General features: G+C 58.8%; 56 protein-coding genes and 5 tRNA genes (2 of these 61 only partly in view). 14 read left to right on the top strand and 47 right to left on the bottom strand.

The genetic code is table 11. The features are described from left to right. From plsX to ACYPYQ_RS09065, 3 genes are all read right to left on the bottom strand, one after another. A protein-coding gene (gene plsX / locus ACYPYQ_RS09075) for a phosphate acyltransferase PlsX (RefSeq protein WP_459723245.1) crosses the window boundary here: on the bottom strand, positions 1-554 show its 5' portion. Its footprint begins 487 nt before the window's first position; only the first 554 of its 1,041 coding nucleotides appear in the window; it begins with the start codon at positions 552-554; its stop codon lies beyond the left edge, outside the window. 82 nt (positions 555-636) lie between these two features. Beyond that, complete coding sequence (rpmF, locus tag ACYPYQ_RS09070) at positions 637-816, bottom strand: 50S ribosomal protein L32 (protein WP_459723243.1); 180 nt, start codon at positions 814-816, stop codon at positions 637-639. Between the two features lie 26 nt (positions 817-842). Then, a complete protein-coding gene (locus tag ACYPYQ_RS09065; protein ID WP_459723240.1) occupies positions 843-1,328 on the bottom strand; it encodes a YceD family protein in 486 nt (161 codons plus the stop codon). 59 nt (positions 1,329-1,387) lie between these two features. Here ACYPYQ_RS09065 and ACYPYQ_RS09060 point away from each other — a divergent pair, with 59 nt between their 5' ends. After that, entirely contained in the window at positions 1,388-1,972 is a 585-nt protein-coding gene (locus tag ACYPYQ_RS09060; RefSeq protein ID WP_459723238.1) for a Maf family protein, read from the top strand. Between the two features lie 92 nt (positions 1,973-2,064). Continuing rightward, positions 2,065-2,487 carry an RNA polymerase-binding protein DksA gene (dksA, locus tag ACYPYQ_RS09055; protein WP_459723236.1) on the top strand — a complete coding sequence of 141 codons (423 nt, stop codon included), beginning with the start codon at positions 2,065-2,067 and terminating at the stop codon, positions 2,485-2,487. Between the two features lie 46 nt (positions 2,488-2,533). On the opposite strand, the gene ACYPYQ_RS09050 is transcribed toward dksA, so the two are convergent. After that, positions 2,534-3,457 carry a histone deacetylase family protein gene (locus ACYPYQ_RS09050; RefSeq protein ID WP_459723233.1) on the bottom strand — a complete coding sequence of 308 codons (924 nt, stop codon included), beginning with the start codon at positions 3,455-3,457 and terminating at the stop codon, positions 2,534-2,536. Positions 3,458-3,531: 74 nt separating this feature from the next. Between ACYPYQ_RS09050 and ACYPYQ_RS09045 the strand changes: the two genes are divergently transcribed. Further along, positions 3,532-6,207: a bifunctional acetate--CoA ligase family protein/GNAT family N-acetyltransferase gene (locus ACYPYQ_RS09045; protein WP_459723230.1), complete on the top strand. Its 2,676-nt coding sequence runs from the start codon at positions 3,532-3,534 to the stop codon at positions 6,205-6,207. On the opposite strand, the gene hypB is transcribed toward ACYPYQ_RS09045, so the two are convergent. The 8 genes from hypB to ACYPYQ_RS09005 all read right to left on the bottom strand — a co-directional run bounded on the left by hypB (position 6,202) and on the right by ACYPYQ_RS09005 (position 11,047). Further along, entirely contained in the window at positions 6,202-6,996 is a 795-nt protein-coding gene (gene hypB, locus ACYPYQ_RS09040; RefSeq protein ID WP_459723227.1) for a hydrogenase nickel incorporation protein HypB, read from the bottom strand. The genes ACYPYQ_RS09045 and hypB overlap by 6 nt on opposite strands. Further along, positions 6,996-7,337, bottom strand: coding sequence for a hydrogenase maturation nickel metallochaperone HypA (gene hypA / locus ACYPYQ_RS09035; protein ID WP_459723225.1), 342 nt, complete (start codon positions 7,335-7,337; stop codon positions 6,996-6,998). Before hypA ends, hypB begins: the two co-directional genes overlap by 1 nt. Continuing rightward, the gene (locus tag ACYPYQ_RS09030; protein ID WP_459723223.1) at positions 7,330-7,800 is read right to left on the bottom strand and encodes a hydrogenase maturation protease; all 471 of its coding nucleotides are present in this window, start codon (positions 7,798-7,800) and stop codon (positions 7,330-7,332) included. Before ACYPYQ_RS09030 ends, hypA begins: the two co-directional genes overlap by 8 nt. Then, positions 7,800-9,287 (bottom strand): Ni/Fe hydrogenase subunit alpha, encoded by a 1,488-nt coding sequence (locus ACYPYQ_RS09025; protein WP_459723221.1) that lies wholly within the window; start codon positions 9,285-9,287, stop codon positions 7,800-7,802. Before ACYPYQ_RS09025 ends, ACYPYQ_RS09030 begins: the two co-directional genes overlap by 1 nt. Positions 9,288-9,453: 166 nt before the next feature. Then, positions 9,454-9,530, bottom strand: a tRNA-Arg gene (locus ACYPYQ_RS09020). A 47-nt stretch (positions 9,531-9,577) separates the two neighbouring features. Beyond that, positions 9,578-9,654 (bottom strand) — tRNA-Arg (locus tag ACYPYQ_RS09015). A gap of 22 nt (positions 9,655-9,676) precedes the next feature. Beyond that, a tRNA-Ser gene (locus tag ACYPYQ_RS09010) sits at positions 9,677-9,770 on the bottom strand. Positions 9,771-9,814: 44 nt separating this feature from the next. After that, entirely contained in the window at positions 9,815-11,047 is a 1,233-nt protein-coding gene (locus tag ACYPYQ_RS09005) for an aspartate kinase (protein ID WP_459723219.1), read from the bottom strand. A gap of 105 nt (positions 11,048-11,152) precedes the next feature. On the opposite strand from ACYPYQ_RS09005, the gene recJ reads away from it, so the two are divergent. The 5 genes from recJ (at position 11,153) to ACYPYQ_RS08980 (ending at position 17,448) form a co-directional block, all read left to right on the top strand. Beyond that, positions 11,153-12,835, top strand: a complete 1,683-nt coding sequence (gene recJ / locus ACYPYQ_RS09000; RefSeq protein ID WP_459723216.1) for a single-stranded-DNA-specific exonuclease RecJ — start codon at positions 11,153-11,155, stop codon at positions 12,833-12,835. A 12-nt stretch (positions 12,836-12,847) separates the two neighbouring features. Further along, positions 12,848-14,116, top strand: coding sequence for an MgtC/SapB family protein (locus ACYPYQ_RS08995; RefSeq protein ID WP_459723213.1), 1,269 nt, complete (start codon positions 12,848-12,850; stop codon positions 14,114-14,116). A 37-nt stretch (positions 14,117-14,153) separates the two neighbouring features. Next, a protein-coding gene (prfB, locus tag ACYPYQ_RS08990) for a peptide chain release factor 2 (RefSeq protein ID WP_459723209.1) occupies positions 14,154-15,258 on the top strand; the annotation gives its coding sequence in 2 pieces (ribosomal slippage) (positions 14,154-14,234 and positions 14,236-15,258; 1,104 coding nt in all). Positions 15,259-15,272: 14 nt separating this feature from the next. Continuing rightward, positions 15,273-16,775: a lysine--tRNA ligase gene (gene lysS, locus ACYPYQ_RS08985; RefSeq protein WP_459723205.1), complete on the top strand. Its 1,503-nt coding sequence runs from the start codon at positions 15,273-15,275 to the stop codon at positions 16,773-16,775. 10 nt (positions 16,776-16,785) lie between these two features. Continuing rightward, the gene (locus tag ACYPYQ_RS08980) at positions 16,786-17,448 is read left to right on the top strand and encodes a Crp/Fnr family transcriptional regulator (RefSeq protein WP_459723202.1); all 663 of its coding nucleotides are present in this window, start codon (positions 16,786-16,788) and stop codon (positions 17,446-17,448) included. Here ACYPYQ_RS08980 and ACYPYQ_RS08975 read toward each other — a convergent pair whose 3' ends face one another. The 26 genes from ACYPYQ_RS08975 to ACYPYQ_RS08850 form a co-directional block, all read right to left on the bottom strand. Further along, positions 17,449-19,365, bottom strand: coding sequence for an ATP-binding response regulator (locus ACYPYQ_RS08975; RefSeq protein WP_459723199.1), 1,917 nt, complete (start codon positions 19,363-19,365; stop codon positions 17,449-17,451). After that, complete coding sequence (locus tag ACYPYQ_RS08970; protein ID WP_459723196.1) at positions 19,362-20,294, bottom strand: ABC transporter substrate-binding protein; 933 nt, start codon at positions 20,292-20,294, stop codon at positions 19,362-19,364. The genes ACYPYQ_RS08975 and ACYPYQ_RS08970 overlap by 4 nt, the downstream gene beginning before the upstream one ends. Beyond that, positions 20,263-21,510, bottom strand: a complete 1,248-nt coding sequence (locus tag ACYPYQ_RS08965; RefSeq protein WP_459723444.1) for a TonB-dependent receptor plug domain-containing protein — start codon at positions 21,508-21,510, stop codon at positions 20,263-20,265. Before ACYPYQ_RS08965 ends, ACYPYQ_RS08970 begins: the two co-directional genes overlap by 32 nt. 39 nt (positions 21,511-21,549) lie before the next feature. After that, a complete protein-coding gene (locus ACYPYQ_RS08960) occupies positions 21,550-22,281 on the bottom strand; it encodes a TonB-dependent receptor plug domain-containing protein (RefSeq protein ID WP_459723193.1) in 732 nt (243 codons plus the stop codon). 119 nt (positions 22,282-22,400) lie between these two features. Then, a tRNA-Pro gene (locus ACYPYQ_RS08955) sits at positions 22,401-22,477 on the bottom strand. Positions 22,478-22,538: 61 nt separating this feature from the next. Then, positions 22,539-22,922 carry a MerR family transcriptional regulator gene (locus ACYPYQ_RS08950; protein WP_459723189.1) on the bottom strand — a complete coding sequence of 128 codons (384 nt, stop codon included), beginning with the start codon at positions 22,920-22,922 and terminating at the stop codon, positions 22,539-22,541. After that, complete coding sequence (locus tag ACYPYQ_RS08945; protein WP_459723186.1) at positions 22,903-23,214, bottom strand: integration host factor subunit alpha; 312 nt, start codon at positions 23,212-23,214, stop codon at positions 22,903-22,905. Before ACYPYQ_RS08945 ends, ACYPYQ_RS08950 begins: the two co-directional genes overlap by 20 nt. Further along, on the bottom strand, positions 23,214-25,571 hold the full coding sequence (pheT, locus tag ACYPYQ_RS08940) for a phenylalanine--tRNA ligase subunit beta (protein WP_459723184.1): 2,358 nt from the start codon (positions 25,569-25,571) through the stop codon (positions 23,214-23,216). The genes ACYPYQ_RS08945 and pheT overlap by 1 nt, the downstream gene beginning before the upstream one ends. A 2-nt stretch (positions 25,572-25,573) precedes the next feature. Further along, entirely contained in the window at positions 25,574-26,584 is a 1,011-nt protein-coding gene (gene pheS, locus ACYPYQ_RS08935) for a phenylalanine--tRNA ligase subunit alpha (RefSeq protein ID WP_459723180.1), read from the bottom strand. 65 nt (positions 26,585-26,649) lie between these two features. Further along, complete coding sequence (rplT, locus tag ACYPYQ_RS08930) at positions 26,650-27,009, bottom strand: 50S ribosomal protein L20 (RefSeq protein ID WP_459723176.1); 360 nt, start codon at positions 27,007-27,009, stop codon at positions 26,650-26,652. 11 nt (positions 27,010-27,020) lie between these two features. Continuing rightward, positions 27,021-27,218 carry a 50S ribosomal protein L35 gene (gene rpmI, locus ACYPYQ_RS08925; protein ID WP_459723172.1) on the bottom strand — a complete coding sequence of 66 codons (198 nt, stop codon included), beginning with the start codon at positions 27,216-27,218 and terminating at the stop codon, positions 27,021-27,023. Between the two features lie 134 nt (positions 27,219-27,352). Next, positions 27,353-27,874, bottom strand: coding sequence for a translation initiation factor IF-3 (gene infC / locus ACYPYQ_RS08920; protein WP_459723442.1), 522 nt, complete (start codon positions 27,872-27,874; stop codon positions 27,353-27,355). 21 nt (positions 27,875-27,895) lie between these two features. Next, on the bottom strand, positions 27,896-29,809 hold the full coding sequence (gene thrS, locus ACYPYQ_RS08915) for a threonine--tRNA ligase (protein WP_459723168.1): 1,914 nt from the start codon (positions 29,807-29,809) through the stop codon (positions 27,896-27,898). A gap of 96 nt (positions 29,810-29,905) precedes the next feature. Further along, a complete protein-coding gene (locus ACYPYQ_RS08910) occupies positions 29,906-30,688 on the bottom strand; it encodes an ABC transporter permease (RefSeq protein WP_459723165.1) in 783 nt (260 codons plus the stop codon). Continuing rightward, positions 30,688-32,472, bottom strand: coding sequence for a CHASE2 domain-containing protein (locus tag ACYPYQ_RS08905; protein WP_459723162.1), 1,785 nt, complete (start codon positions 32,470-32,472; stop codon positions 30,688-30,690). The genes ACYPYQ_RS08910 and ACYPYQ_RS08905 overlap by 1 nt, the downstream gene beginning before the upstream one ends. Before the next feature lie 5 nt (positions 32,473-32,477). After that, entirely contained in the window at positions 32,478-33,275 is a 798-nt protein-coding gene (locus ACYPYQ_RS08900; RefSeq protein WP_459723158.1) for a tetratricopeptide repeat protein, read from the bottom strand. Beyond that, positions 33,275-34,222, bottom strand: coding sequence for an MlaD family protein (locus tag ACYPYQ_RS08895; RefSeq protein ID WP_459723154.1), 948 nt, complete (start codon positions 34,220-34,222; stop codon positions 33,275-33,277). Before ACYPYQ_RS08895 ends, ACYPYQ_RS08900 begins: the two co-directional genes overlap by 1 nt. Positions 34,223-34,227: 5 nt before the next feature. Then, positions 34,228-34,782, bottom strand: a complete 555-nt coding sequence (locus tag ACYPYQ_RS08890) for a P-loop NTPase family protein (protein ID WP_459723149.1) — start codon at positions 34,780-34,782, stop codon at positions 34,228-34,230. 39 nt (positions 34,783-34,821) lie between these two features. Continuing rightward, a tRNA-Val gene (locus tag ACYPYQ_RS08885) sits at positions 34,822-34,898 on the bottom strand. 197 nt (positions 34,899-35,095) lie between these two features. Beyond that, entirely contained in the window at positions 35,096-36,481 is a 1,386-nt protein-coding gene (dnaB, locus tag ACYPYQ_RS08880) for a replicative DNA helicase (protein WP_459723144.1), read from the bottom strand. A 98-nt stretch (positions 36,482-36,579) separates the two neighbouring features. Beyond that, positions 36,580-37,029, bottom strand: coding sequence for a 50S ribosomal protein L9 (gene rplI / locus ACYPYQ_RS08875; RefSeq protein WP_459723141.1), 450 nt, complete (start codon positions 37,027-37,029; stop codon positions 36,580-36,582). Between the two features lie 10 nt (positions 37,030-37,039). Next, complete coding sequence (gene rpsR, locus ACYPYQ_RS08870; protein ID WP_459723139.1) at positions 37,040-37,309, bottom strand: 30S ribosomal protein S18; 270 nt, start codon at positions 37,307-37,309, stop codon at positions 37,040-37,042. A 9-nt stretch (positions 37,310-37,318) separates the two neighbouring features. Continuing rightward, positions 37,319-37,615 carry a primosomal replication protein N gene (priB, locus tag ACYPYQ_RS08865; protein WP_459723136.1) on the bottom strand — a complete coding sequence of 99 codons (297 nt, stop codon included), beginning with the start codon at positions 37,613-37,615 and terminating at the stop codon, positions 37,319-37,321. Positions 37,616-37,621: 6 nt separating this feature from the next. Further along, positions 37,622-37,993: a 30S ribosomal protein S6 gene (rpsF, locus tag ACYPYQ_RS08860; RefSeq protein WP_459723132.1), complete on the bottom strand. Its 372-nt coding sequence runs from the start codon at positions 37,991-37,993 to the stop codon at positions 37,622-37,624. Between the two features lie 123 nt (positions 37,994-38,116). Continuing rightward, positions 38,117-40,591 (bottom strand): ABC transporter permease, encoded by a 2,475-nt coding sequence (locus tag ACYPYQ_RS08855; RefSeq protein ID WP_459723128.1) that lies wholly within the window; start codon positions 40,589-40,591, stop codon positions 38,117-38,119. Beyond that, the gene (locus tag ACYPYQ_RS08850; RefSeq protein WP_459723124.1) at positions 40,588-41,256 is read right to left on the bottom strand and encodes an ABC transporter ATP-binding protein; all 669 of its coding nucleotides are present in this window, start codon (positions 41,254-41,256) and stop codon (positions 40,588-40,590) included. Before ACYPYQ_RS08850 ends, ACYPYQ_RS08855 begins: the two co-directional genes overlap by 4 nt. Here ACYPYQ_RS08850 and ACYPYQ_RS08845 point away from each other — a divergent pair. Together ACYPYQ_RS08845 and ACYPYQ_RS08840 are read left to right on the top strand one after the other, a co-directional pair. Continuing rightward, positions 41,255-41,851 (top strand): arylesterase, encoded by a 597-nt coding sequence (locus ACYPYQ_RS08845; protein ID WP_459723120.1) that lies wholly within the window; start codon positions 41,255-41,257, stop codon positions 41,849-41,851. The two genes, ACYPYQ_RS08850 and ACYPYQ_RS08845, sit on opposite strands and share 2 nt — an antisense overlap. After that, positions 41,851-43,884 (top strand): thioredoxin domain-containing protein, encoded by a 2,034-nt coding sequence (locus ACYPYQ_RS08840; protein ID WP_459723116.1) that lies wholly within the window; start codon positions 41,851-41,853, stop codon positions 43,882-43,884. The genes ACYPYQ_RS08845 and ACYPYQ_RS08840 overlap by 1 nt, the downstream gene beginning before the upstream one ends. Here the strand turns inward: ACYPYQ_RS08840 and ACYPYQ_RS08835 are convergent. Further along, positions 43,876-44,829, bottom strand: coding sequence for a S49 family peptidase (locus ACYPYQ_RS08835; RefSeq protein WP_459723111.1), 954 nt, complete (start codon positions 44,827-44,829; stop codon positions 43,876-43,878). The genes ACYPYQ_RS08840 and ACYPYQ_RS08835 overlap by 9 nt on opposite strands. A gap of 22 nt (positions 44,830-44,851) precedes the next feature. Then, positions 44,852-45,508, bottom strand: a complete 657-nt coding sequence (locus ACYPYQ_RS08830; RefSeq protein ID WP_459723106.1) for an HAD family hydrolase — start codon at positions 45,506-45,508, stop codon at positions 44,852-44,854. Positions 45,509-45,594: 86 nt separating this feature from the next. Here ACYPYQ_RS08830 and ACYPYQ_RS08825 point away from each other — a divergent pair, with 86 nt between their 5' ends. After that, on the top strand, positions 45,595-46,206 hold the full coding sequence (locus tag ACYPYQ_RS08825; RefSeq protein ID WP_459723101.1) for a trimeric intracellular cation channel family protein: 612 nt from the start codon (positions 45,595-45,597) through the stop codon (positions 46,204-46,206). Then, complete coding sequence (rlmM, locus tag ACYPYQ_RS08820) at positions 46,203-47,225, top strand: 23S rRNA (cytidine(2498)-2'-O)-methyltransferase RlmM (protein WP_459723096.1); 1,023 nt, start codon at positions 46,203-46,205, stop codon at positions 47,223-47,225. The genes ACYPYQ_RS08825 and rlmM overlap by 4 nt, the downstream gene beginning before the upstream one ends. 1 nt (position 47,226) lies before the next feature. Here the strand turns inward: rlmM and ACYPYQ_RS08815 are convergent, their stop codons facing one another. Then, positions 47,227-47,529 carry a hypothetical protein gene (locus ACYPYQ_RS08815; protein WP_459723089.1) on the bottom strand — a complete coding sequence of 101 codons (303 nt, stop codon included), beginning with the start codon at positions 47,527-47,529 and terminating at the stop codon, positions 47,227-47,229. Between the two features lie 138 nt (positions 47,530-47,667). On the opposite strand from ACYPYQ_RS08815, the gene ACYPYQ_RS08810 reads away from it, so the two are divergent. Next, complete coding sequence (locus tag ACYPYQ_RS08810) at positions 47,668-48,234, top strand: hydrolase (RefSeq protein WP_459723082.1); 567 nt, start codon at positions 47,668-47,670, stop codon at positions 48,232-48,234. Positions 48,235-48,287: 53 nt separating this feature from the next. On the opposite strand, the gene ACYPYQ_RS08805 is transcribed toward ACYPYQ_RS08810, so the two are convergent. From ACYPYQ_RS08805 to ACYPYQ_RS08795, 3 genes are all read right to left on the bottom strand, one after another. Then, entirely contained in the window at positions 48,288-49,118 is an 831-nt protein-coding gene (locus ACYPYQ_RS08805) for a hypothetical protein (RefSeq protein ID WP_459723075.1), read from the bottom strand. A gap of 141 nt (positions 49,119-49,259) precedes the next feature. Then, positions 49,260-50,489, bottom strand: coding sequence for an MFS transporter (locus ACYPYQ_RS08800; protein ID WP_459723070.1), 1,230 nt, complete (start codon positions 50,487-50,489; stop codon positions 49,260-49,262). Beyond that, positions 50,486-51,421: an RluA family pseudouridine synthase gene (locus ACYPYQ_RS08795; RefSeq protein WP_459723064.1), complete on the bottom strand. Its 936-nt coding sequence runs from the start codon at positions 51,419-51,421 to the stop codon at positions 50,486-50,488. The genes ACYPYQ_RS08800 and ACYPYQ_RS08795 overlap by 4 nt, the downstream gene beginning before the upstream one ends. A gap of 352 nt (positions 51,422-51,773) precedes the next feature. On the opposite strand from ACYPYQ_RS08795, the gene ACYPYQ_RS08790 reads away from it, so the two are divergent. Further along, the gene (locus tag ACYPYQ_RS08790; protein WP_459723058.1) at positions 51,774-54,278 is read left to right on the top strand and encodes an Rne/Rng family ribonuclease; all 2,505 of its coding nucleotides are present in this window, start codon (positions 51,774-51,776) and stop codon (positions 54,276-54,278) included. A gap of 71 nt (positions 54,279-54,349) precedes the next feature. On the opposite strand, the gene ACYPYQ_RS08785 is transcribed toward ACYPYQ_RS08790, so the two are convergent. The 3 genes in view from ACYPYQ_RS08785 to uvrB are tightly spaced (at most 8 nt apart) and all read right to left on the bottom strand, a layout consistent with a single transcriptional unit that may run on beyond the window. Then, complete coding sequence (locus ACYPYQ_RS08785) at positions 54,350-54,808, bottom strand: hypothetical protein (protein WP_459723054.1); 459 nt, start codon at positions 54,806-54,808, stop codon at positions 54,350-54,352. 2 nt (positions 54,809-54,810) lie between these two features. Further along, positions 54,811-55,290, bottom strand: a complete 480-nt coding sequence (locus ACYPYQ_RS08780) for a low molecular weight protein-tyrosine-phosphatase (RefSeq protein ID WP_459723048.1) — start codon at positions 55,288-55,290, stop codon at positions 54,811-54,813. Positions 55,291-55,298: 8 nt separating this feature from the next. Further along, positions 55,299-56,373 carry the 3' portion of an excinuclease ABC subunit UvrB gene (gene uvrB, locus ACYPYQ_RS08775; protein ID WP_459723044.1) on the bottom strand. The gene runs 950 nt beyond the window's last position, so only the last 1,075 of its 2,025 coding nucleotides appear in the window; its start codon lies beyond the right edge, outside the window — the gene reads right to left on this strand; its stop codon occupies positions 55,299-55,301.

Genomic DNA, 56,373 nt, shown 5'->3' with positions numbered 1-56,373 from the left:
CCGATATTCAGCAGGCCGACGGTAGGGTTCGCCTTGTGTTCCAGCGCGGTGACCAGCGTGCTCCCCATCAACGCGAACTGCAGCAGATGTTCCGCAGTGCAGTCGACATTGGCTCCCAGATCGAGCATGCACACTTGACCGGAGTGGGTGGGCAGATAGGAAGCGATGGCCGGCCGATCGATGCCGGGCAGCGTCTTCAGGACATATCGCGCGGTTGCCATCAGCGCTCCGGTGTTACCGGCACTGACACAGGCGGAGGCCTCGCTGCTCTTCACCAGATTGATGGCGACACGCATGGAGGAATCCTTCTTGCCGCGCAGAGCGGACTGAGGCTGCTCATCCATACCGACCACTTCCGTACTGTGATGGATGCGCAGATTCTGACGGTCATGAGGAACACCCAGTACATCCAGCTCGGATCGAATCGCATCAGCCACACCGACCAATACGATGACATCTTCCGCATGCTTGTCGAGGTAGGACATCGCTGCCGGCACCGTTACGGATACCCCATGGTCGCCGCCCATGGCATCAATAGCGATCGTGACACCCATCAATCTTCCTCAATTACGAAAAAAAGCCGAACGCAAGCCATCCCAGTATCTTCGGGATGGCTTGGAAGCATATACGAAGTGCTTATTCTGATTTGGTGTTGACGACCTTCTTGCCACGATAATAGCCGCTCGGGCTGATATGGTGGCGCAGATGCGGCTCGCCGGTGGATGGCTCGATAGCCAGCGCCGGGGCTGTCAGGAAATCATGTGAACGATGCATCCCGCGCTTGGACGGGGTCTTTTTGTTTTGTTGAACAGCCATGCTAACTACTCCTCGAAAAAACCTACTTAAAATTTAGTCTTCAACTGGGCCAATATTCCGAATCGGTCATCAGCCCTTCCCGAACCTTTGCTTGCCAGCTCGCAGACACCTTCTTCATGCATTGGCGCAAAAGGGAATGAGAGAAGAAGCTCGTCTTCAACCAGCCCCACAACATCCAGCTCCTTGCTGGCCTCTATCCCGTCGACTTCATCCGATGCATCATCCTGCATCAGTTCAGCCCCCTCCAGCAATTCCAGCCGGGAGGCGATGTCTACCGGATGCAGCAGATCTTCCAGGCAACGCTGGCAACGCAAATGGCAGATCCCGCTCACATGCAACAGCAGGAACGACTTGCCGTCCTCCTGCATCCCGCGCACGGTATACCGAATGGAACCCTCGGTGCTGGCCACAGAATCCGCCAGTCTCGACAGGCCAGCAACCGCGATTTCCCCGTTCAAAGTCCTGCCGTTACGGGCAAAATCAATACTATCGATCAAAGGCCGTGCAAACATGAGGCGCGCATGATATATATTCCCCCCTCCCCTGTCAAAGACACTGCACAAGGCACATCTTGAATCCCCAGTCACTTGTTTTGGCTTCGACTTCTATATATAGGAGTCAGTTACTGTCAGTCCTGCAGATCCCTTTTCTGACCGACGCTCCAAATATCGATGAGACCCCGCTCCCGAACGAGGATGCACGGCAAACTTCATGGCGATTATCCCGCCTGAAAGCGGAAGCCGTCACGGCACGACACCCGGATGCCCTGATCATAGGCTCGGACCAGGTCGCCCTGTTGGACGGCGAGCAACTCGGAAAACCGATGACCCACGACAATGCGGTACGCCAGCTGCGCGCCATGCGCGGCAAAACTGTAAGCTTCTTCACCGCGTTGAGCCTGCTCAATGCCCGCACGGGCGACATGCAGACCGAAGTGGCCGAGACACATGTCACTTTTCGCCAGCTCAGCGACCAGCAGATCGAGGACTATCTGCTGAAGGAACAGCCTTACCATTGCGCGGGCAGCGCCAAGTCCGAGGGATTGGGAATCGCACTGATCCAGCGCATCGAAGGGAGCGACCCCAATTCACTGATCGGCCTGCCTTTGATAGCCTTGGTCGATATGCTTCAAAAACAAGGAATTAAAGTAATTTAGTGATTTTGGCGAGAATTTATCATTGCGGCCACTTACGCTTTCTGATATTAAAGCGCGCTTGAAAAATTCAGCTCAACTTGGAGATACACGTAATGCCAGTGCAAGCGAATAAGAACACCGCCCCGTATAAACCCAAAAAGGGCGAGGCATATATGAACGCAAAACAGCTTGAGCATTTCCGCTCTGTGCTGGCCGGTTTGAAACTCGAACTGAGCCAGGATATAGACCGTACCGTGCATACCATGCAGGACGAGGCTACCGTATTCGCCGACCCGAACGACCGCGCGACGCAGGAATCCGACATGAGCCTGGAATTGCGCAACCGCGACCGCGAACGCAAGTTGATCAAGAACATCGACAAGATGCTCGGCCGTATCGATTCCGGAGACTATGGCTATTGCGATAATTGCGGCATCGAGATCGGTCTGAGCCGCCTGGAGGCCCGCCCGACCGCAACCCTTTGCATCGACTGCAAGACGTTGGACGAGATCCGGGAAAAGCAGGTAGCCAAGTAATTCCGGCCACAGATGAAAGACCGGCATGAATAGCCGGTCTTTTTATTTACAGGCCGCTCAGCACCTTGATGTGTGCTGCGACACTTCGCCCCAAGGCATGCAACTCGTAGCCCCCCTCGAGTACCGACACGATGCGCGCCTGCGCATGATGCTCGGCGATATGTTTGATCTGCTCGGTCACCCAGATATAGTCGGCCTCCACCAAACCGATGGACGACATATCATCATCACGATGCGCATCGAAGCCTGCGGAGATGAACACCATCTCCGGCTTGAACGCCTCCAGCGCAGGCAACCATCTTTCCGTCACCGCATTCCGGAAGACCGACCCGTCCGCCCCGGCCGCCAATGGCACATTCACGATATGCGGTTTGCGGGTCTCGGCTCCGATATACGGGTAGAACGGGTGCTGAAAGGTGGAACACAGCATGACCTGCGGCTCGTCACTGAAGATATCTTCGGTACCGTTGCCGTGGTGGACGTCGAAGTCCACGATGGCGACACGTGACAAGCCATGCGCCGCCAGCGCATGGGCCGCCCCGACCGCGACATTGTTGAAAATGCAGAATCCCATTGCCCTGCCCCTTTCGGCATGGTGCCCGGGTGGGCGCACATTACAGAACGCGTTCTCTACTTTTCCGCCCATCACCAGATCGACCGCCATCACCGCCGCGCCGGCTGCACGCAATGCCGCCGGATAGGTGTAAGGATTCATGAAGGTGTCACCATCCAGTGAGATCATGCCCTCAGCAGGTGCCGCTTTTTCGATATGGTCGATATATGACGCATTGTGAACACGCAGCAATTGTTCGCGTGTGACATCCGGTGCATCGTGATGCTGGAGATAGCTATACAAGCCAGAAGCGATCAACTGATCTTCTATGGCATGCAAACGCGCCGGACATTCCGGATGATGCGCACCCATATCATGCTTAAGGCACAAAGGATGACTGATAAATGCGGTCTGCACTGCGATCTCCGGTGGTGTTTGACTGCTATGATAGCGCTCGCGAGAAATACCTCCAACCTACCACGACTTCCATCATGAGCCAGCATTACCTCAACCCATTGTTCGCCCCAAAATCAGTAGCCGTGATCGGCGCCAGCGAGCGCCCCGATTCGGTCGGCCAGATCGTATTCCAGAACATGCTGGAAGGCGGATTCAAGGGAGATCTGTATCCGGTCAACGCCAAGAGCGAGCAGATCCAGGGACAGCGCGCCTACCCGTCCATTGCCAGTATCGGCAAACCGGTGGATCTGGTGGTGATCGCCACCCCGCCCCAGACCGTGCCAGCCATCATTGAAGAGTGTGGCATCCACGGCGTCAAGGCTGCTGTCATCATCACTGCCGGTTTCGGCGAGACTGGCCATGAAGGTGCCGCCCTCGAGAAACAACTGCTCGAGAATGCCCAGCGTTACGGCATCCGCCTGATCGGACCGAACTGTCTGGGCATCATGCGCCCCTCACTCGGCTTGAACGCCACCTTCAACAAGGGCGCCGCCAACACCGGCAACATCGCCTTCATCTCCCAGTCCGGTGCGCTGTGTACCGCCATCTTGGACTGGGCACAAAGCAACGACGTCGGGTTTTCCAGCGTCGTATCCATGGGCTCATCGACCGATGTCGACTTCGGCGAGATCTTGGATTTCCTGGTATCGGATGCAAAGACCCAGAGCATCCTGATGTACATCGAAGGTATCCGCAACGCGCGCACCTTCATGAGCGCGTTGCGTGCCGCCGCGCGCATCAAACCGGTGATCCTGGTCAAGGTCGGGCGCCATGCCGCCGGCTCCAAGGCGGCGATGTCGCATACCGCCTCACTGGTCGGCGCGGACGATGTGTTCGATGCGGCGGTGAGCCGCGTCGGTGTGGTTCGCGTGCAGACGGTCACGCAGCTGTTCACGGCAGCACGCGCACTTTCCTGCGGCTTCAAGCCGGTGGGCAACCGATTGGCCATCGTCACCAATGGCGGCGGCCCCGGCGTGATGGCGACCGACCGTGCGGTCGATCTCGGTCTCAACATCGCTGAACTTTCCGACAGCACCATCGAATATCTCAACCAGCATCTACCCTCTAACTGGCCGCACAGCAACCCGGTGGACATCATCGGCGATGCCCAGGCCGACCGCTATCACCATGCGGTGAAAGCCTGCCTGGAAGACGACAACGTGGACGGCGTACTGGCCATCCTCACGCCACAAGCGATGACCAAGCCGCTGGAATCTGCCGAAGCACTGATCGAGCTGGGCAATACCCACAGCAAACCGCTGCTGACCTGCTGGATGGGCGAAGTGCAAGTCGCCGAGTCACGTCAGGCGTTCACCAAAGCACACCGTCCGCACTTCCGCACACCGGAACCGGCAGTCGAAGTGTTCTCGCACCTGTCTGCCTATTACCGCAACCAGAAACTGCTGATGCAGATGCCGGGCCCATTTTCACACCATATCGAACCGGATGTGGAAAGCGCGCGCCTGATCATCGAAGGCGCGATGCAGGAACATCGCAAGGTACTGAGCGAGATGGAATCCAAGGCTCTGCTGTCCGCCTTCAACATCCCGGTCGCGCGTACCATGGTCGCCCACACCGGCAACGAGGCCCTGCTCATCGCACAGCAACTGGGCTATCCGGTGGCGATGAAGATCAACTCGCCGGACATCTCGCACAAGAGCGATGCAGGCGGCGTAATGCTCAACCTGCGCAACGCGCATGAGGTACGTGCGGCCTACCAGCACATCATCGACAACGTGAAGCTGAACCGTCCGAATGCCACCGTGGATGGAATCTCCATCGAGCCGATGATCGTCAAACCTAACGGGCGCGAACTGATGATCGGAGTGACCAGCGACCCCGTGTTCGGTCCGGTCATCACCTTCGGCGCGGGCGGCACAGCAGTCGAGATCATGGGCGACCGCGCCGTCGCCCTGCCACCACTCAACCGTTTCCTAGTCAAAGAATTGATCAAGGAGACGCGCATCTCAAAGATGCTGGGTGCCTTCCGCAACTTGCAACCGGCCAACATCGATGCACTGGAAGATGTACTGTTGCGCGTCTCCGAGATGGTGTGCGAGCTGCCGCTGCTCAAAGAAATGGATATCAATCCGCTGATCCTGGACGAGCACGGCGCGCTCGCCGCCGACGCCCGTGTGGTCGTGGAATACCGCCAACCCGGGTCGGACCGCTACGCGCACATGGCGATCTACCCCTACCCCACCCATCTGGTGAGCCAATGGCAATTGGCCGACGGGACAGACATCGTGATCCGTCCGATACGTCCGGAAGATGCCGAACTGGTGAAACGTTTCGTGCATGACCTCTCGGAAGAATCGAAATACTTCCGCTTCATGAACAGCGTGCAGGAGCTGACTGAAGAGATGCTCGCACGCCTGACGCAGATCGATTACAGCCGCGAGATGGCGCTGGTGGCGGTCACCGTTGACGACGAAGAGACCGAGCTGGGGGTGGCACGTTACTCCATCAATCCGGATGGCGAGACCTGCGAGTTCGCACTGGTCGTCGCAGACAAGGTGACTGGCAAAGGTTTGGGACAGAAACTGATGGTGTCATTGATGGAGGCGGCACGCTCCATCGGTTTAGCCACCATCGAAGGTGAAGTACTCAGCCATAACCACAACATGCTCAAACTGATGTCCCGCATGGGCTTCACAGCCAAGCCGAGCAGCGAAGATCCCGGCATCATGAAGGTCAGCAAGGCTCTATAACTGAGTCTGCTTGCCGGCTGGTTGTTGTGCTTCCAGCCATGACAGCCACGCATCTATCCCGTCCCCGCTGACCGCAGAGAGGCGGATGATGCGGATATCAGGATTGACGCGGCGCGCATACGATTCGGCTAGTTCCACATCAAAACTGAGATAGGGCAACAGGTCGCACTTGTTAAGCAGCATCAGATCGGCTGCGCGGAACATGTCGGGATACTTGAGCGGCTTGTCCTCACCTTCGGTCACCGACAGCACGACCACCTTGGCGAATTCCCCCAGATCGAAACCAGCCGGGCATACCAGATTGCCGACGTTCTCGATGAACAGCATGCCCCCTGCTGGCAACTGTATCTCGGGCAAGGCTCGCTCCACCATCTGCGCATCCAGATGACAACCTTTGCCGGTATTGATCTGGACGGCAGGCACGCCGGTCGCACGTATACGGTCCGCATCCTGCTCCGTCTGCTGGTCTCCTTCGATCACCGCCAGAGGATATCTGCCCTGCAGCGCCTGCAATGTGCGCACCAGCAAGGTGGTCTTGCCCGAACCGGGACTGGACACCAGGTTCAGCGCGAGGATGCCCAGCTGCTCGAACATTTCACGATTAGCCTGTGCGTGCCGGTCGTTCTTGTGCAGGATATCCTGCTCCAGCTTCACGATGCGCTGCGTATCTTCGGCGACATTGGCTTCGACACGATGCAATCTGAAGTTGACCGGTGCCTTCGGTTTGTTCAAAGACTTTCTGCCGCGTATCAGCACTTCATCCGAACCACATCCGCATGTCAGACACATCACTCCACCTCCAGCTCTTTCACGCGCATCGCATCGCCGGCGACCAGTTGCATACCGTAATTGCCGCATTGCGGGCACGCGTCATAGACATTCTCGATCTCCGCCTCATGACCGCATTTCCGGCACAGCCCCCGGCCCGGCGTGTCGATGATCTCCAGTCGCGCGCCTTCCGCGACACTGCCCTGCATCGCGGCGCCGAAACAGAAACGCATCGCCTCCTGTTCCACGCATGACAAGCGTCCGATCTCCAGCCACACCGTCTTCACATGGCGGAAACCCTGATCCAATGATGCCTGCTCGATGATCTCGCGCACATTCTGCGCCAATGACATCTCATGCATCGACGCACCCTGCAGCTTCTACGTTGCGCTCCAGCCATGAATGAAGAAAGGTAATGGCCTGCTGCAGATTATCTGCCGCCTCCGGACTCAGAGCGTCCCCCAGCTCAAAACCATATCCGCGGATACCCAGCACAAAACATTGCGGGAGCGGCTCGGCATAGACTTGCTTGAAGGTATGCAACAACGCGGCAGGAGATTGCGCATGGCTGGAATAGCTATGATCGTGTGCCGGTGCCAGAACAGAAAAATGGAAAGGCGGTTCGCACGAGACGTCGGCATCCACGAACACCACCTGCTGCCGCCCGCGCAGATCGGCCGCATGTTCTACTTGCAGTTGAAAGTCTTCCAGGCATTCGACCGCACCGGAAATGTTTTTCTGAATCTGCCGCAGCAGCAAGGGCCCAAGCGCATCATCCCCGCGCGATTCATTGCCGACCGCAAAGAGCAGAATGGGGGCGACCATCACAGCTGCGCAACACAGAATCCATTAGAGCCGCGTGACAACATATCGACCCGCTTCCCTTCGGCATCCAGCAACTCCACCTCCAGCGGCATCTTGCCCAAGGCATGCGTCGCGCAGGAGAGGCAGGGATCGAACGCGCGGATCGCGACCTCGATATGATTTAGCAAACCTTCGGTCAGCTTCCTGCCGTCGATATACTGGCGCGCCACCTGACGGATGGATTCGTTCATCGCCTGATTGTTATGCGTCGTGGAGACGATCAGGTTGCAGCGCACGATCTGGTCGTTCTCATCCACACGGTAATGATGGATCAAGGTCCCGCGCGGCGCTTCGATCACCCCGACACCGCGCTCCTGGCGCTGGCCGATGTTGACCAGATCCGCCCCTTGCAGGTCGGGATCGTGCAGGATGTCGCGGATCAATTCGGCCGCATGCAACATCTCTATCATGCGCGCCCAGTGGAAACCCAGCGTCGCTTTGGCAGCCTTGCCATTCTCGAAGGCCATGAATGACTTGCGTTGCGCTTCGGCCAGCGGTGTGGAGATGAAGTCGCACTGCGTCACGCGCGACAGTGGCCCAACGCGGTACCAACCCTGCTCCGGCCCCAAGCGGCGCAGGAAGGGGAACTTCATATAGGACCATGGCTTCACATCCTCGAGGATCTCGTCCCAGTAATGGCTGGTATCAAAATGATCGAAGATCGTCTCGCCATCCATCGCTCGTGCGCGCAAGCCGCCGTCATAAAGCTCCAGCGCGCCATCTGCGCGCACCGTGTTGAGCGTATGCGCATCGAAGCTGCCGAAGCTGCTGTACATCGCCAGGTCCTGCTCGAACAGATTGCGCACGATGCCGATAGCCGCCTCACTCCACGCCACCATCTGGTCGACATCCTTCAGCAGATAGTCGCGCTCCTCGATACTGACATTCTTGTTCACTCCGCCCGGGATCGAGCCTGTGCCATGGATGCGCTTGCCCGCCGTGATACGGATCACCTCCTGACCGAACTTGCGCAACAGCACGCCCTGTTTGGCGATCTCGGGATAGGCGGCGGCGATGCCGACGATGTTGCGTTTGGCCACATCGGAACCGAAGCCGAACAACAGATCGGGCGAACACAGGTGGAAGAAATGCAAAGCGTGCGACTGCAGGATCTGGCCGTAATGCATCAAACGACGCACTTTCTCCGCCGTCGGCGTCAGCGTCGACCCCACCACCCTGTCCATCGCCTTGCTGGCAGCCAGATGGTGGCTCACCGGACAGATGCCGCACAGCCGCTGCACCATCACGGAAGCTTCCCAGAAAGGGCGGCCCTGGATGAATTTCTCGAACCCCCGGAACTCGACGATATGTAACCGCACCTGATGCACGCGGTCGTTCTCATCCAGCAGCAATGTCACCTTGCCATGCCCCTCGACACTGGTCACCGGGTCGATAGCGACGCGACGAAGCTTCTCAGGCGAAACGGCATTTTCCAGCTTGTCAGTCATATAGCCCCGAAAGGACGGTTCATCGATGTTGCAATGATGGCGCAGAGCGGCCAGACAAGCAAACACGATGAGTATGCGATCGAATTATTTCGATGACATGTACATGTATGCGTACATTCATGCTTGAGAAATGGAAAAGGCTTCCATCACTGGAAGCCTTTAGTGTTGGTGCGCCCGAAGAGATTCGAACTCCTGACCCCTTGGTTCGTAGCCAAGTACTCTATCCAGCTGAGCTACGGGCGCGCTGTGTTGCGTGATACTGCAGATTGCCAGTCTGGAACCGATTCTGATGGTGCGCCCGAAGAGATTCGAACTCCTGACCCCTTGGTTCGTAGCCAAGTACTCTATCCAGCTGAGCTACGGGCGCATCAAAACGACTACAGTTACCTTGGCGGAGAAGGAGGGATTCGAACCCTCGATACAAGTTTATGCTCGTATGCACCCTTAGCAGGGGTGTGCCTTCGACCACTCGGCCACTTCTCCGAAGGGCGCGAATACTAATGCAATCGCACCACTACGTCAAACTATCATGCTTCTTCCTGATCGAGATCGAAAGCTTTGTGCAGAACCCGTACCGCGAGCTCAAGATATTTCTCGTCTATGACCACGGAGATCTTGATCTCCGAGGTCGAGATCATCTGGATGTTGATGCCTTCTTCGGCCAAAGTGCGGAACATCTTGCTGGCGATGCCCACATGCGAACGCATGCCGACACCGACCACTGACACCTTGGCGGTCTTGCTGTCACCCACGACGTCACGCGCGCCGATGTGCGGCTGCACCTTGCTCTTCAGCAATTCCATCGTCTTGCTGAACTCGTTGCGATGCACGGTGAATGAGAAGTCTGTGGAACCGTCCACACCGACGTTCTGGATGATCATATCCACGTCGATGTTCGCGTCACTGACCGGCCCCAGCACCTGATAGGCGATACCCGGCTTGTCGGGGACGCCGAGCACGGTGATCTTGGCTTCGTCACGGTTGAATGCGATACCTGAGATGATGGCCTGTTCCATTTTGTCGTTTTCCTCGAATGTGATGAGCGTACCCTCTCCTTCCTCCTGGAAGCTGGAAAGTACGCGCAGTTTGACTTTGTATTTGCCGGCGAATTCGACCGAGCGGATCTGCAGCACCTTGGAACCCAGGCTCGCCATCTCCAGCATCTCTTCGAAGGTGATGCTCTTCAGGCGGCGCGCTTCCGGCACCAGACGCGGATCGGTGGTGTAGACACCATCGACGTCGGTATAGATCTGGCATTCGTCAGCACCCAAAGCGGCTGCGATCGCCACGCCTGTAGTATCCGAACCGCCCCGCCCCAGCGTTGTGATGTTGCCGTCTTCGTCCATACCCTGGAAACCCGCCACGACGACGACCTTGCCTGCATCCAGATCGTTACGGATGTTCTCCTCGTCGATACTGACGATGCGCGCCTTGGTGAAAGCGCTGTTGGTGAGGATCTTGACCTGGGCACCGGTATAGCTCTTGGCTTTCAGTCCGGCATCGATCAACGCCATGGAGAGCAGACCGATGGTGACCTGCTCGCCGGTGGAGATCACCACATCCAGCTCGCGCGGATCAGGATGCTTCTGGATCTCGTGCGCCAAAGCGATCAGGCGATTGGTCTCACCGCTCATGGCCGAGACCACGACCACGACCTGATGCCCTTGTGCCCGGTATTTAGCCACACGTTGTGCGACGTTCTTGATGCGCTCCGGACTGCCCATCGAAGTACCGCCGTATTTCTGAACTATCAGTGCCACAATATCGCCCGCATTGGATTTTTGGTGGCGCGCATTCTACCCGAGTTACAGGGAAAATACGATGTCTACTCTGCTACACTGAAGAGCAAAAGGCCCCCATAAATCATGACCAGAATCGCCCCGCGCACCTACTCTGAAGACACCGCCCGGCGGCTGGCAGAGGCAGGCCTCCCTGCCTTGCTGGCACGCATTTATGCCGCGCGCGGCGTCGAGCGGCCGGAGCAACTGGCGACCAACCTGAACAGGCTGCTGCCCTTCAACCGTCTGAAGCAGGTGGAGACCATGGCATGTGCATTGGCCGACGCCATCGCCGCCGGCAAGCACCTGTTGATCGTGGCTGATTACGATGCCGATGGCGCGACCGCCTGTGCCGTCGGTATGCGCGGCTTGGCTGCACTGGGTGCCAGAGTCGACTTCATCGTCCCTAACCGTTTCGAATACGGATATGGCCTGACGCCGGAGATAGTCCGCCTCGCAGCGGCAAGCAAACCGGACATCCTGCTCACAGTGGATAACGGCATCGCCAGCGTGGATGGCGTGGCGGAAGCACACCGACTCGGGATGCAGGTATTGGTGACCGACCATCACCTGCCCGGCGACACCTTGCCGGATGCAGAAAGCATCGTGAATCCGAACCAACCCGGTTGCGACTTCCCCAGCAAGAACCTGGCAGGCGTAGGGGTGATGTTCTATGTATTGATGGCACTGCGCGCAGAAATGCGTGCACGGGGCGCTTTCGGCGATAAGCCGGAACCCAACCTCGGCAACCTGCTCGACCTCGTCGCACTCGGCACGGTGGCGGACGTGGTGAAGCTGGACGACAACAACCGCATCTTGGTACATCAGGGTCTGCAGCGCATCCGTACCGGGCGCGCCTGCCCCGGCATCATGGCACTGTTGCGCATCGCTCGCCGGCCGGCCTCGCTGGCGTCCTCGTATGAGCTGGGTTTCATCGTGGGGCCGCGCCTGAATGCGGCGGGACGACTGGAAGACATGGGTCTCGGCATCCGCTGCCTGCTGACCGATGACGCCAACGAAGCCAGCGAGATCGCGGCCAAACTGGACGCACTCAATCAGGAACGGCGCAGCATCGAGGCCGACATGCAGGATACGGCACTGGCGACACTGGACACCTTAGACCCGACGGAAAGCTATACGCTCGCGTTGTTCAACGATGAATGGCATCAGGGCGTGATCGGCATCCTCGCTTCGCGCCTGAAAGACAAGTTCCATCGGCCGGTGATCGCTTTCGCCCGCGCACAGAGCGGAGAGCTGAAAGGTTCCGGACGCAGCATCCCCGGACTGCATCTGCGCGATGCGCTCGACCTCGTTTCCAAACGCCAGCCGGATCTGATCCTCAAGTTCGGCGGCCATGCCATGGCGGCGGGCCTGAGCATCCAGGAGGATGCGCTGGAGGACTTCCGCATCGCGTTCGAAGCCGTCGCGCAAGAGATGCTCGATAGTGAGGCATTGGTGCGCAGCATCGCCACCGACGGCACACTGGCCCCTGCAGAATATTCCCTGCGCACGGCGCGCGACCTGCAGGCACAAGTCTGGGGGCAAGGGTTTCCGGAACCGTTGTTCGAGGGGGAGTTCCGCGTGCAGACGCAGCGTATCGTGGGCGAGAAACATCTGAAGTTGAAGCTCTCCTCGCCGGCCGGCAGTTTCGATGCCATCCGCTTCTTCCATGCCGATCCCGCACCGGACACCGTACATGCCGTGTACAGCCTTGGCATCAATGAATACAATGATTCCGAGACACTGCAACTGATCGTGCGCCACTGGTAAGGAGAAGGGACGATGGAATTCGCTTTCCTGCAGAACAACGGCATCGAGTTGCTGCCGAAATTCCTCACCAGCATCGCCATCGGTCTGCTGATCGGACTGGAACGCGAACGCAACCCCTCTGCCAAGGCCGGATTGCGCACCTTCGCGCTGGTCTCGCTGCTCGGCACCTTGATGGGCATGCTGGCAGATCATCTGGAAACATCCTGGCTGGTGGTCGCGGGTTTGGCCGCCGTCGCGCTGACCATCATCGCCGCCTACCTCGGCGATGAACCCGACAAGCCGGACGCCGACCCCGGCACGACGACCGTGATCGCGCTGCTGTTATGCTATGCGTTGGGTGTGATGATCTGGCTGGACATGTCCAAGCTGGCAGTGATGCTGGCCATCGGCATCACCGCCCTGCTCTATTTCAAGCCGGAGTTGCGCGGCTTCTCGCAGCGCCTGACGCGGCGCGATCTGGTGGCCGTACTGCAGTTCTCCGTGCTCACCTTCATCGTGCTGCCCATCCTGCCCGACCAGAACTATGGCCCTTACCATGCATTCAATCCGCATCAGGCTTGGCTGATGGTGGTGCTCATCTCCGGCTTGAGTCTGGCCGGCTATACCGCGTTGCATCTGGTCGGCACACGCTATGGCGCGCCCTTGCTGGGTTTCTTCGGCGGCCTGGTTTCCAGCACCGCCACCACCCTGATCTACTCGAAACATGGCAAATCCAGCCCGGCGCTCGCCAATCTGGCCGCGCTGGTGATCGTGATCGCCAGCATGGTGGTACTGCTGCGCTTGCTGGTCGTGAGTTCCATCCTGGCTTTCGGGGCCTTGCCCGGTCTCGTTCCGGTCTATGCGGGCGGACTGATCGCCGGACTGATCGCCTCCGTCTACGCCTGGAAACAGACCAGCAAGGGACAGGAACTGCTGGTGCCAGAGACATCGAACCCGGCAGAGTTGCATACTGCCATCGGATTCGGTTTGCTCTATGTGGTGGTGCTGGTCGGCTCGGCATGGATGTCCGACCTGGCTGGTAGCCATGGCCTGTATGCCGTCGCACTGATATCAGGATTGACCGACGTGGATGCCATCGCCCTCTCCAGCCTGCGGCTGTTCAATCTGGGACAGCTCAGCGAACAGCAGACCGTGACGGCCATCGCCATCGCCTTCCTCTCCAACATCGCGTTCAAGTTCGGTATGGTCGTTTTCATCGCCGGCCCTGCACTGGCTCGCCAGGTCGCCATCGGCTTCGGTGCCATCGCCTGCGGCGTCCTGATCGGCTTGTTTGCGCTATAATCGCCGCCCTTTCAAGCAGCGACAGACAGAACCGAACATGGAAGCCGAACAACTCAACGCCCTCACCGCCAAACTGCAGGATCTGCGCGCCCGCAACCTCGAACTACGGAGGTATCTTTGACTTCGACGGCAAGCAGGAACGCCTCGCCGAAGTCGCCGCACTAGCCGAAGACCCTGCCATCTGGCAGGACGCCAAGCGCGCCCAGGATCTGGGCAAGGAGCGCAAGATGCTGGAAGGCATCGTGCTCAATCTGCAAAAGATCGCTCAGTCGGTCGAAGACAACAGCGAACTGATGGAAATGGCGCTGGCCGAGAACGACGACGAAAGTCTGATGAGCATCGCCAGCGATGTCGAGCAGATCGAGAAGCTGGTCGCAGATCTTGAGTTCCGCCGCATGTTCTCAGGCGAACTGGACTCTGCCAACTGCTTCCTCGATATCCAGGCCGGTTCCGGCGGCACCGAGGCGCAGGACTGGGGCTCCATGCTGTTGCGCATGTATATCCGCTACGCCGAACGCAAAGGTTTTACCGTCGAAGTGCTGGAACAATCGGACGGTGAAGTCGCAGGCATCAAAGGCGCATCGCTCAAGATCAGCGGCGATTACGCCTATGGTCATCTGCGCACCGAGACCGGCGTGCATCGTCTGGTGCGCAAGTCACCGTTCGATTCCGGCAACCGTCGCCACACCTCGTTCTCCAGCGTGTTCGTCTATCCCGAAGTGGATGACTCCATCGAGGTCGACATCAACCCCGCCGACCTGCGCATCGATACCTACCGCGCGTCCGGTGCGGGTGGACAGCACATCAACAAGACCGACTCGGCAGTGCGTATCACCCACATCCCCACCGGCATCGTGGTGCAGTGCCAGAACGACCGCTCGCAACACAAGAACCGCGCCGAAGCGATGTCCATGCTGAAGTCGCGCATGTATGAGGAAGAGCTGCGCAAGCGCAACGCCGAGAAACAGGCGCTGGAGGACACCAAGTCCGACATCGGCTGGGGTCACCAGATCCGCTCCTACGTGCTCGACCAGTCGCGCATCAAGGACCTGCGCACCAACTTTGAAGTGGGCAACACCCAGGCCGTGCTCGACGGCGACCTCGACGATTTCATCGCAGCCAGCTTGAAGCAAGGCGTTTAATTCAGGAACACATCATGACTACCGAACAAAATATTCCCCAAGTCGACGAGAACCAGATCATTGCCGAACGCCGCAGCAAGCTGAAGGCGCTGCGCGAACAGGGCATCGCCTTTCCCAATGACTTTGACCGCAAGAATCTGGCTGCCGACTTGCACGCTGCTTTCGGCGAGAAATCCAACGATGAGCTGGAAGCCGAACTAATCCCGGTCGCCGTCGCCGGCCGCATGATGTTGAAGCGCGTGATGGGCAAGGCCAGTTTCGCCACGATTCAGGATGTGAGCGGCCGTATGCAGTTGTTCATCAGCAACGACATCATCGGCGAAGATGCGCATGCCGTGTTCAAGCATTACGATCTGGGCGACATCCTTGGCGCGACCGGTGTGCTGTTCAAGACCAAGACCGGCGAACTGTCGGTACGCGTCACCGAGGTGCGCCTGCTGACCAAGGCTTTGCGTCCGCTGCCGGAAAAGTTCCATGGCCTGACCGACCAGGAGCAGAAGTACCGCCAGCGCTATGTCGACCTGATCACCAACGAACAGACACGCAAGACATTCCTGATCCGCTCGCGGATCATCCAGGCGATCCGTGAGTTCTTCGCACGCCATGACTATCTCGAAGTGGAGACACCGATGCTGCATCCCATCCCTGGCGGCGCGTCGGCAAAGCCTTTCGTCACCCACCACAACGCGCTGGACATGGAGATGTATCTGCGCATCGCTCCCGAACTGTACCTGAAGCGGCTGGTGGTCGGCGGCTTCGAGAAGGTGTTCGAGATCAACCGCAATTTCCGCAACGAGGGGCTGTCGACGCGTCACAACCCCGAGTTCACCATGATCGAGTTCTACGAAGCCTATCGAGATTACAAATATCTGATGGACTTTACCGAGCGCCTGTTCGCCGAAGTGGCGCTCAAAGTGCTGGGTACGACCGTCATCAGCTATCAGGGCAAGGAGCTGGATCTGGGCAAGCCGTTCCATCGTCTGACCATGGTGCAGGCGATCCAGAAATACCACCCGCAATTCACCGACGAGCAATTGAACAGCCGGGATTTCCTGGTCAACGAACTGCAAGACCTGAAAGCCAAATACAAGCCCGAGGACGGCGTCGGCGGTCTGCAATTGTCGCTGTTCGAGGAACTCTCCGAGCATCTGTTGTTCGAGCCGACCTTCATCGTCGATTATCCGGTCGAGGTATCACCGCTGGCGCGCGCCTCGGACAAGGCACCCGGCATCACCGAACGCTTCGAATTGTTCATCGTCGGTCGCGAGATCGCCAACGGTTTCTCGGAATTGAATGATCCGGAAGACCAGGAAGCTCGCTTCGATGCACAGGTGGCTGCCAAGGAAGCGGGCGACGAAGAGGCGATGTTCAAGGATGCCGATTACATCCGCGCCCTGGAGCATGGCCTGCCGCCGACCGCAGGCGAAGGCATAGGCATCGACCGTCTGGTGATGCTGCTGACCGACGCCGCCAGCATCCGCGACGTGATCCTGTTCCCGCACATGCGCCCGGAGTGAACGGACTGCCATGCCGGCCAGCGAAAGCACCCGCCTGCTAGAACGTTACCCGCTGTTACGCGAACTGGCACCGGCGCGTTTCTCGGAGCTGTTCGACCAGACTACGGTGATGCGTCTGCCGGCAGGCACGGTGATATTCGACGAGAACCAGCCCTGTCAGGGCTTCCCGCTGCTGCTCTCCGGCAGCGTACGCGTCATCAAGTCCTCTGCCAACGGGCGTGAACTGCAGCTCTACCGCGTAGGGGAAGGCGAGAGCTGCATCCTCACCAGCAGTTGCCTGCTCGGCCACAGCAACTATCGCGCACGCGGCATCGTCGAGCAGGATGTGGAGATGATCGTCTTGCCTCCCGCCTCGTTCCGCACCCTGATGGCGGATTGCCAGCCGTTCCGCGACTACATCTTCAGTCTGTTCGCGGAACGCCTCACGGACCTGATGGAGCTGGTCTCTGCGGTGGCTTTCCAGAAGCTGGATCAAAGATTGGCCACCCTCCTGCTTTCACGTCCGAGTCCGCTGCATCTGACGCATCAGGTCGTGGCCGATGAACTGGGCAGTGCACGCGAGATGGTCAGCCGCCTGCTGAAGGGATTCGCGGATCAGGGCTGGGTCAAACTGGGAAGGGAGCAGATCGAGGTTATCGATCGGCGTGCTCTGGAGCGTCTGGCGGCCAACTGATCATTTCGCCTTCAAGGCGAAAACCATCATCGAGCGCAGTTTGGCCGGACGCACCGGCTTGTGCAGCAAGTGCATGCCCTTGTCGGCCACGAGTTTCAACACCTCAGGCGAGGTGTCGCCACTGACAAGAATGAAGGCCGGCTGTTGTTTTCCTTGCAGGATGATGCGTTCCGCCAGCTCGACGCCCGTGCCATCCGGCAAGCGGAAATCGCAGATCACCAACTCGAACGGAGACTGCCGGAACAGCCGGTCGGCCTCGGCCAGACTCTCAGCCGTCGCCACGCTGCATCCCCATGCCTCGACCAGCCCTGCAGTCCCGTTGCGCACGAGTTCGTCATCGTCCACCACCAGCACACGCCGGTCCGTGAGCGAACCTTCGCTGTCTGCCGATGGTTTCGTAGCAACAGGACTTCCCTGTGCCAGGAGGTCTTTCAATTCGGGAACGCGCGGCACATCCAGGGCGAAGATCGAACCCCGCCCCGGGGTCGAGCATAGATACAAGGGATGATTCAGCAACTTTGCCGAACGCTGGACGATGGGCAGGCCCAGCCCCAAACCTTTGCTCCTGTCGCGAGCAGTGTTCTCCAGTTGCACGAATTCCCTGAAGATATTCTCCTGCTCCTCCACGGGGATGCCGGGACCATTGTCACGCACCTCGAAACGCAATCTGTCGCCGCGCTTGCGACAAGCCAGCAACACGCAACCATGTTCCTGCGTATAGCGGATGGCGTTGCCCAGCAGGTTCATCAGGATGCGCTCGAGCAGGATGGGATCGCTTCTCACGCGCCAATTGCAGGTGTGTATGCGCAACTTAATGGATTTCGCTCTGGCTGAAGGCTCATAAGCTTCGGACAACCGCCGCAGCAATGTGGCGATCTTAATCTCTTGCACTTGCGGCACGATGACGCCCGCATCCAGCTTCGAGATATCCAGCAACGAGTCCAGCAACCCCGACATCGCAGTCACGGATTCTTCCACCTTTTCCACGATCTTGCGTTGTTCCGGTGTATCGAGTCGATTCTGCAGCTCCCCCATGAACAGGCCCAGCGCATGCATGGGTTGGCGCAGGTCATGACTGGCCGCCGCCAGGAAGCGCGTCTTGTCGAAATTGGCTTTCTCCGCCTGTTCCTTCTGACTGCGCAAGGCGGTCGTCGCCTCCTCGATACGCTGCTTCAACTGGTTCCGCTCTTGCTGCAATTGCGACGCCATCTCATTGATACCCTGAGCCAGCTCGTGCAGTTCGAGCACCTGCATCTCGCCGATGCGCGTGGATAATCGCCCTTCCCCCAGATCGCGCACCGCAGTGCGCATACCCATGATGGGCAGCGTGATCCTGCGTGCCACCCGCATCGCCACCAATACTGCAAGCAGCAGCACCAACGCGGTAAGGATCAGGTTCATCGCCACCATCCGCACCTTTTCGCTATTGAGTCTGCTTTTCCCCAGCACCAGGAAGACACCTCCCAGCGAGGCACCCTTGTTCTCAGAAAAAACCCCTTCAGTATCGTCCAGCGACAATTGGGTGGTCACGATGGCGTGATAAACGGCCAGCGTACGTTTTCCCTCGCGCAGCGTCTGGCCGGATCGCCAATCGGGAGGAGTGATCGTCAGATCGGTCACCCCGCTTGCGCTTGCCAACACCTTGCCTTCGGCATCGAGGATGAAGACTGCCAACACGTCCTGCTGCGCGAGTGTGACTTCTGCCTGTTGTTGCAGTAATACTCGGTTCCCTGAGAACGCCGCGTACTCGCTGGAAGATGCCAGCTGGCGAGCGATCAGGCTCGCCCTGTCCTTCAGCGCCTGATCCAGGTCGGCGATCCGCGCCACGATGAACGAGGTTTCCAGCAATGCTGCCAGGATCAATATTGGGATCAGTGCGACGGCCATCGTCTGTCGCTCGATTCCGAACTTCTTCATGGTCTCTCCCCGATCTCTGCGCGCAGTCGTTCTGCACTTTTTATCGCCAACCCGAGTGAACGGGCGACTTGTGTGTTCACAGCCACTTCGAATTCCTGAGGGTACTGATAGTCGGGCAGTTTCCTGGTCCTGGCAAATTGTGCGACAACCCGGGCAGCCTGGTTGGCGATCTGCGACGGCGTACTATACACAGCACACAAGGCCCCGGCTCGTACATAGTTTTGCGACAAACCGATCATCGGCACCTGCTGCCGGTAGGTCTCCAGCAATATGTTGCGAATGGTATCCGAACGATAGATCTCCGCGTCGGGCAGAACCAGCAGGACATCGCTTTCGGCCAGCAATGCGGCGAGGCTGCCTGCAAGCCTGTCCGGTGTCGGCACCGACTGGATATGCAGACTGAATCCAGAAGCTGATGCCAGCTGCCTGGTTGTCGCAAGTTCTGGCGTCTCGCCCGAGATCAACACACCCACCGACCGAGTCCCGGGCAAAGCCGCACGGAGCAGGGAAAAACGGCGCGCCAAGGGCTGATCAAGGTAGATGCCAGATGCTCCCTGGAGGCTCTTTCGTGTGGATTTTTCCAGTCCGGCCCGGCTGACCATCACGTGTAACACCGGGATAGCGGAACCACTGTGGTCGTCTGCCGCCTTGGCACCGATCGCCACGATCAGTTCAGCCTGCTTGTCGGCTCGGGCTGGCAATACCACCACATCATCTCTGGATTCGAGCGCATCTCGCAGCGCCGCTTCAAAAGCGAGATACGCCCCGCGTTCCTCGCCCAGTGCCAGCGCGACCTTGAGCGGTGCTGCCAGTATCGGATGGGAACAGAGAGCTCCACACAGTAATAGCAGCGAGCGGATCAGGACGATCCGCTCGCTGCATCTGGGATGCAGGCTTCTAGTAACGGAAAGTGGCGACCAGATAGGCACGTCGGTCCAGGGTAGGTCTACCTTGTTGAGGGATGCTGGAATATTCCGTGTGCGTGTCACGGAACAGATTCTGCACCACCAAGGATACCTCTCCTCCACCGACTTCATCCCGCTTGCCGAATGCGCGGGTTATTTTCATATCGACTCTGTGCATCGGACTCTGTGTGTACTGGGCATCCAGTACCCGGACCTCATCCTGAAAATAGTATCCGGCACTCAGCAGCAGGCCAGCTGAGAGCCTGTGATCGAGCAGAAGGCTACCACTGTTCACAGGTACGATCTTGGGACATCCGCTCAACAAGTCGTTATATGCAGCTTTTATGTTGGGATGCCAAAGATTGGTTGGCAATCCGTCCGACGTGCAACTCGCCTGTTGCCGGGCATAGTTGAACGTAAGCGAGCCGAATTCGTTCCAGCGGTATTTCAGCGTGCTCTCCCACCCCCTGAAATCCAGCTGATACATATTCTTGAAGCTGTTATATACCGCAGAATTAATGATCACCGGATCCACGAAGATCAACTTGCTGAGGTGATCGGCATAGATGCGCGTATCGATCGTCAAGCCGATATCCGGGAAAAGCCCCATATAACCGATCTCGCGAGAATGCATCTTTTCCGGAAGCACCCCTCCCTGCGCCCAGACTGGATGATCCGCGATGAGGCCCGTGTTGCCATATTCCTCGACAGTTGCTGCGCTGCGGTAAGCCAGCGAAGTGCCGAAGCGCAGCGTCTGATTCGGCAAAAAGTGATAATTGAGCGACAAGCGCGGGGAAGCATTGCTATGGCCCATCGCATCGTCTTCCCACATCGTACCGGCGTTCACGACAGCTGCATCCCCTATGCGCAATTCATCATGGGCAAACACACGCTTCTGGGTCAGCGCTGGCGCAGGGACCACGAACATTAGCGGAGAATCCACCTTCTCTGAACGAATTCCAGCACCCCAAACCAGCCTGTTATCGGGATGCCACTGGCTGCTGTGCTGCACTTCGATGTCGTGGCGATCCGTGTTGAAGCGCTCGGGAATGTGTGTCTGGATATCATCATACCGCCAGTAGGTGTGCTGATAATTGACACGCAACTCTGCAGCAGACTCCAGCGCACGCGTCCAGGTCAATTGCTGGTAATCGTATCCGGACTGCGTGTCGCGGAACGGACTGGTCGCACGCCCAACCACGCCTTCGCCTCGAGTCGCCTCGCTATAGCCGAGTTGGATATCGAAACTATCATTTGCATTGGGATGATAGTTGCCGCGCTAACTCAGCATGCGCGTACGATTGCCGTCATTTATCAACGACCAGTCATACCCATGATCAGCCCGGTATGCAATAGTCAGCCGCTGATCCAGGAGAGACGATGACAGGCCGAACATCGCAGAAAGGTCGGAGACACCGTTGCCGCCCTGAGCGACCATAACCTGATCGGGTGCAAGAATACCCGGCTCCCGAGTGATGATGTTGATGACGCCCAGTGTCGAGTTCGCTCCATGCGAGGCGGCTGAAGGACCGCGCACGACTTCGATACGCTCGATGTTTTCAAGTAAGACCGGAATGTTGTCCCAGGTCACCGAACTGAATGGGGGAAGATAGACACTGCGCCCGTCCACCAGCACCTGCATACGACGCGCGTAGTTGTCGGTGGTGCCATGGTAGGAAACGAAAGCACTATGACCTTTCTGGCTACCCACATACATACCGGGAACCAGACGGAAGAGATCGGACAATTTGCGAAAACCGGAAGCCCGTATCATCTCCGCATCGATCACTGTCATCGCACTGGGAGACTCATCCAAAGGTTGCTTCAGACGCGAAGCAGTCAGCACCACCGGCAGTTCCAGAAAGAATGCCTGTTCGGAATCCAGACCGTCATCAGCCTGGGCAGTAGCAAAGAACGGGGTCAGTACCAGCGTTGAGAGAAGAATCCTGAATGAATCGCGATTTAGAGTAATCAATCTGCCCTGCCCCTTGCCGGTTAAATTGAACTGCAACCTGATTGTAAAGTAATTATCAGAATTTCAAGGATGAATCGGCATTCAGCCGAGTTGTCGGCTTGCGAAAATGAAAAATCCGGCAGAGCCGGATTATCGTAATGCTGATTTCTTTGTCCTGGTCGGGGCGAGAGGATTCGAACCTCCGACCACTTGCACCCCATGCAAGTACGCTACCAGGCTGCGCTACGCCCCGAGGGCGCGGATTATATCAGAGCACATTTATTCTGTTGCGCGATTTGCAACGAATTTTCCTTTCAGGCACGCAACAACTTAATTATGTCGGTCAACTCCCGACGCAGTTCCGGGATGGCAATGGCAGACAGCTCCGAACTGGCATGTGTCGAATGAACTGTATCCGCTTCTTGAGTATGCGTCTGGTCCAGCCTGCTGCGCGCACCGCTGATGGTAAACCCCTCTTCGTACAGCAACTGGCGTATACGACGGATGAGCAGCACCTCATGGTGCTGGTAATAGCGCCTGTTCCCGCCTCGCTTGAGCGGCTTGAGTTGTGTGAACTCTTGCTCCCAGTAACGAAGGACGTGCGCCTTGACGCCACACAGGGCACTGACCTCGCCTATCGTAAAATAGCGCTTGGCCGGAATCGGCGGCAGGCCGGAATCAGTTAGCTGCTGTTCCATGATAGGTCGTCTCTACCATGCTTTTGAGTTTCTGGCTGGGATGGAAGGTGACCACGCGGCGAGCTGTGATCGGGATCTCTTCTCCCGTCTTGGGGTTCCTCCCGGGCCGCTGCGGCTTGTCGCGCAACTGGAAGTTTCCGAACCCGGACAGCTTGACGCTATCTCCTTGAGCAAGCTGCAACCTGATCTCTTCAAAAAAGGCTTCCACCATATCTTTGGCTTCTCGCTTGTTCAGGCCGACCTTTTCGAACAGCAGATCAGCCAACTCGGCCTTCGTCAATGTAGATGTCATCATTTCCCCCTCAACTTCGCGCCGATCTTGTGCAATGCCTCGACCAACATGGCGATGCTCGGCTCTATCTCAGAATCTGTAAGTGTTTTTTGAGTATCTTTTAATAACACACGGAATGCAAGGCTTTTTTTCCCTTCTTCGACGCCCGCCCCCCGATACACATCGAATAAGGCCAACTCGGTCACATAGGGTGCATTCTGACTGCTCAATGTATCCAGAATCGACTGCACATCGACTTTTTCGTCGACCAGCACAGCGATGTCCCGGCGTACCGCAGGGAATTTTGAGATATCTTCGATGCCCGGCACGGCAGACGGTAGCAAGGCACTCAATTGCACCTCGCACCAGACTGCAGGCAATGGCATATCGTACTGCTGCTGCCATTTCGGATGCAGCTCACCCAACCAGCCGATGGCGAGTCCATCAAGCAATATGCGCGCAGAACGCCCCGGATGGGAAGCAGGGTGCTCGGCAGCCCGCACAGTCAGCGTACGCGGTGCAAACAAAGCTTCGAGGTCGCTCTTCAAATCGAAAAGATCCACGTTGCGCGCAACCGCCCCCCATTGCTCCGGAAGTACGGCTCCATATGCCAGGCAGGCCAACCGATCCTCCTGGAGATATATCCCCGCCTCGGCTTTGAAACAACCGCCGATCTCGAACAGACGGACACGAGACTGCTTGCGCGCCAGATTTGTACGCAAGGCCCCCAGCAAACCACCCAGCAGACTGCTGCGCATCACGCTCATCTGGCTGGCTATCGGATTCATCAGCGCGACAGGGGCCGTATTGCCGCACAGATCTCGCTCCCACTCCGCCTCGACGAAGGAATAGTTGATGGTTTCCTGATAGTCACGTAGCACCATGACCTGGCGTATCCTGGACAACGGGCGCTCTGCCTCGAAATCAGGCAGCATACTCATGCTTGCCCGGATAGGTGCCGGCTGTATCCTTTCATAACCGTGCACGCGCGCGACCTCTTCCACCAGATCTTCCTCGATAGCGATGTCGAAGCGGTAGCTCGGGGGAGTCACAGTGAAGTCATCACCCTTTTGCTGGAATGACATACCCAGGCTTGTAAGGATCTGCGCGATCTCATCGGAGCCTAGCGAGATACCCAGCACGCGCAGGATGCGCGAGCTACGCAGCAGCACCGGCGGACGCAAGGGCAGATCAGACTGCACTACCGATACCGGCCCGGCTTCGCCGCCGCATATCTCAAGAATCAATTGAGTGGCACGATCGAGGGCACGGTCTGTAGCTGAATAATCGACACCGCGCTCGAAGCGATAGGAAGAATCGGAACTAAAACCAAGACGACGCGATTTCCCGACGATCACACCGGGCACAAAGAAGGCACTCTCAAGGAAGATGTCCTTGGTCGCCTCATCGACTGCCGAGTCCATGCCACCCATCACACCAGCCAGTGCGACAGGTCCTTTGCCGTCGGCGATCACCAGCATATCGCCTTGCAACGCGACCTTCTGCTCGTTCAGCAACGTCAGCTGTTCGCCGTCCATGGCAAAGCGCACCTCCACATCACCACTCAGCTTATCCAGATCGAACGCGTGCAGCGGCTGCCCCAGCTCAAGCAGCACATAGTTGGTCACATCGACCAATGCACTGATGCTGCGCAGACCGCAACGCTCCAGACGTTTCACCATCCACGGAGGCGTTGCCGCCTTTGCGTTCACCCCGGAGATCACTCGCCCCATGTAGCGCGGACACGCGGCCGGAGCGGACACCTGCACCTTGCGGGTCATACTGCCAGTCTGCGCGAATACGGCGGCAGGAATGGGCTGCAACGGCGCGTTCGTCAGCGCCGCGACTTCGCGCGCGATGCCATGCACCGACAAACAGTCGCTCCGATTCGGTGTGAGCTTCAGGGTGATCAGATGATCGTCAAGATCAAGGTGTTCACGGATATTTTGGCCGACTACCGCCTCGGCAGACAGTTCCAACAGTCCGTCGCTCTCATCGGATAGACCGAGTTCTTTGTCCGAACACATCATGCCGAAGGATGCGATACCGCGCACTTTGGCCTGCTTGATCTCGATACCGGGCAATTTGGCTCCGACCAGCGCACAAGGCGCTTTCATGCCGACCTTCACATTCTGCGCGCCGCACACGATAGTCAACGGCTCAGCCTGGCCAACATCCACCGCAAGCACGTTCAGGCGGTCCGCATCGGGATGTTTTTCTTTGCTCAATACCTGCGCAACGACGACCTTCTCGAAGGCCGGTGCGACGGGCGTCATCTCCTCCACCTCCAGACCGGCCATGGTCAGAAGATGGGACAGTTCGCCACTGGACAGCGGCGGATTCACAAGGGTACGCAACCAGGATTCGGAGAATTGCATGTTCAGTTGAATTGTTTCAGGAATTGAAGATCATTCTCGAAGAACGATCTAAGGTCGTTGACACCATAGCGCAGCATTGCCAGTCGTTCCACTCCCATGCCGAAGGCGAAGCCGATATATTTTTCGCTGTCGATGCCGACATGCTTGAGCACATTCGGATGCACCATGCCGCAACCGCCGATCTCCAGCCAGCCGCCCTTCCAGCTCATATCCATCTCGGCAGAAGGTTCCGTGAACGGGAAGAACGATGGGCGGAAACGCACCTGCATATCCTCGGTTTCGAAATAGTTCTGCAGGAAGTCTGCAATCACGCCTTTCAGGTCAGCAAAACTCACCCGCTCTCCGATCCACAATCCTTCCACCTGATGGAACATCGGCGAATGCGTGGCATCCGAATCCACACGATAGACCCGCCCAGGGGCGATGATGCGGATATCCGGCATTGTCTCCAGATTTTTGTACTTCTCCATATGCGCCTGCATGTAGCGGATCTGGATGGGCGACGTGTGGGTGCGCAACACATGCTGTGCATCGATATAGAAAGTATCGTGCATCGCCCGCGCCGGATGATCCTCCGGGATGTTCAGCGCGGTGAAGTTGTAGAAGTCGTTCTCGATCTCCGGCCCGTCGGCCACGTCGTAGCCGATGGAATGGAACAGGTTCTCGATCCGCTGCAGCGTGCGAGTGACCGGGTGCAAGCCCCCCACCCCCGGACCACGACCCGGCAATGTCACATCGAGAGCTTCCGCCGCGAGTCTCGCATTCAAGGCATGCTGCTGAATAGCTTCGCGCTGTGCGTGTAAAGCTGCTTCGAGCTGTTGTTTCACCTGATTGATGCGTGCCCCCGCTGCAGGACGTTCTTCTGCAGACAACTTGCCCAAGCCTTTCAGCATCGCGGTCAGGCTGCCATCTTTGCCCAGGTAGCGTGCTTTTATGTTCTCGAGTTCGGCTGCATCTTCAACGGCAGCGAAACTCTCCAAGGCTTCTTCGAGTATGGTTTGAAGTTCTTGCATCGTATGTTCGTTGGTCTTAAAACAAAAAAGGAGGCTTGCGCCTCCTTTTTCATATAGCGCGATGATTAAGCGCCGAGGCTGGCTTTGGCTTGCCCGACGATCTGCGTGAACGCAGCTTTGTCGAACACGGCCAGATCGGCCAGCACTTTGCGGTCGATATCGATCGCAGCCTTCTTCAGGCCGTTCATGAACACGCTATAGCTCAGACCCTGCTCACGCGCAGCCGCGTTGATACGTGCGATCCACAGAGTACGGAACTGACGCTTTTTCTGGCGACGGTCACGATAGGCATATTGACCAGCCTTCATCACCGCTTCTTTGGCGATGCGGTAGACGTTCTTGCGACGGCCGCGGTAACCCTTGGCCTTGTCGAGGATCTTTTTGTGACGCGCGCGCGCCGTTACACCACGTTTGACTCTTGGCATTCTCTAACTCCTTATGCGTAGGGCATCATGGCGCGGACGGACGCCGTGTTGGTTTCATGGACACCGGTAGAGCCACGCAGTTGACGCTTGTTCTTGGTGGTTTTCTTGGTAAGGATGTGGCGCTTGAACGCCTGGCCGCGCTTGACGCTGCCACCCGCGCGGACGCGGAAGCGCTTCTTCGCACTGCTCTTGGTCTTCATCTTTGGCATAACGACTCCGTTTATTGTATGACGCCGGGAGTTCCCTGACAGGGACACTTAAAGACCCGAAATCACTAGTTTGGGGCACCTTGTACAACCACCGCAACGACAGCCCCTTGCTTCGTCGCGATGTACTTAACTTATCAGGCCTTCTTCTTCGGCGCGATGACCATCACCATCTGACGGCCTTCCATCTTCGGGAACTGCTCCACGACACCATGCTCTTCCAGATCGGTCTTGATACGTTCGATCAAGCGCATGCCGATCTCCTGGTGGGCCATCTCGCGACCACGAAACCGCAATGTGATCTTGGTCTTGTCGCCATCGGCAAGGAAACGGGTCAGATTACGCAACTTGATGTTGTAATCTCCTTCGTCCGTACCCGGACGGAATTTGATCTCCTTGACCTGCACCTGCTTCTGCTTGAGTTTGGCCTCGTGCTGTTTCTTGCTTTCGGCATATTTGAACTTGCCAAAATCCATGATGCGACAGACCGGGGGTTCCGCCAATGGGGCGATCTCCACCAGATCCAATTCCGCTTCATCAGCCATGCGAAGTGCTTCCGCAACTGCAACGATGCCAACCTGCTCTCCCTCCGCGCCGATGAGCCGCACCTGTGGTGCCGTTATCTGCTCATTCAAACGCTGCGACTTATCCTGTGCTATTGCAATTTCTCCATTAAAAAATTAAACCGCGCTTCCCATATGCAGTTCGGCATTCAAGCGTTCGATCAACGCTTCCACCGACATCTGCCCGAGGTCTTCACCTTGGCGGGTTCGCACGGCAACGAGGCCTGCAGCCATCTCCTTATCGCCGACAATCAGCTGGTAAGGCAACTTCTGCAAGCTATGTTCTCGGATTTTATAGGTAATCTTCTCATTGCGCAAATCAGATTGCACCCTGAAGCCTGCGGCTCGCAACTTTTCGGTAGCTTGCGCAGCATAGGCTTCCTGTGCCTGTGAGATGTTCATCATCACCATCTGCACCGGTGCCAGCCACAACGGCAGGGCTCCGGAGTGGTTCTCCACCAGTATCCCGATGAAACGCTCCAGTGAGCCGAGCACCGCGCGGTGCAACATCACCGGTGTTTTGCGGCTATTGTCCTCGTCCACATATTCGGCCCCAAGACGACCTGGCATCGAAAAATCCACCTGAATGGTGCCGCACTGCCAGGAGCGTCCGATGGCATCCTTGATGTGGAATTCGATCTTCGGGCCGTAGAAAGCACCCTCTCCCGGCAGCTCCTCCCACTCCATGCCTGAGGCACGCAAAGCGGCGCGCAAGGCGTTTTCTGATTTATCCCAGATGTCGTCCGACCCGACACGTCCTTCGGGACGTAAGGCCAGCTTTACCTTGACCTCGTTGAAGCCGAAATCCTTGTAGACCTTCAGCACCAAGGCATTGAAAGCCGTCACTTCCGACTCGATCTGGTTCTCGGTACAGAACACATGACCATCATCCTGTACGAAACCGCGCACGCGCATCAAGCCATGCAACCCGCCTGACGGCTCGTTGCGGTGGCAGGAGCCGAACTCGCCATAACGCAGCGGCAATTCCCGGTAAGAGCGCAGGTCGGAATTGAACACCTGCACATGACCGGGACAGTTCATCGGTTTGATGGCGTAGTCGTGCTTCTCCGACTCGGTGGTGAACATATTGGCCTTGTAATGTTCCCAGTGACCGGACTTCTCCCACAGCACACGGTCGATGATCTGCGGGCAACGGATCTCTTGATAGCCGTTATCGCGGTACACGCCGCGCATGTACTGCTCGATCACCTGCCACATCGCCCATCCCTTGGGGTGCCAGAACACCATACCCGGCGCTTCGTCCTGCATATGGAACAGGTCGAGCTGCTTGCCCAGCTTGCGGTGGTCGCGCTTCTCGGCTTCTTCCAGTTGATGCAGGTAGGCTTCCAAGTCTTCCTTCTTTGCCCAGGCCGTGCCGTAGATGCGTTGCAGCATCTCGTTCTTCGAGTCACCGCGCCAGTAGGCTCCCGCGACCTTCATCAGTTTGAAAACCTTGAGTTTGCCAGTGGATGGCACATGCGGCCCGCGGCACAGATCGGTGAATTCACCCTCGCTATACAGCGAAACCTCCTGATCTGCAGGAATGGACTCGATGAGTTCGGCCTTGTACTTCTCTCCGATGGATTTGAAATAGGCCACTGCCTCGTCGCGCGGCAATACATTGCGAGTCACCGGCAAGTCTTTCTTGGCCAGCTCCGCCATGCGTTTTTCAATGGCGGCCAGATCTTCCGGTGTAAAAGGGCGCGAATAGGCGAAATCGTAGTAGAAGCCATTCTCGATCATCGGACCGATGGTCACCTGCGCCTCGGGGAACAACTCCTTCACCGCATAGGCCAGCAGATGCGCGGTGGAATGGCGAATAAGATCAAGACCATCCGCATCCCTGTCCGTGATGATGGCCAACTGCGCATCGCCAGAGATCCGGTAGGAAGTATCCACCAAGGCTCCATCCACTTTGCCGGCCAGCGCGGCACGCGCCAGACCGGCACCGATGCTTTGCGCAACTTCGGCAACGGTTACAGGGCCATCGAAACTGCGTTGAGAACCATCCGGTAGTGTTATGACAGGCATTTCGATCCACTCTAAAAAAGACTAGTGCGGCCTGCGCCGCACCATCCAAATATGTCCAGGCGCACATACGCCACAGGGCGCGCAGTATATCGCAACTCACCAGCTCATGTTCAGGTAGGCGATCAGTGCATCCAGCGCAAACACGAATAACAAACTCTGCAGGACCGCCTTGATCGCGACTTTGGGCACCTCGGTCACAGAAGGCTGCGCCTGCATGCCGTTATAGCAAGAGATACTGGAGATGGCCAATCCGAACAGACAGCCCTTGAAAGCGACCACCGCGAACTCGCTCAGCTTCACCGTCTGCAGGAAGCGGCCGACCTGGTCCAGCCAGGATACGTTCTGGAACAAGGCGCTGATCGCCAACCCGCCACCGATGGCCACCAGCTGGAAGTAGATGGTCAAAGCCAGCACTGCCAGCGTCACCCCCACGATACGAGGCACCAGCAGGTAATCCTGTGGAGAGATCCCCATCCGCTCCAGACTCTTCATCTCGCCGCGCGTCTTCATCAAAGCGAGTTCTGAAGCGATGGCCGCACTGCTGCGGGCAACGATGATGATGGCGGCGAACAGCGGGCCGATCTCGCGCACGATGGTCCAGATCAAGATCTTCACTGCCAGCGTGCTATCCCCGCCGATGAGCGAGGTGACCTGGGTGATGACGAGGGCACCGCTCAACAGGCCGAAGACCGCCACGATTCCGAGTGCCTCGACACCGGTGAAGAACAACTGCCGCTGGAACACGGCATTCACTGGCACGCGACGCAATACGTGAAGGTTGTTGAAGGCATACCACAGCAAGGCAAGCGATCCGAATATCGTCTGCCGCACCTGGCGCATCTGCAACCTGACCAGCACACGCATCCAGAATCCAGCCATCACGGCCTCCCAAGCAAGGGCGGCAACCAACCGTATACATGCAGGTTCGCACCCGCCACCAGCCGCTCGCCCAACTCGGTGATACCGCCCGCGCTCCTGACTGCCTCAGCGACCTCCGCCGAGCAGACCACAGGGCGCTCCGCACTCCTCGCCTCCCCCACCAGCGCCTTAACAATATCCACTTCGGGGCCGAGCGCCGTGTATTCCTTGTGTGCTGCCGGACCGACATGCCCGACCACCACCAGCCCCACGTGCAATGCGACCTCTATTTCGACAACAGGCAAGCCGTTTTCCTGCAGTCGCCCATTCACTGCACGCTGCCGCAGCAGCATCTCCTGCGCCGCCTCGAGCGCATTCCTCTCCGGACAGTCAAGTGCTTGCGGAGCACCAAAGAAAGCCATCAGGTCGCCACCGTCAAACTTGTCGAGCGTGCCTTGGTGCTGATGCACTGCGATCGCCATCTCGGAGTAGTAATCGTTCAACAGCGATACAGATGCCTGCGGGTCAGCCTCACGCACTCTCCGACCGAAATCCTTGATGCGTGCAAACAAAAGACATACCCGCACCCGTTCCCCGCCAGCAGCCGAATCTATCTTGCCACTCACGACCCCGCTCAACACCTCGCGATTCACGTTGTGCCCGAAGATATCCCGCAGTCCCTTGCGGTCGTGCACCTGCCCCACCGATTCGAAGCCAAGCCGCGTGAGGAAGGCGAATGACCCGGAAAGCAAAATAGCCCCCAAGGGCAGATAGATGCCGTTTCGAAGCATCCAGGTCGACAACAACCAGATAACGAAAGGGAACACGGCGAATATCGCGAGCTTGATCCATCCCGAACGTCCCAGCCACAGCAAAGCAGCGACCAGCGCAAGGCTCGCACTCCCCCAAAGCGGCAGCTCGCGGATCAAGCCTTTTCCTGTCATGGAGCGCAATATCTGCGCTTGAACCAATACCTCAGGTACATGTTTATCCATCGGAGCCCATACAGCCATCGGCACAGGCACCCGAATTTTCTCGGCGCGCGCAGAAACGACTCCGAGCAACACGACCTTTCCGGAAAAAACGGCAGCAAGCCTCTTCTTGTCAGCCTGCCCTTGCCATTCGAGGACATGACTGAAAGGAATGTAATCAAACTTCTGGCCTGCGCTGAAATCCACAATGCCGACCCCGGGCTTTTCCACCCCCAGCCGGGCGGCGATCCGCTCGGCAAAGCTCGTGCCCTGCGCATTCACAGTACAACTATTCAGATCGAACCGCCTGAACACGCCATCTGCATCAAGACATAGCGTGACCGAAGCCGGCACATCAGCGACCGATGCCAGCAATGCACCCGCCATCGGACGCAACCTCCCTCCCGCATCCAGTTTACGTGCCAATACCACAGGGGTCTGAGCGCTCAGCGCATTCAATTCCCGAACCAGCCCCTCTTCATAGTGAGGCAACATGAATTGGTAGGACCGTTCGGGCAAAACGATATCGATCCCGACCACGCCTGGGTTTGCTGTACGCATGGCCTCCAGAAAGCCGGCCAGATAGGGATGCCACAACTCGAAGGGTTCATTGAATCTACTGAAGCTTTCATCGTCGATACCGACGATGACCACATCGTTCTGTATCGGATGCGTGACGCGCTGTTGCAGAAAGTCGAACTGCTTGTCCAGTATCTTCCTGCTCAGATTGTCTCCAGCGTTGAGAAAGGAAAGTCCCAAGGAAACCAACAGGCAAACAGCCAAACCCAGTAACCAACTGAATCGCGGATCCCGCAAGCGTTCCAGACCGTCCATCCCCATCACCTTGAGATGATGCGCGCCGCTCGCGCGCGGAATCGCCGGGCTTGCTCGGCATCCCCCAACCCCTCATAGGCACGGGCCGACAGCAATAGATCCTGCCTGATCTTTTCAGGCAATCCCAGTGACTTGTCCAGCACCAGCGCTTCATCCGCCAGACGCAAAGCAGCCGAGAATTCGCCTCGCATCAGGTGAGCTTCGCCCATATGACGCAAGGCGTTGGCATATTCCAGGGGTGAATCACCGCGACTGGCCGAGGCGGCACGATCTGCCCAATGCATGGCTTGGTCACCATCCATTTCACGCAACGCGATCGCGGCACGTGCATTGTCGATCACGCTCTCGAGCAAACATTCTGCGACACACCATGCCGATGCTTTTTCCAGCCAGGATCGAGCTCCGTTCACATCCCCTTGATGGAGCATCAACAAGGCCTTTTGCGTGGCAGCATTGGCCAAATAGGTGTTCCCGTATTCCAGCGCATCATCCAGCAGCAACTTGTCCAGATAGGCATGGGCGACTTCCACACGGCCGAGCAACTGGTTCACCCGGGCCAGATTGAGCATATCGATGGCGACGCCAAGGGTGTTCTCGACGGCGACATCCACCTGCAACGCCATCTCGTATTGTCTGAGCGCGGTCAGATAATCGCCCCGATCGTATGCACGCTGGCCACTCTGGCTATACTCTGCCGCCAGCTCCAGCCTTGCGTTGCGCACGGGTGCAGTCTGTCCGCAAGCTGCCAGAAACAGCACACCGGAAAGCACCAGCGAAGCGGAAAACCGCAGCCTGTCCATCATCACGGCTTCTCCGGCGTCACATAACCATCCGCAGGCAACACTTGCGCTTCAGGCTTGCTGAACCAGCCACTGAAGGGCCATGAGCGCTTCGCGCCATCCAGCATGTCCTGGCTGTCCTGCACCAATGCGTTGCTATTGTGGATGAATGCTGGCAACTCGCCGGCCGAATCGGCCGTCATCCGTTGGATATCCGAAGTGGCGGCCTGCACATTGTCCAGCGTGGCATCTGCCTTCTCGACCAGACGCGGGATCGCCTTGTCCATCACCTGCAGATTGGCATTCACACTATCCAGAGCCTTGTCCAGCTTGCCATGCACGCTTTCCAGCTTCTGATTGCCACTCGTGGCAAGCTGCGTGAATTGGTTCACCGTCTCACGCAGATCGCCCGTCACCTGGTTCAGATTCTTCAGCGTCTGCTGGATATCGCCATTCGGATCGTTGATGCTGGCAGTGATCTGGCGGATATCGCTCAGGATAGGCTGCAGCTGTGCAGCCATGCTCTCGGCGATGCTGCTGGCATCCTGACCGCGCTCGAACTGAAGCACACTGTTCTGTGTCACCTGTCGCACCTGTTGCGAACCGGGAATGATCTCCACCACACTCTCGCCAACCAGCGCCTCCTTGATCAGACGCGCTTTCGCATCCTGGCCGATCAGGTGCACATAATCGTCGTCCAATGCCACCCTCACCCGCACGGTCGCATTGGGTTCCATGCTGACTTCCTTGACACTCCCCACCTTGAACCCGATGAACTTGACCGCCATCCCCTGGTTCAAACCTTGCGCATTCGGCGCAAAGAAATAGATGGCGGTGCTGCGCACCAGATAGTCCTGTTTGATGGCGATCAACAGCAAGGCCAGCAGCATCGCCCCGAACGCGCCGAGCAAGAAGCGCTTCGTACGCTGTTCGATGTTCAGCAAACGCTGATTGTAGTTGTGCAGTTTCATCGTCGTTACAGATGGATCAGCAACTGATCCGGATCGCTCTTTTCACTATCTTCCTCAAAACTGACCAGCACAGAAGTCCGGAACGGAAAATGCAAACGGAACACCGCTTCGAACTTGTTCACCATCAACAACTCCTTGCGTGACAAGCCTTCATTCAGGCCATCATAGATGATGAGCTCCGGCCCCATCAGCATGGCTCGCACGAAACCTACCAAGCGTTTCTCGTACAAGGAGAGTTGATCGGGCAACTTGAGCATCAGGGCAGACACCACGGTCTCGTCCGACAGACCACACTGGTCGAGCAAGTCAGTCACGCTCTCCTCGAGCCTCCCCGGCAACTGTATGCCATGATACTGCACGGGCAGGATGATGTTCTCCCAGACACGGAGATTACTGATGAGGCCGCCGTTGTGCGGCACGATGACCACACCGGCCTGCTCGCCCAGATTCTTGAGCAAAGCGGCACGCTGGGATTCGGAACGTACGATAAGGCAATAGGAACGGCCCGGTTGGAGCAGGGCCTGCGTGCTTTCTTCTCCATGCAGACTCAGTGTGAACATGAGCTTCTCGAAAAACGATAGTTAAGGAGAAGAAGAAATTGGTAGGCGCGATTGGACTCGAACCAACGACCCCCACCATGTCAAGGTGGTGCTCTAACCAGCTGAGCTACGCGCCTGTAAAAGGACGCGCATTGTAACCGAACCGCGCAAACACGCAAACGAATTATGCAAAGAATCTCGAATATTTCTCGTTCGCTGTCGCGCTTCTACCAGTTCGATCAGTCGCTGCTGGTTTCAGCCGCAATTTAAAGAGTGCGCGGGTGCGCAGTTCAGGCACCGGCACAAGCTGAGCCTTCACTAAAACATGCGCTGATCAGTATTGTGCAGGGGCGTAGTTTTCGAAACGGGTGAACTCGCCACGGAAGGTCAGGCTGACCGAACCGATCGGGCCGTTTCGTTGCTTGCCGATGATGATCTCGGCCTTGCCCTTGTCGGGTGTGTCCGGGTTGTAGACTTCGTCACGGTAGATGAACAGGATCAAGTCGGCATCCTGCTCGATAGCACCCGACTCACGCAGATCGGACATGACCGGACGCTTGTTCGGCCGCTGCTCCAGGCTACGATTCAACTGGGACAGCGCGATCACCGGCACATGCAGTTCCTTGGCAAGGGACTTCAGGGAGCGCGATATCTCGGAGATCTCGGTGGCGCGGTTCTCGCTGCCTTTGCCTGCGGGCGAGGACATCAACTGGATATAGTCGATCACAACCAGCCCCAGACCATTGTTCTGCCTGTGCAAGCGTCGCGCACGGGAACGCAGTTCCAGTGCATTCAAGCCCGGCGTCTCGTCGATGAAGATGGGCGCATCGTTGAGCAAGCCCAGGGCATGCGTCATGCGCGACCAGTCTTCGTCCTCCAGACGACCGGTACGCAAAGTATGCTGGTTGAGGCGCCCCACGGAACCGATCATACGCATCGCCAGTTGCGCGCCCCCCATTTCCATACTGAAGATGGCCACCGGCTTGCCTTCCAGAGCCACCGTCTCCGCGATGTTGATGGAGAACGCGGTCTTGCCCATACTCGGGCGCCCCGCCACGATGATCAGGTCGCCGGGTTGCAGGCCGGACGTCTTGCTATCCAGATCGGTGAAGCCGGTCGAAACGCCCGTCACCTCGCTGGCATCGTCGCGCCCATACAAGGTCTCGATACGCTCGACCACCTGCGTCAGCAAAGGCGGGATTGCGATGAACCCCTGCTTGCCACGATCACCCTGTTCGGAGATCTGCATGACCTTGCTCTCGGCCTCGTCCAGCAATTGACCAACATCCCGTCCACTGGGATTGTAGGCACTGGTCGCGATGTCGCTGCCGACCTCCACCAGCTTGCGCATGATGGCGCGCTCGCGCACGATCTCGGCATAACGGTGGATATTGGCAGCCGACGGCACGTTCTGCGCCAGCATGCCCAGATAACTCAGGCCACCCGCCTTCTCCAGTTCGGCATTGCTCTCCAGCGACTCCGCCAGTGTGATCACATCGACCGGGCGCGCCTGCTCGTTCAGACGCCCTATATGACGCCAGATCAGTTTGTGTTCGAATCGGTAGAAATCCGTCTCGTTCAGCAGGTCGGAGACTTTGTCCCAGGCGCTGCCATCGAGCAGGATGCCACCGAGCACCGACTGCTCCGCCTCGACGGAATGAGGCGGGAGCTTCAGCGCTTCAAGCTGTGCATCGGCGACGGGAGCTGAATAGTTCTGCATGGTTCGGCGACAAATGACGGGAGAAGGATTCTACACTTTTCAGGCAACAAAAAAGGACTGTCGCCAGTCCTTTCCTGTAACTGCCTGTGTGGACAGGATTACTGCTCGCCCAGCACCGACACGGTCACATCAACGACCACATCAGGATGCAGCGCGATGCTCACCGCATGATCGCCGATCTGCTTCAGATGACCATCTGGCATACGCACTTGACCCTTCTCGACCTGGTGGCCTTGAGCGACCAGTGCTGTTGCGATGTCCAAGTTGGTCACGGAACCGAACAGCTTGCCGTCGACACCTGCCTTCTGCACCATTTGAATGGTCAGGCCGTTCAGTTTCTCGCCGCGCGCTTGCGCATCGGCCAGCTTGGCTGCTTCAGCCGCTTCCAGTTCTGCACGACGTGCGGCGAAATCCGCCACGTTGCTTTCCGTCGCACGCTTGGCCTTGCCTTGCGGGATCAGGAAGTTGCGCGCGAAACCGTTCTTCACTTTGACAACATCGCCCAGTTGGCCGAGGTTGACCACTTTTTCCATCAGGATAACTTGCATGGTCTACTCCTTAGTGCAAATCGGTGTAAGGCAGCAGTGCCAGGAAACGTGCACGCTTCACTGCAGTGCTCAGCTGACGCTGGTAACGTGCCTTGGTGCCGGTGATACGAGCCGGGATCAGCTTGCCATTCTCGGAAACGAATTCCTTGAGGATGTTGATGTCCTTGTAATCCACTTCCGCGATCTTCTCGGCGGTGAAACGGCAGAACTTGCGGCGCTTGAACAGCTGACGCGAAGAATTGTTCTTCTTGTCATCCTTCTTCTTAAATACACGAGCCATTTTGTGCTCCTATCTCAATATGACGTTATCTATATGCAGCACCAGTTGCATACTCTTCAGACTGCGCTGCGCCAGGAAACCCTCAGCCCTTAACTGCTGACCGGGTTGCAAGTTGCCCAGTTTCTGAGCCACTTCGCCAAGCGCCAGTGCCGGAACCTCGCACTGCACCTGACGCTGCATCCCCGCTTCCTGCTGCATCGAGGTATGGCGCATCCTGAACGCCAATCTCGCCAATCCTGCCGGGGTGTGTCGCAAGCCTTCCGACTCGATCACTTCCCCGTCCATCACACAACGGTTGCTGCTCAATCCAAATTACGCTGCGGCGGCCGGAGCTGCTTCAGCAGTATCGGTCAACGAACGCGACTTCTCTTCCTTCATCATCACCGAAGGCGCAGTCACAGCGACCTTGGTCTTGATGGTCAGGTGGCGCAGTACGGCGTCGTTGAAGCGGAAAGCGTGTTCCAGTTCGTCCAGGGTCTCCTGGTCGCACTCGATGTTCATCAGCACGTAGTGTGCCTTGTGGATCTTCTGGATCGGGTAAGCCAGTTGACGGCGACCCCAGTCTTCCAGACGGTGGATGTGACCGTTCTTGCCGGTCACCAACGTGCGATATCGCTCGATCATCGCGGGCACTTGCTCGCTCTGGTCGGGATGCACGATAAATACGATTTCGTAGTGTCGCATTACATCTCCTTGTGGATTAAAGCCCCCCGGCACGCTATGGACGGTGGAGCAAGGTTAAAAACTCCCTTTTTCAGGGAGGCGCGCATTATAGGGATATTGGGCGGCACGTCAAGCGGCAAGTCATTAATCTGCCGCGAGAATCCTCAGCGGGGGACGCCGTATCAGCTTGCGTGTCGCCAGCCAGCCGGACAGCGTCACGATGGCCATCCCGCCGCTCACCCCGACCAGCCAGATCAGCGGATCGAAGGTGGCGGGTATCTCCAAAACGAAACGCGCCAGCACCCAACCCAGCAACACCGCCCCGCCCGCCGCAAACAACCCGCTCAACCCGCCCAGCACCGCGAACTCGGACAGATGCAGTCGGCGCAGATAGCCGCTATCCGCCCCCAGCGTGCGCAGGATGGCCGCTTCATGGCTGCGCTCGTCCTGCGTCGCCAGCAACGCGGCATACAGCACCGCCAGTCCACTCAGTAGCGTGAACAAGAACACAGCACTCACCGTCTGCGCGATCTGGTCCATGATGCCCCGTACCTGCGCGATCACTGCGCCGGTATCGATCAGCAGCAGATTGGGGAATTCGCGTGACAGCACATCACCGGCTTGCACCTTTTCCGGAGGCAGATAGAAACTCGACAGATAGCTGGCCGGAAAATCCTCCAGCAGTTCTGGCGTCGTGATGACGAAGAAATTCACCTTCATCGAATCCCACTCCACTTTGCGCAAGCTGGTCACCTTCGCGGTGAACCGGCTGCCCGCCACATCATAGGTAAGTAAGTCGCCGAGCTTGATACCCAGAGTCTTGGCGATCCCCTCTTCCACCGAAAGCTCGCCCTTGCTACCTTCGGCCCACCAATTCCCGCTCACCAACTGATTCCAGGACGGCATCTGCGCCATATAGGAAAGATTGAATTCACGTTCCACCAGGCCGCGCGCCCGCGGATCGGGATAATCGTCACCACTGATGGCACGTCCACCGATCTCGACCAGTCTGCCGCGCACCATCGGCTGCATCTCGGGTACCGGCAATGCCTGCCGCCTGAAGAAGTCCGCTATCGCCCCGACCTGATCTGGCTGGATATTCACCACAAAACGGTTCGGCGTCTCGGGCGGCAACTTGCTCTGCCAGCCCTGCAACAGATCGCCGCGCACCAGCGTCAGCACCAGCAGCGCCATACCGCCCAGACTCAACGCCACCACCTGCACGGCCGCACTGCGGCCGTGGCGCGCCAGATTATTGAACGCATGCCGCCATTGGGTATGCAACAGATACCCATTACGCGCCAAGCCATGCAATAACAACCAGGCCAGCCAACCGAACAGCACCAGCCCTGCCAGCAATCCGCCCAGCACAGCCAGACCCAGCTTCAAGGAGCCGGCATGCCACAGGAACAACCCCGCCAGCACCCCCGTCGCCACACCGTACACCAGCCAGCCACTGGCTTCCGGCGCCCCCAGTTCACGGCGCAACACCCGCAACGGCGTGACCTTGCGCAACTGCAACAAAGGCAGGAAGGCAAAACCCAGCAACAAGGCAAAGCCGCTCACCGACGCCTGCAGCAAAGGCAACACACCCGGCTGCGGCAGGTTCGCATCGCGCATGCTGGCGATGCTCTCCACCAGTATCGCTTGCGTGCCATAACCAAGCAGACTGCCGAGCAGCACAGCGAACAACCCGAGCAGGATGAACTGATTCAGGAACAGCCACAGCACCTGCCCCTGCTGCGCCCCCAGACAACGCATCACCGCGCAACCATCCAGATGCCGCAACACGAAACGCCGCGCCGCCAACACCATCGCCGCCCCCGCCAGGATCGCGGCCGTGAGCGCCGCCAGACCAAGGAAGCTCTCGGCGCGTTCCAATGCCGTGCGGATCTCGGGCCGTGCATCGCGCACATCCTCCAGCTTCTCGTTGCCGGACAACTGCTCTTGCAGCGCGACCTTCAATGCCGCCACCTGCTTCGCCTCGCCTGCGATCATCAGGCGATATGAGAGCCGACTACCCTCCTGCAACAAACCGGTCGTCGGCAGGTCTTGCTCGTTCATCAGCACGCGCGGCGCGAAACTGGCGAAGCCTATGGACTGATCGATGTCCTTCACGATGCGTGCCGCCACCTTGAAGCGCTGCGAACCGATGCCGACCTCGTCACCCACCTGCGTATCCAGCCGACGTAGCAAACGCTCATCCACCCATACCGTGCCGGTGGAAGGGATCGCCCGTGCCACGTGCAACGTCCCGTCATCGATCTCGATCTTGCCGCGCAAGGGATACCCGCGCTCCACCGCCTGCAACTCGCTCAGCAACACCCGCTCGCCATGCGACACCATGCTCGGAAACGTCCGGCTCTGCACCACCTGAAGGCCACGCGCCAAAGCCTGCTGGCGGTAGACCGGAGCGAACGGTCGTGTGGAGGTGATGCGCAGATCAGCCCCGATCAGACTCTGCGCCTGCTGCTGTAAAGCCTGCCGTACACGGTCCGCGAACAAGCCGACGGTGGCCAGACTGCCGACTGCCAGTACCAGCGCCAACAACAATACGCGCCATTCCCCGGCACGCCAGTCGCGGCGCAACAGATTGAGCGAGAGCCACAACAGGTTCATTGCACCACCTGCCCCGCCGCCAGCCGCAACTGCCGCTTGCAACGTGCAGCCAGCTTGTCGTCGTGTGTGACCAGGATCAGGGTCGTGCCACGTGCGCGATTCAGCTCCAGCATCAGTTCGATGACCTGCGCGCCGGTGGCGGCGTCGAGATTTCCGGTAGGTTCGTCGGCGAACAGGATCTTGGGCTGCGAGACGAAGGCGCGGGCGAGTGCCACGCGCTGCTGCTCACCACCAGAAAGGTGCTTGGGCAGATGGTGCGCGCGGGCGCTGAGGCCGACTTGCCGCAAGGATTCCTCGGCGCGCTGACGCGCATCGCGCAACCCTGCCAATTCGAGCGGCAGCATCACGTTCTCCAGCGCATTCAGCGCGGGCAACAACTGGAAGGACTGGAACACGAAACCGGCCAGTTCGCCGCGCAAACGAGCGCGGCCGTCCTCGTCCAGCGCAAAGATGTCCTTGCCGTTCAGAGACACACTGCCACCGGTCGGTACATCCAGACCAGCCAGCAGGCCGAGCAAAGTGGATTTGCCGGAACCGGAAGCCCCAACGATGGCAAGGCTATCGCCTGCTTCCACCGCAAAACTGACGTCGTGCAGGATGGTGAGCGGACTATCGCCGCTTAACACTTGCTTGGTGAGCCCTGCTGCTTGCACAATCGTTGCCATGACCATCTTCCTCAATCTCGTTTTGCTGCTCGCTGCCCTGGCACTGCCCGGTTTCGCGCAAGCCGCCAGCAACATCCTCGTATTCGGCGACAGTTTATCAGCCGGATACGGCATCGCGCGCGAAGCTTCCTGGCCGCATCTGCTGCAACAGGAATTGCATGCTCATTCCGTGGTCAATGCCAGCATCAGCGGCGAGACGACTTCCGGTGGCGTGCGCCGCATCGACAAGGCGCTGACCGAGCATCGCCCCGCCGTGGTGATCGTCGAACTGGGGGCCAACGATGGCCTGCGAGGCACACCGCTGACAGAGACTGAGAAGAATCTCGATACCATCATCAAGCGTGCGAAGAATGCGCATGCCAAAGTATTGCTGCTGGGCATGCAGTTACCGCCGAACTATGGCCCTGTCTATACGGAACAGTTCCGCAACATCTACTCCCGGCTGGCGAATAGGCATCGCATCGCCCTGCTGCCCTTCATGCTGGAAGGCATCCCGCCAGACCAGTTCCTGCCCGACAACCTGCATCCGAACGCAGCTGCGCAGCCGCGCATCCTGCGCAACGTGATGCCTCACCTCAAGCCACTCCTGAACTGATGCACAACCACCTCATCCGCGAGACCAGCCCCTACCTGTTGCAGCACGCAGAGAATCCGGTGGACTGGCATCCCTGGTCGCCTGAAGCCTTGCAACTGGCACGCGCGCAGGACAAACCCATCCTGCTCTCCATCGGCTATTCGGCCTGTCACTGGTGTCATGTGATGGCGCACGAATCGTTCGAGGATGCGGACGTCGCGGCCGTGATGAACGAACACTTCATCAACATCAAGGTGGACAGGGAAGAACGTCCCGACCTCGACCAGATCTACCAGAACGCGCACTACCTGCTAGCGCGCCGCAGCGGCGGCTGGCCGCTGACCATGTTCCTGTCGCCCGACGGTACACCGTTCTACAGCGGCACCTATTTCCCGAAACAGCCGCGTTACGGCCTGCCCGGGTTCCCGCAACTGCTGCTGCAACTCGCGCAAGCCTACAAAGCCCAACGTAAGGAACTCGCCGCACAGGGCGAGCAACTCATCAGCGCCCTCGCCGCCTGGCAGCCGAAACCGGGCAGTGATGAAATGACGCTCGATGCTTCATCACTCGCCAGTGCGGTTCAGAGACTGAAGCAGGATTGCGACCGCGTGAACGGCGGCTTCGGCGATGCGCCGAAATTCCTGCATCCGGCCGAACTCGATCTGCTGATGCGCCAAGCCAAGGCACATCAGGACGAGGATGCGCGCCATGTCGCGCTGTTCACCCTGCAGCAGATGGCACTGGGCGGGCTGTACGACCAACTCGGCGGCGGCTTCTGCCGCTACAGCGTGGATGCTACTTGGGACATCCCTCATTTCGAGAAGATGCTGTACGACAACGGCCTGCTGCTCGGCCTGTACAGCGACGCCTGGCTGAACAGCCGCGACCCTCTGTTCGCACGCATCGTGGAACAGACCGCCGGCTGGGTGATGCGCGAGATGCAATCCCCGCTGGGCGGCTACTATGCCTCGCTGGATGCCGACTCAGACCACGAGGAAGGCAAGTTCTATGTGTGGCAACGCAACGACATCCGCAACCTGTTGAGCGAAGCTGAGTACGCCATCGTCAAACCATATTACGCTCTGGACAGCACACCCAACTTCGAACACCACGCCTGGCATCTGCGCGTAAGCCGACCGCTGAGCGCGATCGCACAGTCGTTGCAACTCGATCAGACACAGGCAACCGCGCTGCTTGCATCGGCGCAGGCCAAGCTGTTCGCCGCACGCGAACAACGCATCCGCCCCGGTCGCGATGAAAAGATATTGGGGAGCTGGAACGGGCTGATGATCACCGGCATGGCGAAAGCGGCGCGCGTGTTCGGGCGTGATGATTGGAAAATCTCCGCTCAGCGCGCCATGGATTTCGTGCGCGCAACCCTGTGGCAGGAGGGCAAGCTATATGCCACGCACAAGGACGGCAAGACGCATCTGAACGCCTATCTGGACGACCATGCTTTCCTGCTGGATGCCGCGCTGGAATCGATGCAAACGGAATATCGCGAAACGGACATGCAGTTCGCCGTGCAACTCGCTGAGGCTTTGCTCGCACGCTTCGAAGATGTCGAAAATGGCGGCTTCTACTTCACCAGCCACGACCACGAAGCACTCATCCAGCGCAACAAGAGCGGACAGGACAACGCCACACCATCCGGCAACGGCATCGCCGCACAAGGGCTGTTGCGGCTCGCGGAATTGACCGGCGACACGCGCTACCGCGATGCCGCAGAACGCTGCCTGAAACTTTTCTATCCACTGATGCAACAAGCTGCGAGTCAGTGTTGCAGCCTGAACACCGCACTGGGCGAACTGCTGCAGCCGCCTTCCTTGCTGGTGTTATGCGGCGATGAGAAAGAGACAGCCGCCTGGCGGGCGGCTGTCTCTGAAAACTACGTACCGGAGTTGATGGTGATCGCGTTACGCGGCGATGAACAGGGTTTACCTGAAGTGCTGTCCAAACCCAAACAGACATCGACCACTGCCTGGCTGTGTCGCGGCACGCAATGCCTGCCACCTATCACCGACTTGAACGCGCTGAAGGCAGCGTTAGCGTAGCACTACACCTTCGCCCTGCGCACCGAAGCCGGGGAACATGCTCGCCACACCTGCGCCCAGCTTCTTCGCCAGACGGTCCGCGATGTTCTCGCGTGCTGTGAAGTCAAGCACCGTTTCGGCTTTGATGATGTCGCGCGCTACGGAATCCACGCTGCCGATACCGTCGGCCAAGCCCATCGCGATCGCCTTGTCGCCGGTCCAGAACAGGCCGCTGAACATCTCCGGCGTCTCCTTCAGGCGTTTGCCGCGCCCCTCGCGCACCACGGCGATGAACTGTTGGTGGATATCATCCAGCAATCCCTTGGTGAAGGCTTCGTGCTTGGGATTGCGCGGCGAGAACGGATCCATGAAACCCTTGTTCTCGCCCGCCGTCATCAGCCGTCGCTCCACGCCCAGTTTATCCATGGTGCCGGTGAAGCCGAAGCCGTCCATCAACACGCCGATGGAGCCGACGATGCTCGCCTTGTTCACATAGATGTTGTCTGCCGCCGCTGCGATGAAATAGCCGCCGGAGGCGCACATGTCCTCCACCACCACATGCAGCGGGATCTCCGGATGCAGCGCGCGCAGGCGCTTGATCTCGTCGTTCACCAGACCGGCCTGCACCGGGCTGCCGCCGGGACTGTTCACGCGCAGGATGATGCCTGCCGTGTGTTTGTCTTTGTATGCATCCTGCAAGCTGCCGATCAGGTTGTCCGCATTGGCCATGCTGTCGGCCGCGATCACCCCCTTCACCTCGATCAATGCCGTGTGCTTGCCGCCGGCAAGACCGTCGCTACTGTCGCCCGTGATATCCAATACCATCGCCAACAGGAAGAACAGATAGGCGAAGGTCAGCAGCTTGAAGAATATGCCCCAGCGGCGCGTGCGGCGTTGCTCCTGGATGGCCGACAGTGCCAGCTTCTCCAGTACGTTGCGTTCCCAGTTATTGCCCAGTTCTGACATTTTGTACTCCTTGCGAATCGTCTTAAGCGTTGGCCTGCAACCAGGCACGCAACGCATGGAAATCGTCCAGCAGCGCACACGGGTTCAATGCGCGCAACTGATCTACTGGATGCGCGCCATAAGTCACGCCCACCGCATCCACGCCGGCATTGATCGCCATCTGCAAATCGTGCGTGGTGTCGCCGATCATCAGCACCTGCTCCGGCTGCATGCCCAGCTCATCCATCAGCTCCAGCAACATGGCTGGATGCGGCTTGGAAAAAGTCTCATCCGCTGTGCGTGAGGCGTGGAAGTATGCGCGCATACCGCTGCTGTCCATCACCCGATCCAGCCCCTTGCGGCTCTTACCGGTCGCCACCGCCAGCGCATGGCCGGCTTCGTGCAACTCCGAGATGGTCTCGCGCGCGCCGGAGAACAGCGGGATGGTCTGATCCTGTGCCAGGAAGTAATGCCGGTAGCGGTCGGCCAGCGGCTCATACATGGATTCCGGCGCTTGTGGCACGGCATGCCGCAAAGCCTCGGCCAGCCCCATGCCGATCACATGGCGCGCATTCTCGTCGCTCGGCACCGGCAACTCCAGGTCGCGGCAAGCGGACTGGATCGAGGTCGCGATCACCGCCGTGGAATCCATCACCGTTCCATCCCAATCAAACACGATCAGGTCATATCGTTTAATCATGCGTACATCCCAAAAATGAGGCGCGGATTCTACCACTGCCGCACCCCTCGCCCCGTATAATGCGCGCCCCTGTCCGCGATCCGAACATGAGCCTCATTCACACCCTGGACCTATGCGCGGTCGCCGTCTGCGCCATCACCGCCACCCTGGAAGCGCACCGGCGCGATCTCGACCTGTTCGGTGTGGCCGTGATCGCCGTCATCGCCGGCATCGGTGGCGGCACCGTGCGCGACATCCTGCTCGGCCGTCTGCCGGTGTACTGGGTGCACGACCCGATCTACGTGGTGGTCGGCATCGCCGCATCCGTGGCGACCTTCTTCCTCGGCCGCAGGCTGTCCATCCCGAAGAACTTCTTCCTGCTGCCGGACGCATTCGGACTTGCGCTATTCACCGTCATCGGCACCACCGTCGCCCTGAACCTGCAGGTGCACTGGTTCATCGCCGCCCTGATGGGCGTCATCACCGGCGTGTTCGGCGGCGTCATCCGCGACATCCTGTGCAACGAAGTCCCGCTGATCTTCCGTACCGACATCTACGCCACCGCCTCGCTGGTCGGCGCGCTGCTGCTGATCCTGCTCGATACGCTGGGACTGGAACGCCTGTCGTCCATCCTGATCGCGATGCTGGTGACGGTGTCGCTGCGACTCGCGGCGATCCGCTGGCACATCCACTTACCGCGCTTGCGCCCCCACCCATGATCGACCCTACCTTACCCGCCTGGCTGGTCTATTGCCGCCCCGGATTCGAACGAGACTGTATCGAAGAGACGCAGGCCAAACCTGTAGAAGCCGCTGAGAACAGCGGCTATCTGGTGCTACAAGGCAAAGCGCGTCTGGCCTATAAACAGCTCACTTTCGCGCGGCAACTGCTGACCTTGCACGGTGAAGTACGCGGCCTGCCGGAGCGCGACCGCCTCACTCCCTTGCTCGACGCGATCCCGCCAGTGCCGGAACGCTATGGCGCGCTGTATCTGGAAGTGCCGGACACCAACGATGGCAAGACCCTGTCCGGCTTCACCAAACGCTTCCAGCCCTTGCTCGAGCAGGCACTGCGCGACAGCGAACGTCTGGTGGATGACCCCGCCCTGCCGCGCCTGCACATCTTCTTCCCTTCGGAAGACCGCGCCCTGATCGCCACGAGCGACCCGCGCAACAGCAACGATGCGCTCAACGGCATCCACCGCGTCAGCATGTCTGCCGATGCGCCGAGCCGTTCCTATCTGAAATTGGCCGAAGCCTTTGAAGTGTTTCTGGACAAGCAGGAACAGGCACTATGGCTAAAACCGAAGATGACCGCAGTCGATCTGGGCGCCGCCCCGGGCGGCTGGACCTGGCAGCTGGTGCAACGCGGCCTGAAAGTCATCGCCGTGGACAACGGCCCGCTCAAGGGCGCAGCGGCCAGCCACCCCGACATCAAGCATCTGCGTCAGGACGGATTCAAGTTTCGCCCCAAGCGCCCGGTGGACTGGCTGGTGTGCGACATGGTGGAGCAGCCGCAGCGGGTCGCGGCGCTGATGGTGGAATGGTTCCTCGGCGGCCACACATCGAACGCCATATTCAACCTGAAGCTGCCGATGAAGAAGAAGGTCGAAGCGCTACGCACCGCGCTAGATACCATACGCGGCGCGCTCAACAAGAAGGGCATGCGTTACAAACTGGAAGTGAAGCAGCTCTATCACGACCGCGAAGAAGTCACGGTCTGCCTGCGCAAGGGATGAGTCAGGCCTCTTCGTCGATATGCTCGGCCACGCCGCCTGCGAACAGGTTGTGCTTGCGCCTGTCCAGCCCGGAGCGCAATTCCACCAGCACCTTCTGGTGATGGATGCGGCGGCAGGCCTTGCGCCTGTCCTCCTGTGGCAGCGATGTCTGACCGGAATCGTGCTGCGCCTCTGCTTCCAACGTGACGGCCACGGTCTCCAATTCCTCGTGCACCGGCTTCACCGCGTGGGTGCCGGTCAGACTTTTCACCGCACGCGTCGTCGGCGTCGCCGTGGTGGGGAGGATGGTGGGTGTGAAGCGCATGGCCGCTCCTTTCGTTGCACAGTCACTATATATATCGGCAGCAACAGGGAAAGGTTAACACCCCGCTCCCCGCATTGAAACCCGCCGCCATGGATGGCACACTGCGCCGCATCCCGAGAACGCCTGCCAGAGGACCGCATGAACCCCATCGACCGCCACATCCTGACCACCGAAGACTCCCTGCTGCTGGTGATCGACCTGCAGGAACGGCTGGCCGCCGCCATGGATCAGGAAGCGCTGCAACGCCTCATCCGCAACGTCGCCATCCTGCTCGACAGCGCGCAGGAGCTCGGCCTGCCCGTGCTCGTCACCGAACAATACGTCAAAGGCCTCGGCCCCACCCTGCCCACACTCAGGGAGAGATCGGACCACGCCCGCTTCGTGGAAAAGATCAGTTTCAGCTGCTGCGGCAATGACGACTTCATGTCCGCACTCGAAGCCAACGGCAAGAAGCAGATCATCGTGTGCGGCACCGAGACCCACGTCTGCGTGCAGCAGACCGTGCTCGACCTGCTGCGCGCAGGCTACAACGTGCATGTAGTGAAAGACGCCGTGCTGAGCCGCAGCTCGGACAACCGGCAGACCGCCATCGAAGCCATGACACTCGCCGGTGCCATCCCCACCTGCACCGAGACCGTGGTGTTCCAGTGGCTCAAGGTGGCGGGGACGGATACGTTCAGGAAGTTGTCGAAGCTAATGAAGTAGCGGTGTTGCTTGAATCAAATGCGATGCTGACCCGTTTGATTTTGGTTAACCATTTAGAAAGGGAGTGAACTCAGTCCCTTCGAGCGAACTGAATTGGCGGCATACGGGATGATCTTTCCATCCTCTTGCCTGATGAATATCTTTTCATCGGTGGGGTGGATATCAACAAGGATTCCAACCGACTCCCCAGCTTGGTTGTATATTTCGTCGTTAAGCTCTGCGGTCATCTTATCTTGAAATGTCACCTTCTCATCATCCGTGGTGAAGAACTTGGCGGTAACCCTTCCTTTGTTTTCCATGCCATCCACTCGTCGTTCAAGCGAGCCTATGGCGGAGAGAATTAGCTGCGTCTCACCAGAAACCTGTTGTTTTGCGGGAATCTCAGCTGCCGTGATACCTGCCAACTGAACCACCGAGTTAACACCCTTTCCATTGGCGCTTGCAGTTTCTTGGATTGCACCAGAAATTTTTGAAATGTCCTTTTGGACGGTATCAATGCGAAGCGAATCGTCGTACTCCACATACCGCAGACCCTGAATGTCAAAAACCTTGTCTGTGCGACGATCTTTTATCAGTGCAACGGGTTTGTTAAATGCGTGTCGAATTCCCAATTCATACATGACGTTCGGATTTCTGGCACTGAAATCGCAAATAACCATTTCAGATTCGACAATCTTCTGGATTATTCCGACCACGATGTAATCAGTCTTTATCGTATCGTCAGCGCGAATAGGTATATATCCTGCCGCCACAATTGCTGGCTTAAGTATGTGTTCGTATACGCGACCAAAGTGCCCAGGTTCATACCCATGAACGTCTGAGATCGGCATGATTACAAAGCAGACCGGCTTCTCTGTTTCAACTGACTTCTCTTGGGAGTTCATGAGGCGCTCCAATGATGATGAAAATGAACTAGACGGGTCAGCTTCAAATTCATCTTGATTGACCCTAACTTTTCGAATCGCATCCTAGCCCGATGCCCCTTCTCCATTCAAGCAGAAATTCGGCCTATATATTTTTCCACCCTACTTCGGCGCGACGTCCGGCAGGTTGGGATGCGCGTCGTGCATGACGATGCGCGAGACGAACCACATGCCGAGCAGGTTGGCGGCGATGGCGATGTAGCCGACGTGTTCGTAACCGACGATCTTGCCGGTCGCGTCCTGGGTGATGATGAAGCCGCTGAGCGTGGCGGCGAGGCCCATGGCGAGCGATTGCACGGTGGCGTTGAGCGACATGAATGTGCCTCGCAGCTTCGGTTGCGCCGCCGAGGTGATGATGGCCATGGCCGGGATGAAGCGGCCGGAGACCAGCACGAAGAACAGCGTGGTGAACACCAGCCACAGTGCGAGCGAGGCCTGCTGCACTTGCGTGACGGCGAGTATCGGCAGCATGGCGCAGAAGGCGACGATGCGATAGACCTGCATCTTGCCCGCCGCATCAGCCCAATGGCCGATGGCCCGCGCGGTGAACAGCGTAGCCGCGCCGCCCGCCAGATAGATATAGGCGATGTCGTGCTGGCTGATGCCGATGTTGTTCACGGCATACACAGTGATATAGGGGATGACGGTGAAGCCGGCGAAGATGAGCATGGCCGACAGGCTCATGGCGCGCCAATGGTTGGCGTCGCGCATCACGGCGAACAGATCGGTGAAGGGATGGGCGCGCTTCTCGCGGCCGAGGTGGTGGCGCAGCTCGGGCAGCACGCGCAGCGCCACCACGAAGAACACGCCCACCAGCAACACGATGAACACGAACGGTGCGCGCCAGTGGAACAGGCTGGCCAGCCACAGCGAGAGCGGCACGCCCGCCACGGTGGAGAAGGAGAACGCCGCCGCCACCGTGCCGCTGGCGCGCGCGCGTCGCGCATAGGGGATGGTGTCGCCGATGAAGGTCTGCACCAGCGCGCCCAGCACACCGCCGAACGCCCCGGCCAGGCCCCGCGCGATGAGCAGCGTGGCATAACCCGGTGCGATAGCGCAGGCCAGCGTGGCCAGCCCGAACAGCGCGAACGTGACCAGCATGAAGCGCTTGCGCTCGAAACGGTCGACGAAGGTGGCGGCGAACAGGCCGGAGGCGGCGGCACTGAAACTATAGGACGCGACCAGCAGGCCGAACTCATGCGTGGTGATATCCAACTCGGCCATCAGCATGGGGCCGAGCGGCATCATCACCATGAAGTCGAGGATATGGCTGAACTGGATGCCTGCCAGCGTGAGCAACAGGGCGCGTTCGGATCTGATGGGGGGGGTCATTGCGTCTTGTCCAGTCGCGCCAGGAACTGCTGCAGTTCAGGTGCCAGCGGCGCGTCGATGTGCAGCGGCTCTCCCGTGAGAGGGTGTTTGAAGTCGATGCTGTGCGCGTGCAGGAACATGCGCTTGAGCCCCTGCTTCATCAATTCCTTGTTGCGCGCGAAATCGCCGTATTTGTCGTCGCCCGCGATGGGAAAGCCGAGGTGCGACAGGTGCACGCGGATCTGGTGGGTACGGCCAGTCTTCAGCTCGGCTTCAAGCAGGGAGAAACCCGGCCAGTTCTTTTGCAGATTGAAGATGGTATGGGACGGCTGGCCGTCCTCGCGCACCATCACCCGCTTCTCGCCCTGCGGCGTGTCGAACTTGTGCAGCGGCAGCTTCACATGCTGGCGTGCGTTGTGCCAGTCGCCCAGCACCAGCGCGTAATAGCGCTTGTCGCTGTTGCCCTCGCGCATGATCTCGTGCATCCCGGTCAGTGCGGAACGTTTCTTGGCGATCAGCAGGATGCCGGAGGTCTCGCGGTCCAGCCGGTGCACCAGCTCCAGGAACTTGGCCTGCGGCCGGGCGCTGCGCAGTTGCTCGATGACACCGAAGCTGACCCCGCTGCCGCCATGGACAGCGGTGCCGGCCGGTTTGTTCACCGCCAGCAGGGCATCATCCTCATACAGGATAGGGAATTCGACGGCCGGGACGAACTCGGCCTGAGGTTTCCCTGCGACGCGGATGGGCGGGATGCGCAACACATCGCCCAATTGCAAACGATAGGTCTGGTCGATGCGCTTCTTGTTGACCCGCACTTCCCCACGCAGGATGCGGTAGATATGGCTCTTGGGGACGCCTTTCAGGTGTTTGAACAGGAAGTTGTCGATGCGCTGACCCTCGCCGCCCTCGTCGATTTCGACCCAAGTTACGGATTCTTTGCCTAAACCGCTCATTATTGAATATACTCCGCGCCTCGCGTGTGCGCCTTCGTCGAAACGGGATGTAAATTACTTTCCCCGTCCAACCCAAGGCAGGCAATCAAGCCGCCTACGAAGCAGCCCCGCCCGGTTAATCTCACTCACCGGAGACAAGCAGTGATGGTAATTGATTTGCGCGCTCTAAGCACGAAGCAGAATAGATTTTGGTGTGTTGCCCTACTTTTCGGCGACACACAGATAAAGACAAGCTAACAACGAGAACAAGCACTTGGACCATCGTCAGCAACACGATCCGAACATCCATCTTCTCGCGCGCCGATAAGCGCGTAGCTTTGTCCTGCCCGTGTAGAGCGCGGGAGAAAAATAAATGAAACGCATGTTATTCAATGCGACGCAGCCGGAAGAACTCCGCGTCGCCATCGTGGACGGTCAGAAACTGGTCGACCTCGATATCGAGACCGCCGGCAAGGAATCACGCAAGAGCAACATCTACAAAGCCATCATCACCCGCATCGAGCCCAGCCTCGAAGCCTGCTTCGTCGAATACGGCGGCACCCGCCACGGATTCCTCCCCTTCAAGGAAGTCGCCCCGCAGTACTACCAGCCCGGTACCACCAGCCGCTCCGGCATCAAGGAAGCGCTGAAGGAAGGCCAGGAACTGCTGGTGCAGGTGGAGAAGGACGAGCGCGGCAACAAGGGCGCGGCGCTGACCACCTACATCAGCCTGGCCGGCCGCTATGTAGTATTGATGCCGAACAACCCCAACGGCGGCGGTGTCTCGCGTCGTATCGAGGGTGAAGACCGCAACGAACTGCGCGACACACTGGCACAGATCGAAGTCCCCAAGGGCATGAGCATCATCGCCCGCACCGCAGGCATCGGCCGCAATGCCGAAGAACTGCAGTGGGACCTGAACTACCTCAAACAACTGTGGGACGCCATCGAAGGCGCTTCGAAATCCGAGAAGGCTCCTTCCCTGATCTATCTGGAAAGCAGCCTGGTGGTGCGCGCCATCCGCGACTACTTCAACCCGGACATCGGCGAGATCCTGGTCGACACCGACGACATCTTCGAACAGGCACAGGCCTTCATGGGCACCGTGATGCCGGACCACGTGAACCGCATCAAGCGCTATCACGACGACGTACCGCTGTTCTCCCGTTTCCAGATCGAACATCAGATCGAATCCGCACATGCGCGCCAGGTGAACCTGCCTTCCGGCGGTGCCATCGTGATCGACCACACCGAAGCGCTGACCGCCATCGACATCAACTCCGCGCGTTCCACGCGCGGCAGCGACATCGAGACCACCGCGCTCAACACCAACCTGGAAGCGGCGGACGAGATCGCCCGCCAGCTGCGCCTGCGCGACCTGGGCGGCCTGATCGTGATCGACTTCATCGACATGGAATCGACCAAGAACCAGCGCGCGGTGGAAGACCGCCTGCGCGATGCCCTGCACTTCGACCGCGCCCGCATCCAGAGCGCCAAGATATCGCGCTTCGGCCTGCTGGAACTGTCACGTCAGCGTCTGGCCCCCAGCCTGGAAGAAGGCAACCACACCACCTGCCCGCGTTGTAACGGCATCGGCCACATCCGCGGCACCGAGTCGTCCGCGCTGAACATCCTGCGCATCATCCAGGAAGAAGCGATGAAGGACAGCAGCGCCGCCATCCACGCGCAAGTGCCGGTGGATGTCGCCACCTTCCTGCTGAACGAGAAACGCTCGGACATCAACCGCATCGAGCATCGCTTCAAGGTCCGCATCACGCTGATCCCCAACCCGCACATGGAGACACCGCACTACTCGGTGGATCGTTTGCGCATGGACGACATCACACCGGAACACCTGCAGGCCAGCTACAAGCAGGTCGTGACGCCGGAGGAAGCCAAGCCGGTCACCTCCACGCCCGAGAGCAAGATCGCACAGCGCCCGCAACCTGCCGTGCGCAGCATCACCCCGGCACAACCCGCACCGAAACACACCGAAAAGGTCGAGGAAGTGAAGAAAACCTCGCTGCTCGGCAGCCTGTTCGGCTGGATCAAGGCGCTGGGCGGCGAGAGCGAGCCTGAGAAACCGGCCACCGAGACCCGCAAGAGCGGCAGCCGCAACGATGGCCGTCGCGAACGCGGCGACAAGCGCCGTGACCGTAACGAGCGCGGTGAGCGCAGCGAAAAAGCCGAACGCAGCGAGAACGGCAAGAAGCCGCGCCGTGAACGCGATGAAGCCACGCGTCAGGCCAGTAACGACAAAGAGCCGCAGCAGAATCGCAAGGAACGCCCGCCGCGTCCGCCGCGTCAGGACAATGACGCGAACAAGCCGGTGCTGGAGACCCTCCCGGTCGCAGCTCCGGAGCAGCAGGGTCAGGAAGGCCAGCCGCGCGAGGGCGGTCGCAAGCGCGGTCGCCGTGGTGGTCGCCGCGAGCGCGAACGTCGCGAGCAGCTGGATACGCCGGAGCTGAACGAAGCCGCAATTTCCGTGCAGACGCCCTCTGCATCTGCCACTGCTCAAGCGACGACCCCGGCACGCGTGAAGCCTTCGGAATATGTGGCTTATCCGGCCGGCATGACCCGCCCGGTCAAGCCTACGGAGGTCGTGTGCTATCCGACCAACAAGCCGGTTGCGCCCCAAGCTGCTGAAAAAGTGCAGGCTGCCGCGCCGGTGGCTGCAAGCACCGCGCCGATCGCGGTCGACCTGAGCGCCAGCGGACTGACCATGATAGAGACCGACCCGAACAAGGCCGCCTCCGTCGTCGTGGCACCTCGCGAGATGACTGCCCATGCGCCGCGCCGCCGCCAGCGTCCGCGCGAGATCTACACGATGGAAAACAGCGAGCCGTTGCAAATGGTGGAGACTCGTACACCTGAGTAAGCTGTTCGGGTAGACGCAATAAAAAACGCACGGCATGCCGTGCGTTTTTTATTGCCGGATGAATAAGCTAGCTAGCGACCCAGCGATGTCTCTATCTGCTTCCGGTACGCCTCGCAGTCTGCGGTCGAGCTTGGCGCACTGCGGTGATGCTCGCCTGATGACAGGACAAGGTTCAGATAGCACTGCGTGATCTCGCCCTTCCCCGGATGTCCAGACTCGATGGCAACGATCTGACCGGACTCGATACGCAGCGGCCGAAAATAACTGCCCGCATGCTGCAGCGTCACCGATCGAGCATCGACCTCGGCCGCTGTGAAACTTCCATATTGCTCCCGGTATGTCAGGAGACCGAACAGTAGATAGAACAGACAGCCCAGCAGGACACCTGTGGATCTCCGTATCTCCGACTTTGTACCCTCCAGCGAGTGAGTCATCAAAACGGTCGTGATGACCACCACCAGCGCTCCCCAGGCCATGGAGATCAGGAAGGCGTGCCCTATCTCGGCTTCGGAGGCGAACGTCAGCAGCATGGTCAACGCCCGATCCTGGAACGGATATGCTTCAACAAACCGAGGGAGGCATCCTCGACCAGATCGAGCACATGCTCGAATCCGTCAGCCCCGCCAAAATAGGGATCGGGCACTTCTTTCTCGCGGTCCCGCTCGGCGAACTCGAGGAACAGGCCCAGATGGCCGCCCCCCTCTGACGGTCTCAACCCTTCCAGGATGGAGAGGTTCGCTTCATCCATCGCCAACACGTAGTCGAAACGCAGGAAATCCGGTGCCCCCACCTGTCGCCCGCGCAGACCGCTCATGTCATAACCGCGTTGTTTGGCGGCGCGCTGCGTGCGCGAGTCTGGCGGCTCGCCGATATGATAATCATGCGTCCCGGCCGAATCGATGTGGATCTCATCTGCCAGCCCTTCCTTTTCGACATGGAAGCGGAACACCGCCTCGGCTGTCGGGGAGCGGCAGATGTTGCCCATGCAGACAAAGAGGACGCTAACTTTCATGGTTCGACTCACAATGGGGATATGAACACGCTCTCGCGCAGCTTCTTCAACTGGTCGCGCAGTTGCGCGGCTTTCTCGAATTCGAGGTTCTTGGCGGCAGCCAGCATCTCCTTCTCCAGACGCGCCAACTCCTTGGACACTTCCTTCTCGCTCATGGCGAGATACCTGGCCTGGACTTGCGCGGCCTTCAATGACTTGCGCTCGGCATCCACGTCATACTCGGTGTCGATGATGTCCTTGATGCGCTTGACCACCGATTGCGGCGTGATGCCGTGCGCTTCGTTGTATGCCATCTGTTTGGCACGACGACGCTCGGTCTCGTCGATGGCTTTGCGCATCGAATCGGTGATGCGGTCGGCGTAGAGGATGGCCGTGCCGTGCAGGTGGCGCGCGGCGCGACCTATGGTCTGGATCAGCGAACGTTCGGAACGCAGGAAGCCTTCCTTGTCCGCATCGAGGATACCGACCAGCGACACCTCGGGGATGTCGAGTCCCTCGCGCAGCAGGTTGATGCCGACCAGCACGTCGAACACGCCCAGGCGCAGGTCGCGGATGATCTCCACGCGCTCCACCGTTTCCACATCCGAGTGCAGGTAGCGCACCTTGATGCCGTGCTCGCTGAAGTATTCGGTGAGATCTTCGGCCATGCGTTTGGTCAGCGTGGTGACCAGTACGCGCTCGCCGTTCTTGATGCGCGCGGTGGCTTCGCTCATCAGGTCGTCCACCTGATGGGTGGCGGGGCGCACTTCGATGACCGGGTCGATCAATCCGGTCGGGCGCACCACCTGCTCCACCACCTGTCCCTGATGCTCGGCTTCGTACGTGGAAGGTGTGGCGGAGACGAATATGGTCTGGCGCATCACCTTCTCGAACTCGTCGAAGCGCAAAGGACGGTTGTCCATGGCCGAGGGCAGGCGGAATCCGTAATTGACCAGATTCTCTTTTCTGGCGCGGTCGCCCTTGTACATGGCGCCGATCTGCGGCACGGTGACGTGACTCTCGTCGATGATCATCAGCGCGTTCGGCGGCAGGTAATCCATCAGCGTCGGCGGCGCTTCGTTGGCACCGCGCCCGGAAAGATGG

Source organism: Sideroxyarcus sp. TK5 (genome assembly GCF_054601595.1).
The sequence above is the reverse complement of the archived record's forward strand: the minus strand, read 5'-3'. Positions and strand labels throughout refer to the sequence as shown.

Excerpts from the sequence above, each read along its gene's own strand:
- rpmF (WP_459723243.1), bottom strand. The coding sequence starts at position 816 with ATGGCTGTTCAACAAAACAAAAAGACCCCGTCCAAGCGCGGGATGCAT.
- ACYPYQ_RS09065 (WP_459723240.1), bottom strand. The coding sequence starts at position 1,328 with ATGTTTGCACGGCCTTTGATCGATAGTATTGATTTTGCCCGTAACGGC.
- dksA (WP_459723236.1), top strand. The coding sequence starts at position 2,065 with ATGCCAGTGCAAGCGAATAAGAACACCGCCCCGTATAAACCCAAAAAG.
- ACYPYQ_RS09045 (WP_459723230.1), top strand. The coding sequence starts at position 3,532 with ATGAGCCAGCATTACCTCAACCCATTGTTCGCCCCAAAATCAGTAGCC.
- hypB (WP_459723227.1), bottom strand. The coding sequence starts at position 6,996 with ATGTGTCTGACATGCGGATGTGGTTCGGATGAAGTGCTGATACGCGGC.
- hypA (WP_459723225.1), bottom strand. The coding sequence starts at position 7,337 with ATGCATGAGATGTCATTGGCGCAGAATGTGCGCGAGATCATCGAGCAG.
- ACYPYQ_RS09030 (WP_459723223.1), bottom strand. The coding sequence starts at position 7,800 with ATGGTCGCCCCCATTCTGCTCTTTGCGGTCGGCAATGAATCGCGCGGG.
- ACYPYQ_RS09025 (WP_459723221.1), bottom strand. The coding sequence starts at position 9,287 with ATGACTGACAAGCTGGAAAATGCCGTTTCGCCTGAGAAGCTTCGTCGC.
- recJ (WP_459723216.1), top strand. The coding sequence starts at position 11,153 with ATGACCAGAATCGCCCCGCGCACCTACTCTGAAGACACCGCCCGGCGG.
- ACYPYQ_RS08995 (WP_459723213.1), top strand. The coding sequence starts at position 12,848 with ATGGAATTCGCTTTCCTGCAGAACAACGGCATCGAGTTGCTGCCGAAA.
- lysS (WP_459723205.1), top strand. The coding sequence starts at position 15,273 with ATGACTACCGAACAAAATATTCCCCAAGTCGACGAGAACCAGATCATT.
- ACYPYQ_RS08980 (WP_459723202.1), top strand. The coding sequence starts at position 16,786 with ATGCCGGCCAGCGAAAGCACCCGCCTGCTAGAACGTTACCCGCTGTTA.
- ACYPYQ_RS08975 (WP_459723199.1), bottom strand. The coding sequence starts at position 19,365 with ATGAAGAAGTTCGGAATCGAGCGACAGACGATGGCCGTCGCACTGATC.
- ACYPYQ_RS08950 (WP_459723189.1), bottom strand. The coding sequence starts at position 22,922 with ATGGAACAGCAGCTAACTGATTCCGGCCTGCCGCCGATTCCGGCCAAG.
- ACYPYQ_RS08945 (WP_459723186.1), bottom strand. The coding sequence starts at position 23,214 with ATGACATCTACATTGACGAAGGCCGAGTTGGCTGATCTGCTGTTCGAA.
- pheT (WP_459723184.1), bottom strand. The coding sequence starts at position 25,571 with ATGCAATTCTCCGAATCCTGGTTGCGTACCCTTGTGAATCCGCCGCTG.
- pheS (WP_459723180.1), bottom strand. The coding sequence starts at position 26,584 with ATGCAAGAACTTCAAACCATACTCGAAGAAGCCTTGGAGAGTTTCGCT.
- rplT (WP_459723176.1), bottom strand. The coding sequence starts at position 27,009 with ATGCCAAGAGTCAAACGTGGTGTAACGGCGCGCGCGCGTCACAAAAAG.
- rpmI (WP_459723172.1), bottom strand. The coding sequence starts at position 27,218 with ATGCCAAAGATGAAGACCAAGAGCAGTGCGAAGAAGCGCTTCCGCGTC.
- thrS (WP_459723168.1), bottom strand. The coding sequence starts at position 29,809 with ATGCCTGTCATAACACTACCGGATGGTTCTCAACGCAGTTTCGATGGC.
- ACYPYQ_RS08910 (WP_459723165.1), bottom strand. The coding sequence starts at position 30,688 with ATGGCTGGATTCTGGATGCGTGTGCTGGTCAGGTTGCAGATGCGCCAG.
- ACYPYQ_RS08905 (WP_459723162.1), bottom strand. The coding sequence starts at position 32,472 with ATGGACGGTCTGGAACGCTTGCGGGATCCGCGATTCAGTTGGTTACTG.
- ACYPYQ_RS08900 (WP_459723158.1), bottom strand. The coding sequence starts at position 33,275 with ATGATGGACAGGCTGCGGTTTTCCGCTTCGCTGGTGCTTTCCGGTGTG.
- ACYPYQ_RS08895 (WP_459723154.1), bottom strand. The coding sequence starts at position 34,222 with ATGAAACTGCACAACTACAATCAGCGTTTGCTGAACATCGAACAGCGT.
- ACYPYQ_RS08890 (WP_459723149.1), bottom strand. The coding sequence starts at position 34,782 with ATGTTCACACTGAGTCTGCATGGAGAAGAAAGCACGCAGGCCCTGCTC.
- dnaB (WP_459723144.1), bottom strand. The coding sequence starts at position 36,481 with ATGCAGAACTATTCAGCTCCCGTCGCCGATGCACAGCTTGAAGCGCTG.
- rplI (WP_459723141.1), bottom strand. The coding sequence starts at position 37,029 with ATGCAAGTTATCCTGATGGAAAAAGTGGTCAACCTCGGCCAACTGGGC.
- rpsR (WP_459723139.1), bottom strand. The coding sequence starts at position 37,309 with ATGGCTCGTGTATTTAAGAAGAAGGATGACAAGAAGAACAATTCTTCG.
- rpsF (WP_459723132.1), bottom strand. The coding sequence starts at position 37,993 with ATGCGACACTACGAAATCGTATTTATCGTGCATCCCGACCAGAGCGAG.
- ACYPYQ_RS08855 (WP_459723128.1), bottom strand. The coding sequence starts at position 40,591 with ATGAACCTGTTGTGGCTCTCGCTCAATCTGTTGCGCCGCGACTGGCGT.
- ACYPYQ_RS08845 (WP_459723120.1), top strand. The coding sequence starts at position 41,255 with ATGACCATCTTCCTCAATCTCGTTTTGCTGCTCGCTGCCCTGGCACTG.
- ACYPYQ_RS08850 (WP_459723124.1), bottom strand. The coding sequence starts at position 41,256 with ATGGCAACGATTGTGCAAGCAGCAGGGCTCACCAAGCAAGTGTTAAGC.
- ACYPYQ_RS08840 (WP_459723116.1), top strand. The coding sequence starts at position 41,851 with ATGCACAACCACCTCATCCGCGAGACCAGCCCCTACCTGTTGCAGCAC.
- ACYPYQ_RS08835 (WP_459723111.1), bottom strand. The coding sequence starts at position 44,829 with ATGTCAGAACTGGGCAATAACTGGGAACGCAACGTACTGGAGAAGCTG.
- ACYPYQ_RS08830 (WP_459723106.1), bottom strand. The coding sequence starts at position 45,508 with ATGATTAAACGATATGACCTGATCGTGTTTGATTGGGATGGAACGGTG.
- ACYPYQ_RS08825 (WP_459723101.1), top strand. The coding sequence starts at position 45,595 with ATGAGCCTCATTCACACCCTGGACCTATGCGCGGTCGCCGTCTGCGCC.
- rlmM (WP_459723096.1), top strand. The coding sequence starts at position 46,203 with ATGATCGACCCTACCTTACCCGCCTGGCTGGTCTATTGCCGCCCCGGA.
- ACYPYQ_RS08815 (WP_459723089.1), bottom strand. The coding sequence starts at position 47,529 with ATGCGCTTCACACCCACCATCCTCCCCACCACGGCGACGCCGACGACG.
- ACYPYQ_RS08810 (WP_459723082.1), top strand. The coding sequence starts at position 47,668 with ATGAACCCCATCGACCGCCACATCCTGACCACCGAAGACTCCCTGCTG.
- ACYPYQ_RS08805 (WP_459723075.1), bottom strand. The coding sequence starts at position 49,118 with ATGAACTCCCAAGAGAAGTCAGTTGAAACAGAGAAGCCGGTCTGCTTT.
- ACYPYQ_RS08800 (WP_459723070.1), bottom strand. The coding sequence starts at position 50,489 with ATGACCCCCCCCATCAGATCCGAACGCGCCCTGTTGCTCACGCTGGCA.
- ACYPYQ_RS08795 (WP_459723064.1), bottom strand. The coding sequence starts at position 51,421 with ATGAGCGGTTTAGGCAAAGAATCCGTAACTTGGGTCGAAATCGACGAG.
- ACYPYQ_RS08790 (WP_459723058.1), top strand. The coding sequence starts at position 51,774 with ATGAAACGCATGTTATTCAATGCGACGCAGCCGGAAGAACTCCGCGTC.
- ACYPYQ_RS08785 (WP_459723054.1), bottom strand. The coding sequence starts at position 54,808 with ATGCTGCTGACGTTCGCCTCCGAAGCCGAGATAGGGCACGCCTTCCTG.
- ACYPYQ_RS08780 (WP_459723048.1), bottom strand. The coding sequence starts at position 55,290 with ATGAAAGTTAGCGTCCTCTTTGTCTGCATGGGCAACATCTGCCGCTCC.